Annotated in this window: 58 protein-coding genes, 6 tRNA genes and 1 pseudogene (1 of these 65 running past the window's edge); 54 read left to right on the forward strand and 11 right to left on the reverse strand. The window is 33.2% G+C overall.

The features are described 5' to 3' along the window. Nucleotides 1-100: 100 nt before the first annotated feature. From CCY99_RS06830 to efp, 36 genes and pseudogenes are all read left to right on the forward strand, one after another. A pseudogene (locus tag CCY99_RS06830) lies at nucleotides 101-289 on the forward strand (M48 family metallopeptidase); the annotation flags it as partial. Nucleotides 290-542: 253 nt separating this feature from the next. Beyond that, on the forward strand, nucleotides 543-914 hold the full coding sequence (gene secG / locus CCY99_RS06835) for a preprotein translocase subunit SecG (protein WP_112060677.1): 372 nt from the start codon (nucleotides 543-545) through the stop codon (nucleotides 912-914). A gap of 17 nt (nucleotides 915-931) precedes the next feature. Continuing rightward, a complete protein-coding gene (gene frr / locus CCY99_RS06840) occupies nucleotides 932-1489 on the forward strand; it encodes a ribosome recycling factor (protein ID WP_112060678.1) in 558 nt (185 codons plus the stop codon). A gap of 3 nt (nucleotides 1490-1492) precedes the next feature. Beyond that, the gene (gene pyrE / locus CCY99_RS06845) at nucleotides 1493-2101 is read left to right on the forward strand and encodes an orotate phosphoribosyltransferase (RefSeq protein ID WP_112060679.1); all 609 of its coding nucleotides are present in this window, start codon (nucleotides 1493-1495) and stop codon (nucleotides 2099-2101) included. 8 nt (nucleotides 2102-2109) lie between these two features. After that, nucleotides 2110-2601, forward strand: a complete 492-nt coding sequence (locus tag CCY99_RS06850) for an RDD family protein (protein ID WP_112060680.1) — start codon at nucleotides 2110-2112, stop codon at nucleotides 2599-2601. A 212-nt stretch (nucleotides 2602-2813) separates the two neighbouring features. Further along, on the forward strand, nucleotides 2814-3491 hold the full coding sequence (locus tag CCY99_RS06855; protein ID WP_112060681.1) for a F0F1 ATP synthase subunit A: 678 nt from the start codon (nucleotides 2814-2816) through the stop codon (nucleotides 3489-3491). Further along, the gene (locus tag CCY99_RS06860; protein WP_112060682.1) at nucleotides 3481-3804 is read left to right on the forward strand and encodes a hypothetical protein; all 324 of its coding nucleotides are present in this window, start codon (nucleotides 3481-3483) and stop codon (nucleotides 3802-3804) included. Before CCY99_RS06855 ends, CCY99_RS06860 begins: the two co-directional genes overlap by 11 nt. Nucleotides 3805-3806: 2 nt before the next feature. Further along, complete coding sequence (locus CCY99_RS06865) at nucleotides 3807-4352, forward strand: thiamine phosphate synthase (RefSeq protein ID WP_112060683.1); 546 nt, start codon at nucleotides 3807-3809, stop codon at nucleotides 4350-4352. Continuing rightward, nucleotides 4345-5151, forward strand: coding sequence for a hypothetical protein (locus CCY99_RS06870; RefSeq protein WP_112060684.1), 807 nt, complete (start codon nucleotides 4345-4347; stop codon nucleotides 5149-5151). The genes CCY99_RS06865 and CCY99_RS06870 overlap by 8 nt, the downstream gene beginning before the upstream one ends. Nucleotides 5152-5162: 11 nt before the next feature. Next, nucleotides 5163-5990 (forward strand): zinc transporter ZupT, encoded by an 828-nt coding sequence (gene zupT / locus CCY99_RS06875; RefSeq protein ID WP_112060685.1) that lies wholly within the window; start codon nucleotides 5163-5165, stop codon nucleotides 5988-5990. 10 nt (nucleotides 5991-6000) lie between these two features. Then, nucleotides 6001-7380 (forward strand): NAD(P)H-hydrate epimerase, encoded by a 1380-nt coding sequence (locus tag CCY99_RS06880; RefSeq protein ID WP_112060686.1) that lies wholly within the window; start codon nucleotides 6001-6003, stop codon nucleotides 7378-7380. Between the two features lie 10 nt (nucleotides 7381-7390). After that, complete coding sequence (locus tag CCY99_RS06885; protein ID WP_181646878.1) at nucleotides 7391-8167, forward strand: thiazole synthase; 777 nt, start codon at nucleotides 7391-7393, stop codon at nucleotides 8165-8167. 110 nt (nucleotides 8168-8277) lie between these two features. Continuing rightward, complete coding sequence (gene feoB / locus CCY99_RS06890) at nucleotides 8278-10425, forward strand: ferrous iron transport protein B (RefSeq protein WP_112060688.1); 2148 nt, start codon at nucleotides 8278-8280, stop codon at nucleotides 10423-10425. Nucleotides 10426-11237: 812 nt separating this feature from the next. Further along, nucleotides 11238-11315: transfer RNA gene (locus tag CCY99_RS06900), tRNA-Pro, on the forward strand. Nucleotides 11316-11319: 4 nt separating this feature from the next. Further along, nucleotides 11320-11396, forward strand: a tRNA-His gene (locus CCY99_RS06905). A 6-nt stretch (nucleotides 11397-11402) separates the two neighbouring features. Beyond that, nucleotides 11403-11479: transfer RNA gene (locus CCY99_RS06910), tRNA-Arg, on the forward strand. A gap of 33 nt (nucleotides 11480-11512) precedes the next feature. Then, nucleotides 11513-11589: transfer RNA gene (locus CCY99_RS06915), tRNA-Arg, on the forward strand. Between the two features lie 136 nt (nucleotides 11590-11725). Then, nucleotides 11726-11878 carry a hypothetical protein gene (locus tag CCY99_RS09610; RefSeq protein WP_181646879.1) on the forward strand — a complete coding sequence of 51 codons (153 nt, stop codon included), beginning with the start codon at nucleotides 11726-11728 and terminating at the stop codon, nucleotides 11876-11878. Between the two features lie 129 nt (nucleotides 11879-12007). Continuing rightward, the gene (locus tag CCY99_RS06920; protein WP_112060690.1) at nucleotides 12008-13594 is read left to right on the forward strand and encodes a hypothetical protein; all 1587 of its coding nucleotides are present in this window, start codon (nucleotides 12008-12010) and stop codon (nucleotides 13592-13594) included. A gap of 97 nt (nucleotides 13595-13691) precedes the next feature. Then, entirely contained in the window at nucleotides 13692-14012 is a 321-nt protein-coding gene (locus tag CCY99_RS06925; RefSeq protein ID WP_112060691.1) for a hypothetical protein, read from the forward strand. Nucleotides 14013-14023: 11 nt separating this feature from the next. Next, complete coding sequence (locus tag CCY99_RS06930; protein WP_112060692.1) at nucleotides 14024-15037, forward strand: hypothetical protein; 1014 nt, start codon at nucleotides 14024-14026, stop codon at nucleotides 15035-15037. A gap of 21 nt (nucleotides 15038-15058) precedes the next feature. Then, nucleotides 15059-17002 carry a hypothetical protein gene (locus tag CCY99_RS06935; protein WP_181646880.1) on the forward strand — a complete coding sequence of 648 codons (1944 nt, stop codon included), beginning with the start codon at nucleotides 15059-15061 and terminating at the stop codon, nucleotides 17000-17002. Nucleotides 17003-17214: 212 nt separating this feature from the next. After that, on the forward strand, nucleotides 17215-18144 hold the full coding sequence (locus CCY99_RS06940) for a ribose-phosphate pyrophosphokinase (RefSeq protein ID WP_112060694.1): 930 nt from the start codon (nucleotides 17215-17217) through the stop codon (nucleotides 18142-18144). A gap of 99 nt (nucleotides 18145-18243) precedes the next feature. Beyond that, nucleotides 18244-18456: a 30S ribosomal protein S21 gene (rpsU, locus tag CCY99_RS06945; RefSeq protein ID WP_112060695.1), complete on the forward strand. Its 213-nt coding sequence runs from the start codon at nucleotides 18244-18246 to the stop codon at nucleotides 18454-18456. Between the two features lie 16 nt (nucleotides 18457-18472). Then, nucleotides 18473-19216, forward strand: coding sequence for a 3-oxoacyl-ACP reductase FabG (fabG, locus tag CCY99_RS06950; protein WP_112060696.1), 744 nt, complete (start codon nucleotides 18473-18475; stop codon nucleotides 19214-19216). Between the two features lie 61 nt (nucleotides 19217-19277). Beyond that, nucleotides 19278-19511 (forward strand): acyl carrier protein, encoded by a 234-nt coding sequence (gene acpP, locus CCY99_RS06955; RefSeq protein ID WP_112060697.1) that lies wholly within the window; start codon nucleotides 19278-19280, stop codon nucleotides 19509-19511. Nucleotides 19512-19566: 55 nt separating this feature from the next. After that, a complete protein-coding gene (locus CCY99_RS06960; protein WP_112060698.1) occupies nucleotides 19567-20793 on the forward strand; it encodes a beta-ketoacyl-ACP synthase II in 1227 nt (408 codons plus the stop codon). Then, complete coding sequence (accA, locus tag CCY99_RS06965) at nucleotides 20793-21734, forward strand: acetyl-CoA carboxylase carboxyl transferase subunit alpha (RefSeq protein ID WP_112060699.1); 942 nt, start codon at nucleotides 20793-20795, stop codon at nucleotides 21732-21734. Before CCY99_RS06960 ends, accA begins: the two co-directional genes overlap by 1 nt. A gap of 8 nt (nucleotides 21735-21742) precedes the next feature. Further along, entirely contained in the window at nucleotides 21743-23515 is a 1773-nt protein-coding gene (locus CCY99_RS06970; protein ID WP_112060700.1) for an extracellular solute-binding protein, read from the forward strand. Continuing rightward, nucleotides 23512-24552 carry a microcin C ABC transporter permease YejB gene (gene yejB / locus CCY99_RS06975; RefSeq protein ID WP_112060701.1) on the forward strand — a complete coding sequence of 347 codons (1041 nt, stop codon included), beginning with the start codon at nucleotides 23512-23514 and terminating at the stop codon, nucleotides 24550-24552. The genes CCY99_RS06970 and yejB overlap by 4 nt, the downstream gene beginning before the upstream one ends. Further along, nucleotides 24549-25559, forward strand: a complete 1011-nt coding sequence (locus tag CCY99_RS06980) for an ABC transporter permease (protein WP_258443831.1) — start codon at nucleotides 24549-24551, stop codon at nucleotides 25557-25559. Before yejB ends, CCY99_RS06980 begins: the two co-directional genes overlap by 4 nt. Nucleotides 25560-25563: 4 nt before the next feature. Then, nucleotides 25564-27108 carry an ABC transporter ATP-binding protein gene (locus CCY99_RS06985; protein ID WP_181646881.1) on the forward strand — a complete coding sequence of 515 codons (1545 nt, stop codon included), beginning with the start codon at nucleotides 25564-25566 and terminating at the stop codon, nucleotides 27106-27108. Beyond that, nucleotides 27105-27581 (forward strand): thermonuclease family protein, encoded by a 477-nt coding sequence (locus tag CCY99_RS06990; RefSeq protein WP_112060703.1) that lies wholly within the window; start codon nucleotides 27105-27107, stop codon nucleotides 27579-27581. Before CCY99_RS06985 ends, CCY99_RS06990 begins: the two co-directional genes overlap by 4 nt. A 78-nt stretch (nucleotides 27582-27659) precedes the next feature. After that, the gene (locus CCY99_RS06995) at nucleotides 27660-28472 is read left to right on the forward strand and encodes a peptidyl-prolyl cis-trans isomerase (RefSeq protein WP_112060704.1); all 813 of its coding nucleotides are present in this window, start codon (nucleotides 27660-27662) and stop codon (nucleotides 28470-28472) included. A gap of 16 nt (nucleotides 28473-28488) precedes the next feature. Then, nucleotides 28489-29412 (forward strand): class II fructose-bisphosphate aldolase, encoded by a 924-nt coding sequence (locus CCY99_RS07000; protein WP_112060705.1) that lies wholly within the window; start codon nucleotides 28489-28491, stop codon nucleotides 29410-29412. Between the two features lie 527 nt (nucleotides 29413-29939). Then, the gene (efp, locus tag CCY99_RS07010) at nucleotides 29940-30503 is read left to right on the forward strand and encodes an elongation factor P (protein ID WP_112060707.1); all 564 of its coding nucleotides are present in this window, start codon (nucleotides 29940-29942) and stop codon (nucleotides 30501-30503) included. Nucleotides 30504-30977: 474 nt separating this feature from the next. Here efp and CCY99_RS10000 read toward each other — a convergent pair whose 3' ends face one another. The 4 genes from CCY99_RS10000 to msrP form a co-directional block, all read right to left on the reverse strand. Then, nucleotides 30978-31532 (reverse strand): type II secretion system protein, encoded by a 555-nt coding sequence (locus CCY99_RS10000; RefSeq protein WP_181646882.1) that lies wholly within the window; start codon nucleotides 31530-31532, stop codon nucleotides 30978-30980. A gap of 404 nt (nucleotides 31533-31936) precedes the next feature. Next, a complete protein-coding gene (locus CCY99_RS07020; protein ID WP_112060709.1) occupies nucleotides 31937-32440 on the reverse strand; it encodes a prepilin-type N-terminal cleavage/methylation domain-containing protein in 504 nt (167 codons plus the stop codon). A 16-nt stretch (nucleotides 32441-32456) separates the two neighbouring features. After that, the gene (locus CCY99_RS07025) at nucleotides 32457-33281 is read right to left on the reverse strand and encodes a DNA alkylation repair protein (protein ID WP_112060710.1); all 825 of its coding nucleotides are present in this window, start codon (nucleotides 33279-33281) and stop codon (nucleotides 32457-32459) included. 16 nt (nucleotides 33282-33297) lie between these two features. Continuing rightward, nucleotides 33298-34230, reverse strand: coding sequence for a protein-methionine-sulfoxide reductase catalytic subunit MsrP (gene msrP / locus CCY99_RS07030; RefSeq protein WP_181646883.1), 933 nt, complete (start codon nucleotides 34228-34230; stop codon nucleotides 33298-33300). A 132-nt stretch (nucleotides 34231-34362) separates the two neighbouring features. On the opposite strand from msrP, the gene prfB reads away from it, so the two are divergent. Then, nucleotides 34363-35448 (forward strand): peptide chain release factor 2, encoded by a 1086-nt coding sequence (gene prfB / locus CCY99_RS07035; protein WP_112060712.1) that lies wholly within the window; start codon nucleotides 34363-34365, stop codon nucleotides 35446-35448. Nucleotides 35449-35917: 469 nt separating this feature from the next. Here prfB and CCY99_RS07040 read toward each other — a convergent pair whose 3' ends face one another. The 3 genes from CCY99_RS07040 to gap all read right to left on the reverse strand — a co-directional run bounded on the left by CCY99_RS07040 (nucleotide 35918) and on the right by gap (nucleotide 38868). Beyond that, nucleotides 35918-36460: a type II secretion system protein gene (locus tag CCY99_RS07040; protein ID WP_112060713.1), complete on the reverse strand. Its 543-nt coding sequence runs from the start codon at nucleotides 36458-36460 to the stop codon at nucleotides 35918-35920. A gap of 110 nt (nucleotides 36461-36570) precedes the next feature. Further along, entirely contained in the window at nucleotides 36571-37863 is a 1293-nt protein-coding gene (locus CCY99_RS07045; RefSeq protein WP_112060714.1) for a glucose-6-phosphate isomerase, read from the reverse strand. Beyond that, complete coding sequence (gene gap / locus CCY99_RS07050; protein WP_112060715.1) at nucleotides 37864-38868, reverse strand: type I glyceraldehyde-3-phosphate dehydrogenase; 1005 nt, start codon at nucleotides 38866-38868, stop codon at nucleotides 37864-37866. 237 nt (nucleotides 38869-39105) lie between these two features. Here gap and CCY99_RS07055 point away from each other — a divergent pair, with 237 nt between their 5' ends. From CCY99_RS07055 to CCY99_RS07110, 12 genes are all read left to right on the forward strand, one after another. Then, nucleotides 39106-39402 (forward strand): HU family DNA-binding protein, encoded by a 297-nt coding sequence (locus CCY99_RS07055; RefSeq protein ID WP_112060716.1) that lies wholly within the window; start codon nucleotides 39106-39108, stop codon nucleotides 39400-39402. A 75-nt stretch (nucleotides 39403-39477) separates the two neighbouring features. Further along, nucleotides 39478-39554 (forward strand) — tRNA-Arg (locus tag CCY99_RS07060). A 123-nt stretch (nucleotides 39555-39677) separates the two neighbouring features. After that, entirely contained in the window at nucleotides 39678-40466 is a 789-nt protein-coding gene (locus tag CCY99_RS07065; RefSeq protein WP_112060717.1) for an isoprenylcysteine carboxylmethyltransferase family protein, read from the forward strand. A gap of 67 nt (nucleotides 40467-40533) precedes the next feature. Continuing rightward, a complete protein-coding gene (locus CCY99_RS07070; RefSeq protein WP_112060718.1) occupies nucleotides 40534-41739 on the forward strand; it encodes a phosphoglycerate kinase in 1206 nt (401 codons plus the stop codon). A 9-nt stretch (nucleotides 41740-41748) separates the two neighbouring features. Beyond that, the gene (corA, locus tag CCY99_RS07075) at nucleotides 41749-42699 is read left to right on the forward strand and encodes a magnesium/cobalt transporter CorA (RefSeq protein WP_112060719.1); all 951 of its coding nucleotides are present in this window, start codon (nucleotides 41749-41751) and stop codon (nucleotides 42697-42699) included. Nucleotides 42700-42728: 29 nt separating this feature from the next. After that, nucleotides 42729-43481: a TerC family protein gene (locus CCY99_RS07080; RefSeq protein ID WP_112060720.1), complete on the forward strand. Its 753-nt coding sequence runs from the start codon at nucleotides 42729-42731 to the stop codon at nucleotides 43479-43481. Between the two features lie 79 nt (nucleotides 43482-43560). Continuing rightward, on the forward strand, nucleotides 43561-44667 hold the full coding sequence (locus CCY99_RS07085; protein WP_112060721.1) for a C4-dicarboxylate ABC transporter: 1107 nt from the start codon (nucleotides 43561-43563) through the stop codon (nucleotides 44665-44667). Then, nucleotides 44664-45575: a radical SAM protein gene (locus CCY99_RS07090; protein ID WP_112060722.1), complete on the forward strand. Its 912-nt coding sequence runs from the start codon at nucleotides 44664-44666 to the stop codon at nucleotides 45573-45575. The genes CCY99_RS07085 and CCY99_RS07090 overlap by 4 nt, the downstream gene beginning before the upstream one ends. A 37-nt stretch (nucleotides 45576-45612) precedes the next feature. Next, nucleotides 45613-46269: an ankyrin repeat domain-containing protein gene (locus tag CCY99_RS07095; RefSeq protein ID WP_112060723.1), complete on the forward strand. Its 657-nt coding sequence runs from the start codon at nucleotides 45613-45615 to the stop codon at nucleotides 46267-46269. Between the two features lie 75 nt (nucleotides 46270-46344). Further along, nucleotides 46345-46419 (forward strand) — tRNA-Asn (locus CCY99_RS07100). A gap of 184 nt (nucleotides 46420-46603) precedes the next feature. Continuing rightward, complete coding sequence (gene asd, locus CCY99_RS07105) at nucleotides 46604-47629, forward strand: aspartate-semialdehyde dehydrogenase (RefSeq protein WP_112060724.1); 1026 nt, start codon at nucleotides 46604-46606, stop codon at nucleotides 47627-47629. A gap of 171 nt (nucleotides 47630-47800) precedes the next feature. Beyond that, nucleotides 47801-50116, forward strand: coding sequence for an outer membrane protein transport protein (locus CCY99_RS07110; RefSeq protein ID WP_258443814.1), 2316 nt, complete (start codon nucleotides 47801-47803; stop codon nucleotides 50114-50116). A gap of 92 nt (nucleotides 50117-50208) precedes the next feature. On the opposite strand, the gene CCY99_RS07115 is transcribed toward CCY99_RS07110, so the two are convergent. Both CCY99_RS07115 and CCY99_RS07120 read right to left on the reverse strand, forming a co-directional pair. Then, nucleotides 50209-51228 carry a glycosyltransferase gene (locus tag CCY99_RS07115; RefSeq protein WP_112060725.1) on the reverse strand — a complete coding sequence of 340 codons (1020 nt, stop codon included), beginning with the start codon at nucleotides 51226-51228 and terminating at the stop codon, nucleotides 50209-50211. Nucleotides 51229-51230: 2 nt separating this feature from the next. Further along, nucleotides 51231-51617: a hypothetical protein gene (locus CCY99_RS07120; protein ID WP_146744952.1), complete on the reverse strand. Its 387-nt coding sequence runs from the start codon at nucleotides 51615-51617 to the stop codon at nucleotides 51231-51233. Nucleotides 51618-51908: 291 nt separating this feature from the next. On the opposite strand from CCY99_RS07120, the gene CCY99_RS07125 reads away from it, so the two are divergent. The 5 genes from CCY99_RS07125 to CCY99_RS07145 all read left to right on the forward strand — a co-directional run bounded on the left by CCY99_RS07125 (nucleotide 51909) and on the right by CCY99_RS07145 (nucleotide 56573). Beyond that, entirely contained in the window at nucleotides 51909-52274 is a 366-nt protein-coding gene (locus CCY99_RS07125) for a DUF485 domain-containing protein (RefSeq protein WP_112060727.1), read from the forward strand. A gap of 11 nt (nucleotides 52275-52285) precedes the next feature. Further along, the gene (locus CCY99_RS07130) at nucleotides 52286-53935 is read left to right on the forward strand and encodes a cation acetate symporter (protein ID WP_112060728.1); all 1650 of its coding nucleotides are present in this window, start codon (nucleotides 52286-52288) and stop codon (nucleotides 53933-53935) included. A 570-nt stretch (nucleotides 53936-54505) separates the two neighbouring features. Then, on the forward strand, nucleotides 54506-55405 hold the full coding sequence (locus CCY99_RS09945; protein ID WP_112060729.1) for a methyltransferase domain-containing protein: 900 nt from the start codon (nucleotides 54506-54508) through the stop codon (nucleotides 55403-55405). Nucleotides 55406-55422: 17 nt separating this feature from the next. After that, the gene (locus tag CCY99_RS07140) at nucleotides 55423-56037 is read left to right on the forward strand and encodes a methyltransferase domain-containing protein (RefSeq protein WP_112060747.1); all 615 of its coding nucleotides are present in this window, start codon (nucleotides 55423-55425) and stop codon (nucleotides 56035-56037) included. A 137-nt stretch (nucleotides 56038-56174) separates the two neighbouring features. Continuing rightward, a complete protein-coding gene (locus CCY99_RS07145) occupies nucleotides 56175-56573 on the forward strand; it encodes a hypothetical protein (RefSeq protein WP_112060730.1) in 399 nt (132 codons plus the stop codon). 109 nt (nucleotides 56574-56682) lie between these two features. Here CCY99_RS07145 and CCY99_RS07150 read toward each other — a convergent pair whose 3' ends face one another. Both CCY99_RS07150 and CCY99_RS07155 read right to left on the reverse strand, forming a co-directional pair. Then, nucleotides 56683-57042: a helix-turn-helix transcriptional regulator gene (locus tag CCY99_RS07150; RefSeq protein WP_112060731.1), complete on the reverse strand. Its 360-nt coding sequence runs from the start codon at nucleotides 57040-57042 to the stop codon at nucleotides 56683-56685. 10 nt (nucleotides 57043-57052) lie between these two features. Further along, a protein-coding gene (locus CCY99_RS07155) for a DnaJ C-terminal domain-containing protein (RefSeq protein ID WP_112060732.1) crosses the window boundary here: on the reverse strand, nucleotides 57053-57671 show its 3' portion. 248 nt of this gene lie beyond the right edge of the window; the window shows 619 of its 867 coding nt (coding positions 249-867); its start codon lies off the right edge, out of view; the stop codon is at nucleotides 57053-57055.

Below are 57671 nucleotides of genomic sequence, written 5' to 3' on the forward strand. Positions count from 1 at the left end.
TGGAGTTTATCAAAAAAAAAAAAAACAATGTCAAGGGGGATTTTATTCTTTATGTTGTGGGTTAGAGTGGCGTATAGGTGCATTTTAGGGGACTTGCAATCCCCATAAATCCTATATAAACCTAAATATTGAGCTTATCAAAAAGCCAAAAGAATGCATAGAATATGTCGTATTCCACGAGTTGGCTCATTTGCTATATCCAAATCATTCTAAGGAATTTTATAATTATCTCTCGCTGTATATGCCAGATTGGGAGAAGCGAAAGGCGACTTTAGAAATGACGGATTAGGGCAGATTTTAGCAATGGTGAATTTAGATTTTAAATTATTAATTTTTAGAGATATATTATTTATGTCCCATTAAGCGGATTAGATGGCGGAGATTCTCAATATGGGCTATTCTTAGAATCTAAGCTAAAATTTAGTTTATAGGCGTTATAGAATATTATTACAGCAAATCTAACTAATTGCAAAAATTTTTCTTTTATAGTAGAATCCATATCTTATATTTTTGGCTATATTTAGCTTAATTTGGAGTGATTAATGAGTAGTATCTTGCTAATAACACAGATAATATTAGCTTTAGTTTTAACTATTTCGGTTCTTTTGCAAAAGAGTTCTAGCATAGGTTTGGGTGTGTATAGCGGAAGCAATGAATCGCTTTTTGGTGCAAAAGGTCCAGCTGGATTTATGGCTAAATTTACTATGGCAATTGGTTTGATATTTATTATTAATACAATAGCTTTAGGATATTTTTACACAACACAAACAAGTAAATCTATAATGGATAACACAAAGATAGAATCTAAGATTCCAGAATCCCCACCTGCAAATCCTTTGGAATCTAGTCCTTTAACTTCGCCTAGTTCGCCATTTGAAGCACCAGCAGCACCATTATTGCCAAAAAGTAATTAATATTATAGGAAATTTAGATGTTAAATGAGATTTATAATAATACTAAATCAAATATGCAAAAAGTGCTAGATTCACTAAGAAGGGATTTTGGGACACTTCGAAGTGGCAAGGTTTCCACGATGATTTTGGATAATATTAGGGTGGATTATTATGGCACACCAACACCATTAAATCAAATCGGCTCAGTTATCGCAAAGGACGCCACGACAATAATCGTAACGCCGTGGGAAAAGACCTTGCTAAAGGATATTGAAAGAGCAATTGCAGAGGCAAATATCGGGGTAAATCCAAATAGCGATAGCGATAGTGTAAAGCTATTTTTCCCGCCTATGACGAAAGAACAGCGAGTGGCAATCGCAAAAGAAGCTAAAGCTATGGGTGAGAAGTCTAAAATTGCTTTAAGAAATATTCGACAAGATTCTAATAATACCATCAAAAAAATAGAAAAAGAAAAGTCAATCACAGAGGACGAAAGCCGAGTAGCTCACGATGAAATACAAAAATATACTGATGATTTTGTAAAAAAAGTCGATGAAATGGTAAAAAACAAAGAAGAAGATATTTTAAAAGTATAGAAAATGGATATTAAAAAATATTATCTTGACGCAAATGCACTTTTAGAGGGGCATTTTTTATTAAGCAGTGGAAATCACTCAAATTATTATTTGCAATCCGCAAAAGTCCTTGAGAATCCAAAAATAGCCGAGATTCTAGCACAGGAATTAGCAAATGCAATAATAAAATATAATATAAAAGTAGATTGTGTTTGTTCCCCTGCACTTGGCGGAATCCTCGCTGGATATGAGTTAGCTAGAGCACTTGGAGTTAGATTTATTTTTACAGAACGAGTTAATGGCGTGATGAATCTTAGACGCGGGTTTAATATAAATATAGATGAAAAAATTATAATCTGCGAGGATATAATCACCACAGGCGGAAGTGCTTTAGAATCTGCTAAATGTGTAGAAAGTTTTGGTGCTAAAATAGTCGCTTTTGCCGCTCTTGCAAATAGAGGATTCTGCAAAAGAGTAGATTCCAATATTACATCTAAGATAGAATGCAAACTTCCTAATAATATCCCATTTTTTGCATTAGAGGATTTTATATTTGAGATGTTTAGTCCAAGTGAATGCCCTATTTGCAAAAGCGGTAGTATTGCCATAAAGCCCGGCAGTCGTGGTAATTAAATCAATCAATGAAGCAAAAAAAGCAAACAAGCCTTCAAAAACTAACTAATAAAAATAAGCCAAATACACAAATAAAGCAAAATATTTTCCAACAAATATTATTTATAGATAAATTCAAAGCATTTTTAACAGATATTTTTATGATTTATATGCCAATTTTATATATTGCAACTTATTTTATTTTAGGCTCAAAAGAGGCATTTCAACAAAGTCAAATTACACTTTTTATCTGCTTTTTTCTATATGCTATTATTTTGTCTATATTATTTGCCACAAAGTCGCAAACACTGGGCTATATGTATGCAGAAATCATATTATTAAAAGATGATGATAGAAAAGTAGGATTTTTTCTAGCATTATTTAGATTTATATTATTTTGCTTTAGTATGAGTCTTGTATTTGGATTTTTTGTGCCATTTATGAGAAAAGATAGAAAAACATTTCACGATTTTATTTGTAAAACTAAGGTTTTAAAACATAAGAGGATTCCAGTAAAATAATAAAATTGCCATTTATGTTGTAGAATCTTATAAAATTATTATGTTTAAACTAAAATTTAAAATAAAATAATGTAGAATCTCAAGCATAATTTATTTTTATAAGATGCTTATGGTAGATATAAAAATGGCGAAAGAAATAATGGCAAAGGAGTTAATGATGCAGGAGGAAAGTATATGGCGAGAGGAAAATATAATGGCAGGAGGAAAGTATAATGGAAGGTAGGCTTTTTACATTTGCAGGTTTAATTAATTCAAATCACGATTTCATCATAGGTTTTTATACTGTTTTAGTCGCTATCTTAGTGCTTTTATTTGCAAAATTAGCTACTAGGAATCTTGAGGTTGTGCCAAGTGGATTACAAAATATTGCTGAGGCATTTTTGGGTGGCATTATATTTTTTGCAAAGGACGCAATAGGCGAAAAACTAGCTAGAAAATATATACCACTTACCGCCACAATCGCACTTATAGTATTTGTATCAAATATCATAGGGATAATTCCGGGATTTGAAGCACCTAGTTCAAGTTGGAGTTTTACTTTGGTATTAGCTCTAATTGTATTTGTGTATTATCATTTCGAGGGCATAAGAGAACATGGATTTATCCATTATTTTGGACATTTTATGGGTCCAATAAAATGGCTTGCTCCTTTAATGTTTCCTGTTGAGATAATATCCCATTTCTCAAGGGTTGTGTCATTATCATTTAGGCTTTTTGGAAATATTAAAGGTGATGATATTTTCCTACTTGTGATGCTTATGTTAGCTCCTTGGGTTGCACCTTTGCCGGCATTTGCAATACTTACATTTATGGCTTGTTTGCAAGCATTTATTTTTATGATTCTAACCTATGTCTATTTGGCTGGAGCTTTGCTATTAGATGAGGAATAGTATAAGGAAAAGACGATACAAACCAAAAAGTGTATTAAACTCAAATAAGGTTTTTTTATATAATTTTGCTTTTATAAGCGTTATTGTAGAGATTCTAATCGGTGCGGTTTTGGGTATTGCATTATGTTGCGGATTTGTAATATCCTTTATTGTTTTCAAAGGTAATTTATTGCTTTCTGTTGGGATATTTTGCGTTATTTTGATTATAGCTGTGTTTTTAGTATTACTATTTAGATATATTTTTTTATCCGTTTTACTTAAAACAAAAGAAATAGAGATTTTGGAGAAAATACTCATAAAATCTACAAAATAAATATGAGTAATAATATAGATAAATTTTTAATCACCAATCCATCGTTTTATACAAATATTGATAGAAATATTGCGTATGCAATGGAATCTGGCGTTAGTAAGATTTATTTAAGAGATATAGGATTGAGTGAGAATCTACTTATTGATTTTTTAGAATCTTGTAAAAAATACAATATTTTATTGTTTATTAACTATATTGTTAAATTTTTATCTTACAATATTAACGGCATTCATCTAAAAGGTGGCGAATTACATTTAGTAGATAAAATACCTGCTAATTTATTTATTTCATATAGTGCACATAGCTTAGATGATGTAATAAACGCCTATAATTCGAATGTGGATTTTATTTTTTTAAGTCCGATATTGTTTGTTAAAGGTAAAATGCCCCCACTTGGTATAGAATATATTAATAAAATACCAGATATTTATAAACATAAAATCTATGCTCTAGGTGGAATAAACAGCACTAATATTGAAGATTTCTATAACTTAGGAATTAAAGGTGTAGCTGGAATAAGAATGTTTTTAAAGGATAGCAATGTTTAGAAAAATTATATTAAGTTTAGTTTTTTTTGTTATTACTTTAAATGCCGAGTTTATTGGTGAGGCTGGGTATGGATATAATTATTATCGATATACTGAGCCGGGATTAATGAAAATACAAGGCAATCTACAAAGTGTATTTACCAAGCTTGGCTATTTGGGCGATGAAATAGGATTAGAATTAATCTACTCACAAACATTTGCACCAAAAACAAAATATTTTGGTTCAACAATGTCTGGAATCCCAGTCAATGCTATCCCCTCAAAAGATAATTTCTGGAATCTTGATTTTAGATTTGGAAGAAGAATGAATATGCTTGGAAGCAATTACGATGGTTTAGCATATATTGGGGTTGGTTATAGATATTTAAAAAATAATGTTCAAAATGAGGGCGGATATACAAGAGAGCAAATATATTACTATATTCCTGTAGGATTCTATGCCATTGATGGAATGGGTGCTGATGGACTATCTGCAAGATATGGTGCGGAATTTCGATATATGTTTTTAGGGACGAATAAGACTCATATAGGCGAAGCTATACCTTCGATAAATCCTAGTGTTTTAACATTCACCCAAAAAAATAATTTTGGATTAAAGGTTTATATTGGATTTGAGTATGAAATAGCCCAATCATTTAAGATATTTACACAAGCTACGGCAGATTATTGGTATGTAAAAGATTCTAATACACAGAGTGTTACTTATATAAATAACACTTCTACATTGTATCAAGGATATTTTGTAGAGCCAAATAATAATACCATTCAATTGGGAATAGAAGTTGGCATAGGGCTTTAAGTGGAATCCATATGGAAATAACAGTATTTTTACAAGCATTTGGTTTAACATTACTTGCTGGACTTAGCACTGCACTTGGGGCATTTTTAGCTTTTTTTAAAACAAAAGATGAAACGAGAATCCTAGCTTTTGGGCTTGGGTTTAGTGGTGGAGTGATGATATATCTTAGCTTTGTGGAGATTCTGCCAAAATCAATAGAATATTTTGAAAGAGCAAATGAAAATATTAATGCAAATACATTTGGCGTATTATTCTTTTTCGTGGGAATGTTAATAGCTCTCATTATAGATTTTTTTATTCCAAAAGATGTGAATCCTCACGAGTTAAAAACGCAAGATGAAGTGCATTGTGAGCTTATAGATAAAAATAAATATATAGCTTCACATAAGCATATACATAGAACAGCTGTATTTACGGCAATTGCTATTACTATCCATAATTTTCCTGAGGGATTTGCCACATTTGTATCGGCATTGGATAATTTTGCATTTGGGCTATCTATCGCAATCGCCGTAGCAATCCATAATATCCCAGAGGGTTTAGCTGTATCACTTCCCATATATCACGCCACTGGAAATAAAAAACAAGCTCTAAAACTTACCTTTTTATCTGGTTTAGCAGAGCCTATTGGTGCGGTGGTGGGATATTTTATACTAGCACCAATTCTTGGTGATTATACATTAGCTGTTGGTTTTAGTTTGATTGCTGGAATTATGGTATTTATATCCATTGATAGCTTATTGCCAAATTCTAAATTAAGCACAAAAGGACATGAATCTGTCATAGGAGTGCTTTTTGGAATGGGGATAATGGCATTAAGCCTAATATTATTAGCTTAAGGGGGACTTTATGAAAAATGTTTATTCTAATATTGGAATCTTAGATGAAAATGCGATAAATCAATTTGACTTAAGTAATGAGATTTTAATAGAAAATGCGGCAAATGGCTTAGAAAAAGCAATAGATAGATATGCAATAGAAAATTCTATGATAATTATTGTTGTAGGCACAGGTAATAATGGAGCTGATGGCTTGACTCTTGCTAGGCGATTAATTGGGAAATATAATATAAAAATATATATGCCAAATGAGCCAAAAAGTGAGCTTTCTAAAAAAGAGTTAGAACGATTAAAAAAACTTAATGCGGTATTTATAGATAAATTATTTTGTTGCGATATTGTGGTGGATTGCCTATTTGGTAGTGGCTTTAGGGGTAGTTTAGATGATGAGAAAAAAGAAATTATTGCCACTATGAATAAGATTGCAAGAATCAATATTGCCTGTGATATTCCAAGTGGAATCTCTAGCAATGGCGAGATAGATTCTATCGCCTTTGATGCAGATGTTACTATTAGTATGGGTGCTTTAAAACTTGCATATTTTAGCGATAGAGCAAAAGATTATATAGGTGAAATAATAGAAGTAAATCTTGGAATCTCTAAAGAAAAATATGAGCAAGATTCTATATATAAACTACTTACAAAAGATGATTTGAAATTACCAAAAAGATTAATACAAAATAGTCATAAGGGGAATTTTGGGCATTGTTGTGTTATTGCTGGTGAGAAAGAGGGTGCTTGTATATTGAGTGCTTTAAGTGCATTTGCTTTTGGTAGCGGTTTGGTTAGTATTATAGGCGATGTAAAAAATATCCCATATCATATTATGAATACACATTCACTGCCTAAAAATTGTAATGCTATAGCTTTTGGAATGGGACTTGGAAATAGGATTGATAAATATAATTTTGATTTTCTAGGAAAGATTCCAAGTGTTATTGATGCAGATATGTTTTATAATACTGATTTGAAAGATATTTTAGATAAGGGTAATATTGTTTTAACTCCGCATTTGAAAGAGTTTTCATCACTTTTGAAATTGCTTGGATTGGGCGAGTTTAATAGTGAATACATAGCAAAAAATAGAATTGATTTAGCATTAAAATTTAGCGATAAATACCCGCATATAGTGCTAGTTGTAAAAGGTGCAAATAGCATTATCGCTTATGATGGCAAAATTTATATCAATACATTAGGCTTAAGCAATCTATCAAAGGGCGGAAGTGGCGATATTTTAAGTGGAATGATTGCTTCGCTATTAAGTCAAGATTATTCACTACTTGATGCTAGTATTAGTGCTTCATTGGCACATTCTATCGCTTCACAAAATATTAAAACGAGTTATGGACTAGAGCCATTAGATTTAGTAGAAGAAATTAAAAAATTATAAAGGAAAAATTATGGATAAATTAAGAATTGGTGGAATCGAGTTTAGCTCAAGGCTAATTGTCGGCAGTGGGAAATACAAGGACTTTGCCACAACTAGAGATGCGACTTTAGCAAGTGGGGCGGAGATGATAACAGTTGCCGTTAGGCGCGTAAATATCACGGATAAGAATAGCGAAAATTTATTAGATTATTTCAAAGACACGCAAGTGAAATTCTTGCCAAATTCCGCTGGGTGCGTTACTAGCGAGGAGGCAATAGGGCTTTTTCGCCTAGTTAGGGAGGCTACAGGGATTAAAACTATTAAGCTAGAAATTATCGGCGATACGCAAAAGACGCTCTACCCAGATGTTATTGAAACTCTCAAAGCGTGTGAGATTCTCGCAAAAGAGGGCTTTATTGTGTTTGCGTATTCTAATGATGACCCGATTATGGCAAAAAAGCTGGAGAATGCGGGGGCTGGGGCGATTATGCCGCTTGCTTCGCCCATTGGTAGCGGACTTGGAATCCAAAATCGCTACAACATTACCTTTATCAAGGACGCCGTAAATGTGCCTGTAATCGTTGATGCGGGCGTGGGCTGTGCGAGTGATGCAAGTATCGCAATGGAGCTTGGGGCGGACGCTGTGCTTACGAACTCCGCGATTGCTTTGGCGAAAAATCCAGTTCTTATGGCAGAAGCTATGAAAAATGCAGTTATTGCTGGGAGATTGAGCTATTTAGCTGGGCGGATTCCCAAAAAGCCCTATGCGAGTGCCTCCTCGCCAATCGATGGGCTAGTGCAATTGTAATCAATAAAGCTATACTAAGTGTTTATAAAAATCCACAATAAAGTATTTTGCTAATGGATTATAGTAATTGTAAAAATTAATATCTTAAATTTTCGATTATGGTTAATAAAATGTCAAATAAAAAAGAAATAGTAGTTGTTTTAGTCGGTCAACCAAATGTCGGCAAAACCTTTTTAATTAATAAAATTAGTGGTTCAAATTTTCATGTAGGTAATTTTACAGGCGTTACCATAGAGAAAGCAGAATCTACTTTAGAATATAGAGATTATCATATAAAGATTATAGACCTTCCGGGAACTTACTCTATAAATAAATATTCCCAAGAGGAGAAAATTACCACAAATTTTTTATTAAATGAGCAATACGATATTATTTTAAATGTCGCAGATTCCACAAATTTAGAGCGGAATCTATTCTTAAGCACACAATTAATGTCGCTTAATAGAAAAATGCTCATTGCCTTAAATATGGCTGATGAAGCTAGGAATGAGGGAATTAGTATAGATGATAAACAATTATCTAATATTCTTGGTGTTGAGGCATTATTAATATCTGCTAAAAGTGGCGAAAATATCAATACTTTGCTAGATAAAATAGTTAATATTTACGAAAAGCCATTTTGTCCGTCAAAACGCGTTTATGCAGATTTTATTGAAAATGAGATAGAGAAGCTAACAAATATCATTGTGGATAAAAATATATCTTTAAATAATCCTAGACATTTAGCCATCAATCTATTATCTCAAGATGAAAAAACATATGAGGAAATACACGCAAAGCCCTTTTGGGTGGAGTTAAATCCATCTTTACAAGAGAGTATTAAGAATCTTTATTTATTTAGCCAAGAAAAGAATCTAAAAGCAATATTTCTAAATGATGATTATGCTTATGCAAGAGGTGCTTATAAGGAAGTTTGTAGAACAAAATCAATAACCAAAAATGATACTACAAGCAAGGTTGATTTAATACTATTAAATAAATATATAGGGATTCCAATATTTTTATTTTTTATGTGGCTTTTATTTAACCTAACTTTTACCATAGGTTCTTATCCACAAGGTTGGATTGAGGAGTTATTTGCTTGGTTGGGTAATATTACAAAAGAAAGCATACAAAGCGAGGCGTTGGCGTCATTAGTTGCCGATGGGATAATAGGAGGTGTTGGGACGGTTTTATCTTTTCTACCGCTTATTCTTATTTTATTTTTAGGCATTATTTTATTAGAAAGCACTGGCTATATGGCAAGAGTGTCATTTTTACTAGATGGATTTTTTCATAGATTTGGCTTACATGGAAAGAGTTTTATTCCCTTAGTTAGCGGATTTGGTTGCTCTATACCAGCATATATGAGCACTAGAGTATTAAAAAATCATACTGATAAAATGATTACAATGTTTATTATTGGATTTATGAGTTGTAGTGCGAGATTACCCGTTTATACACTTTTTGTTGGAGCATTTTTTAGCGAGAGAAATGCAGGAGATGTGCTTTTTGCTATTTATATTTTAGGTGCTATTGTGGGACTTATATTAGCAAAGATTTTAAAATTGACCGCATTTAAGGGCGTTGATGAACCATTTGTAATGGAAATGCCAAAATATAGGATTCCATCACTTGGCTTAGTTTGTCGCTCTGTTTGGAATAAAGCGTATTTTTATATTAAAAAAGCTGGGACATTTATATTTATCGCTTCTGTTTTGATTTGGTTTGCGACGCAATATCCTAAGAATGAATCAATAGCAGAATATTATAATGTGAAAATAGCTGAATTATCCACACAATTGCAATCTACAAATATTATGGAATCCAGCACAAACGATGAGATTCCACAAGAAATATTAGATTTAGAAAATGAAAAGCAATCCAAGCTATTAGAAAATAGCTATATGGGAATAATCGGCGAGTTTATACAGCCGGTATTTGCACCGCTTGGCTTTGATTGGCGATTATCAATATCACTTGTAACGGGGATTGCAGCAAAAGAGGTTGTAGTTTCCACAATGGGAGTTTTATACTCATTGGGGGAAACTAATGAAGAATCTCAAAGCCTAAGAGAGATTATCAAAAAAGAAATAAGCCTCCCAGTTGCTGTAAGCTTTATATTATTTGTGATGTTTTATCTGCCTTGTTTTGCTGCAACTGTTGTTTTTACAAAAGAAGCTGGAAAACCAATTTATGGATTATATTTATTTTTATTTACTACTTTTGTGGCATATCTAATCGCATTTATTGGGCATACCTTATTATTATTTATATGATAAACGATTCTATTATTTGTGATTCTTGCATTCCTAGAATCTAATATATTTTAAATGCAAAACCTTATGATTTTAAGATAGCTATTAAATATTTTTCTAAAGATAATACTACTTTTTATTAGCTTGTTTTCATAAAAAGACAAAGGGTTTAAATAATAAATAGCTTTGCTATCGCTTGGGTTTGTGTAAGAAACTCTGTTTGCTTTGTTAGTAGAATCTACGCTAAATCTCATTTTAAGCTTTGCTTTGGACGGAATCTTTTTAGGAGAAAAATATAAGTTTTTGCTTTATTTGATTTTCAAGTAAAGTTTAAAAATTTAGCATTTGATTTTAGGAACTTTAGGGAAACTTAGAATCTTAAAAGCCACTTAATAACACAAAGTGGCAAGGAGTGTTAATATCATACAAATAATTAGTAATAAGTTAGATTAGAAAATCACTTATATAAAATAACCAAATAAACTAGATTCTAGAATCTGCGTATTTGGGTGATTTGGGATTTTATGGATTCTACGCTTGAAGTGGAATCTTTTAGTTTCTAGTTCTTTTGAAAATCCATCACAGGATTTATTTATAATTTTTATTAGATTCTCATTAGATTCTTTTAGTTTGGAATCTAGATTTTATTTAGGGATTCCAAATTTTCTTTAGATTGTAAATCTAATTTTTTATTTAAAGATTCTAGAATCTAGCTATAAAATAGATTTCGTTTTATTGACAATAAAGACTTATTTTTAATATAATCAACATTTTTAAAAAAGTTTCTATTTACTCTTTCAATACGATGTTTTAGCTTTATCACTAGCTTTTTTCGGGGCGTAGCGCAGTCTGGTTAGCGCATCTGGTTTGGGACCAGAGGGCCGAAGGTTCGAATCCTTTCGCCCCGACCATGTGGTGAGTGTAGTTCAGTTGGTTAGAGCACCAGATTGTGGCTCTGGGGGTCGTGGGTTCGAATCCCATCACTCACCCCATATTTTGCGTTCGTAGCTCAACTGGATAGAGCATCAGACTTCGGATCTGAGGGTTGGGGGTTCGATTCCCTTCGAGCGTACCATAATTGGAATTGTATTTAAGCTTATCGTATTTTGCGTTCGTAGCTCAGCTGGATAGAGCAACAGCCTTCTAAGCCGTAGGTCGCAGGTTCGAGTCCTGCCGAGCGTACCATCTGCTATATTAATACCCATTTATCAAATCTAAAAATATTAAGATAAGATTTAGTCTTTTTTCGCAAGTTTTATTAAGTAGAGTTTAAAAAATTTTAAATAAAATTGTGAAATTAAAATCTTAAAAAAGGCGGAATGTGGAATCTAAAATAGGCAAAATAAACATTGTAGAATTTGCTTTGGATTCTAGCTTTTTTGCAGATTCTAGCCAATTTTACAACTCTATTATATTCGCAGATTCTAATCTATTTATAGATTCGCTACATTATCCTGCCCCCCCCCTATTATAGCAATCTAAGCACATTTTATAAGCTACATTTAATCTCGCTTTTACCTATTTTTATGCCAATTTTTCGCGGCATTTTTCATGCATTATTCCTACCCCAAACACCCACAAATCAACACAAAGGATACGACCAATGATTAAAATCATTAGAAATATATTTATTACAAGTGCTACTTTTGTATCACTTTTGATATTACTAATTGTAGCTTTTTGGACTTTTGGAAGCACTCTTAATATCGCTCTTATTTGCGGAGCTTGTGGGATTATCACAACTATTTTTTATAGCTATTATTTATATAACACTACTCTTATTTTGCAAAATGCCACTAAAAAATATATAGAGAAAATAAGCCAAGATTTGGAAAATAATTTGCAAACTTTAAGCGAAAATCTAAACGCAAAAATAGACCAAAACGCTAAAAATCTAAATGAAAAACTAGATTCTAATCTCAAGGAATTAAGTGCTAATTTAGATTTAAAAACTAGCGAAATAAATGAAAATCTAGAATCTGCCACAAAAAATATAAGCGAAAATATCGCTAAAAATAAAGCGGAATTAGATAAGAATTTAGAGGCAAAAACTAAAAATCTAAATGAAAAACTAGATTCTAGCTTTAAAGATTTAAGTGCGAATCTAGAATCAAAAACAAAAGATTTACGCAAAGATTTAAGCCAAAATCATAAGGAATTGAGTGAAAATCTAAATAAGCAATCCAAAGAAATCCGCCAAGAAATTACTGAAAAAATCGATGAAACGCAAGAAAAACTAGAAAATAAAATAGAAAAAATCGACGATAAGCTAGATTCTAATATCAAAGAATTAACTGCGAATTTGGATTCTAAAACCAAGGATTTAAGGGAAAATCTAGAATCCGCCACAAAAGATTTAAACGAAAAACTCGACTTGCAATCTAAAGAGGCAAGAGAAAATTTGGAATCCCTAAATAAAAACATAGATTCCAAGCTCAAAGAATCTAATGAAAATGTTTTAAAAATTGTAAATGACCTATTTGAGGGACTTTCAAAAGAAATGCTAGAGAAGCTAAAAGATTCCGCTTCAAGCGTGGAATCTCTAAAAGCCCAAATCACCCAAGATTCGCAGAATCTAGATTCCAAAATCACCAAAGATTTACAAAAATTAGAATCCAAAATCGCCCAAAATACGGAGAATCTAGATTCCCTAAAAGCTCAAATCGCCCACGATTTAGCTCTAAATATGGAATCCTTAAAAGCGATTTTAAGCCAACAAAAAAGCCAAGATTCAAATGAAAATTTAAGCGAATCTTTAAATAAAAATTTCAAAGAGATGAATCTAAAGATAGAGCAACTCGCATTAAATTTAAGAATGCTTGGGCGGAGCAGAAAGTCTCCAGCAGATTCTATAGATTCCGCGGAATCTACAAAATTCGCAGATTCCGCCACAGAAAATGAGCCAGAAAACGAGCTAGAAAAAGCACTCTCTCCAAATGAAAAAATTGAGAATAAATTTGACAAAAATAACAATCTAATATCAAGTCAAAAATTTAAAAACAATCACAAAATATATGAGGCGTTTTATAAAAATGGGCGGATTTTTAAGACGCAGAGCTTCGATGAAAAGGGCAAGCTTGCCCTAGAATTAGAGCTAAGCCCAAGCGGACAAATCAAGCAAAGAAAGGAGATTATAGAGGGAAAAGAGCGGATTATAAAATTTGATGAGAATGGAAACAAACTAAATTAAAAAGGAGAAAAAATGTTTTTAAATGCGTTAAATCGAAGTGAGAGCGAGAACTTTTTAGAGCTAGCAGAGTTAGCAATGGAGGCGGATAGGGTCTTTGATGAGAGCGAAAAAGGAGATTATTAAAAATTTCCGCTTGGAGATGGGGCTAAATGACTATAAAGAAAAGCTAAAAAGCTATGAAACTATCATCGCCGAGCTAAAAAATAGCCAAAAATCGATCCTAAAAGCAATCCTAATCGAGGTCGCTGGCGTCCTAGATGCAAATGGCAAAATCTGCGATGATGAAAAAGCGTGGTTTGTCAAGCTATGCGATGACTTGGGATTTAGGGAGTTTGAGGCAAATAGGATAATGCGAATAGTCCAAGATATAAACGATGTGCTAGAAGAGGCATATGTATTTATAAACTCTAAGAGATAAGGGGGGAAAATATGGGATTTTGCGGAAAATTATGGGCTGGAGTAAAAAGTGTGGCAAAGGGCGTGGCTGAAACTACTGTAGCGGCAGTAGAAAAAGCCGGCGAAATTATATGCGATGTAGCTACCATTGGAGTTGTGGCTACGACGATTAAGACGACAATCGAGGCTGTTGAATACACGCGTGATAAGGTTAGCGGAATGTATGCCACATTTAGCGACAAAAAGACCTTTGATGAGGCAGATAGGCTCTATAACGAGATGAAAGATAAATACGAAACTGCCAAAGAGCAGTATAAAAGCGATTTTACGAAATATTCCCAAGCCATAGCAACGCACATAGAGACTATAAATAATGCCAAAAATCTAATCAAATTCGAGCTTTTTGCGGAGTTTGCAGATAAGATGAAGCGGATTCAAGGTGTGGATATAGATAAAAAATTCCCATTAGAGAAATTTATCCCAGAAATAAAAGAGTTTGAAAAAGTGCGAAGCACGAAAGAGCTATATCTAATCGATTTTAATAATGAGGCTTTTAAAAGCCATTGTATGGCGATTTTCACGCTTGGATTTTGGAGTAGAAAAAAGGCGAAAGAAACGCTTCATAAAGTCCAAGAGGAGAGCAAAAAAGTCGAGCTAGAGATTGCAAAAATGAGAATAGAAACCAAGAGAATAAGCCTAATTGAAAAATCGCTTAGTAATATCGCACATTATTTTAGCGAACTCGTGGTTTTATATAGGATTTTATTGCTTAGATTGGGTAGCTCACTTGGCTTCCTAGAAGTGCGATTTTACAACGCAAAACTTTTAAGGCTCTCAAGGCAAGATTCCGCTCTAAACTTGCATAATCTCCCATTAATGCAACAACAAGAGATAGAAGCGATTATGACCTTAAGTAGCATTTTACGCGATATGGTAGAGAAAGAAATCACACAAAAAGCGATTGAAAACATAGATGAGATAGTAGAAATCAAGGGCAATTTAGAAAAAGGCAAGAATCTATTTAAAGAGCACTTTGAAGCCGCATAATGCAAAAATAAAAGGAAAAATATGCAGAATCTAACACAAGAAAATATAAATAAATCTAGCGAATTTATGGAATCTGGCAAATCCAGCACGGCACTAGAATCTATAGAATCCGCAGAATCTGGCAAATATGCAGAATCTGTGGAACCCGGTAAATCTATAGAATCTATAGAATCTGCCACGCCAAACGCCCAAGAATCTAATATAGAATCTAATCAAGAATCTAATATCGATAAAATGATACGAGAGGCTAAAGAAGCCCAAGAAAAGCGACTAAAGCAAATAGATGACATCTCAAAAATGTCTCCGTTAGATATGCCGATGGCGTTAGAGCAACTCGAGCTTTACGATATGATTGAATCCCAAGCCATTATCGATGAGGTTTATAAGCACTTTGCCACCAATGAGGATATGATAGATAGTCTGCTTAAGCCTATTGGCTGTAAGGTGCTTAATGGCGTGTTTGAGGCATTTTCATGGGGTAGAGCCTTACGAAAAAGGGGGATAACACCAGAGCGACTAATCAATGAATGTGGGGGGGGGTTCAGCTATGAAAATGGAGCAAGTAATATTAACTACAACGACCCATATATGGAAAATAAGAATGAACGCTCACTAGCGACTAAAAATGAGTTTTTAAGCGAGGAATATGATAGTAGCAAATACCACGATTCTAGCAAAATAAGCGATTATAAGGAGAATAATACAAGCCCAGATGGCACAATTATAGATGAATATACGGGCAAAAAAATCGCTAGAGAGGATACCGACACAGACCATATTATCTCAAAAAGTGCATTTCACAAAGAAGTCGTTGGAAATACGCTTATGGGAGATGAGCTAAAGAAAAATGTGGCTTTAACGGATAGTGATGTTAAAAAAGCTATTAATGTGGGGGCAAATTACGCCGATACTGATAAATCGCTAAATCGTGCAAAAGGGGATAAAAGCGTCGATGAATTTGTAAAACATATGAAAGAGAAAGGCACACCGCTAGATAAAAAAACTGAAGCCACTATGCGAAAAAAGGAAGGAGAAGCCAAAGAAGCTATCCAAACTGAGGCAAATAAGGCGATTATAAAGAATCTAACTTCCTTTGATGCGACAAGTCGCCAAATGTATATGAATATCTCAAGTGCCGCTGCAACCCAAGCTGGGAATCAAGCAGTGGGAGCTATAGTGATGTTTATCACTCCGCCACTTTATTACGAGCTATCCCAAGTAATCACCGATAAAGGGGAGAAAATGACATTTGAGGAGCGATTTAATAGGCTTAAGGATTATTACATCAATAACGCCACTAAATTCACGCTTGGCACTGCGACTGATTTCTTAAAAAATGTCGTATCAATGTTCGCTGAAATCGTAATCAACGCATTTCTTGGCATTTATAAAATAATATTTAAAATCATCAAAGAGGGCATAAAGATATTGATTGACGCCTTTAAGCTTATCTTTGGCAAAGATTCCGCGAAAATGAGCCCAGAAGAGAAAGGCGATGCGATACTAAAGCTAATCGGTGCGGCTGTAGCTGGGTTGGCTGGGATAGGGATTGAGGCACTTTTAAATTATGTGGGTATAGGAGAGCCTTTGTCAATTGTGCTGGCTACGATATTTTCTGGGATTCTTAGCGTGGTTTTAATGGTCGCATTGGATAAAATGGACTTATTTAGCCTAAAATCTCAAAAGCGAAAAGAGGCGATTGAGAAGATTTTCGACGAGCGGATAGCACAGATTAGAGAAACAAAAGAGGCTTTAGATGAAAAGGTTTTGAAAGCCCTAGTAGAGCAGAAAAAGAAATTTGATGGCTTAATGGGTGATATCGCGGAATCGCTTAAAACTGATAATATGGCTTCGCTAAACACCAAACTCTACGAAATGGCAGACTTTATGGGCGTAAAAACCGAGTGGAGCAACACGAGAGAGTGCATGGAACGCATTCAAACTGGGGGCAGAATCAAGCTATAAAATACATTTTAAACAATCAAAATCTTAGTTTTATTTTAAGATTCTCAAGAATCTTAAAATATGCTTCCCAAATTCATCACCCTTTAATTTCTAATCTATGAGCAAAGTAAGTAGTAATAAAGCAGTTTAAATAAAATTCATATTTTTTTAATGCTATTTATAATATGCTTTCAAATTCTTTATCAATAAAATATCAAAAGTGGAGTTGGCAAATGAGGTCATTTAAAATTTTCACAGGAACTGCACATCCAAGTTTTACAAAGGAATTGGCAAGGTATTTAGATGTTATTATATCAAATGCTGTTGTAAATCGCTTTAGCGATGGAGAGATAAATGTAAAAATAAGCGAAAGTGTTAGAGGTAAAGATATTTATATAGTTCAACCTACTTGTATTCCCACGAATGATAATCTAATGGAGCTTTTAATTATGGTAGATGCTTTCAAGCGAAGTAGTGCATCTGATATTAATGCCGTTATTCCATATTTTGGTTATGCTAGACAGGATAGAAAAGCAGCGCCTAGGGTTCCCATCACTGCTAAATTAGTAGCAAATCTTATGCAAAGTGCGGGAGTGAATCGTGTTATTACGATGGATTTACACGCAGGGCAGATTCAGGGCTTTTTTGATATTCCTGTGGATAATCTCTATGGCTCTATTGTTTTTTATGATTATATTAAATCCAAAAATCTTATAAATCCAATCATTGCTTCGCCTGATATAGGCGGTGTTGCACGAGCTAGGCATTTTGCAGAACAGCTTAGATTGGAGCTTGTTATTGTTGATAAAAAAAGAGCAAGGGCAAATGAAAGTGAAGTTATGAATATTATTGGCGATGTAAAAGGTAAAAGCGTTATTTTGGTTGATGATATTGTTGATACTGCTGGAACAATGGTAAAAGCTGCTGAGGTTTTAAAGAAAAATGGTGCTATTAGTGTTATGGCACTTGGTTCTCACGCTGTATTTAGTGGAAATGCATTGGAGAAAATCGAAAATAGTGTGCTAGATGAAGTTGTAGTAACAAACTCCATTCCATTTAAAAATACTAGCAAAAAAGTCAAGATTCTTAGTGTAGCTCCACTATTTGCAGAGGTAATCCGCAGAATCTCCCATAATGAGAGTGTAAATTCCTTATTTTTATAATAATTTAGCTTTATGGCTAAAAAGGTCTTTATTTGTTTTTTTAATTTTTTTTGTTACTATTTCAACTTTTAATCTTAATAAAGAATGGTGGTGATATAGATGCCCGGAATTAAAATAAGAGAGAATGAGAGTTTTGATGAAGCTTATAGAAGGTTTAAGAAACAAGCTGATAGAAATCTTGTAGTTACCGAAAGTAGAGCTAGGAGATTTTTTGAATCGCAAACTGAAAAGCGTAAAAAGCAAAAGATTAATGCCAAAAAGAAAATGTTAAAACGACTATATGTTTTAAGGCGATACGAATCTAGATTATAAAATTTAAGGTATTTTTATGAAATTTAGCGGTAAAAATGTTTTAGTTACAGGTGCAAGTAAAGGTATTGGAGCAGATATAGCTAGAATCTTGGGAAGCTATAACCTAAAAGTATGGATTAATTATAGAAATAATCAAGATTCAGCACTTCGTGTAAAAGAATATATAGAAAATAATGGCGGAAGTGCTAGTATTATAGCTTTTGATGTAACGAAAGAAAATGAGATTATTGATGCTTTCAAAGCTATTGTAGATTGTGATGGGGGATTAGATTACCTCGTTAATAATGCTGGAATCACAAATGATAAATTAGCCCTTAGAATGAAGAGTGAAGATTTTATGAATGTAATACAAAGTAATCTACTTTCTACTTTTATTGGCTGTAGAGAGGCATTAAAAATTATGTCTAAAAATAAATTTGGCAGTATTGTTAATATATCATCAATAGTTGGAGAAAGAGGAAATACCGGACAAACGAATTATGCCGCTTCAAAAGGTGGAATAATCGCTATGAGTAAATCTTTTGCCTATGAAGGTGCACCAAGAAATATTAGATTTAATGTTATTACTCCGGGTTTTGTAGATACAGAAATGACATCTAGTTTGAAAGATGAAATAAAAGATATGTATATTAAAAATATACCATTGGGTCGTTTGGCAAGTGGTGTCGAGATTGCTAATGCGGTAGCATTTTTGCTTAGCGATAGTGCTAGTTACATTACAGGTGAGGTGTTAAGGGTTAATGGCGGATTGTATATGTAATTTATATTATTTTTGCTACAATTGTTTTTTTATTTATATTACAAGTTTATAAGGAGTTATTATGGCAGTATTTGATGAGGTAAAATCAGTTATTGTTGAGCAGTTGAGTGTGAATGAGAGTGAAATAAAGTTAGAATCAAGATTTGTTGATGATTTAGGTGCAGATTCTCTTGATGTTGTTGAATTGGTTATGGCGTTAGAAGAAAAGTTTGAGATTGAGATTCCAGATGAGGAAGCTGAAAAAATAGCAACAGTAAAAGATGTTGTAGATTATATAGAAAAAAATAAAAAATAAATTTTTTAAATATCTATCTTAAATATATACTTTTAGGAATACTTTAGGAGACAAAATGCAAAGGGTTGTTGTTACTGGTATAGGAATGATAAATTCCTTAGGATTAACTAAAGAAAGTTCTTTTAAGGCTATTGTTGATGGTAAATGCGGTATTAAGAATATTACTTCTTTTGATACCGAAAATATGCCTATCAAGATAGCTGGAGAAATCATCGATTTTAATCCTGCTAGTGTTATGGATGCTAGGGAAGTGAAAAAAGCAGACAGGTTTATACAATTAGCCCTGCAGTCTTCAAAAGAGGCTATGGAAGATTCTGGTTTGATTAACAATAAAGAGCTTGATTTTAATAGATTTGGTATTAGTTCAGGTTCTGGTATTGGCGGATTGGGTAATATAGAGAAAAATTCCATAGCTTGTTTTGAAAAAGGTCCAAGAAGGATTAATCCTTTTTTTATTCCCTCATCATTAGTAAATATGTTAAGTGGTTTTGTTTCAATAGAATATAATTTAAAAGGTCCAAATTTATCAAGTGTAACTGCTTGTGCCGCTGGAGCTCACGCTATTATTGAGGCATATAAAACTATAGTTTTAGGTGGTGCGGATATAATGCTTGCAATTGGTGCAGAATCTGCAATTTGTCCTGTTGGTATTGGTGGGTTTGCCGCAATGAAAGCATTAAGCAGTAGAAATGACGACCCACAAACCGCAAGCAGACCATTTGACAATAGTAGAGATGGGTTTGTTATGGGAGAAGGCTCTGCTACGCTTGTATTAGAATCTTATGATAACGCAAAAGCAAGAGGTGCTAATATTTATGCAGAGATTGTTGGCTATGGGGAAAGTGGAGATGCATATCATATAACTACACCATCACCAAATGGAGAAGGTGCGTTTCGTGCTATGAAATTAGCAGTATCAATGGCAAATAGCAAGATAGATTATATTAATGCTCACGGAACAAGCACGAAATATAATGATTTATATGAAACCATTGCAATTAAAAATGTTTTTGGTGGCAAAGATAATGTTCCGCCCGTTAGTTCAACTAAAGGGCAGATTGGGCATTGCTTAGGAGCGGCAGGTGCTATAGAAGCAGCCATCTCCATCTTATCAATGAAATATTCTATCTTACCTCCTACTATTAATCAATTCACAAGAGACCCTGAATGCGATTTGGACTATATTCCAAATACAGCAAGAGATGCAAAAATTAATTGCGTTATGAGTAATTCATTTGGTTTTGGTGGCACAAATGGCGTTTTAATTTTTAAGAAAATATAATGCTAACCTATCTAGATTTTGAAAAAAAATTAAAAAATATTCAAGATGATATTGAATCCGCAGTGATTCGAGGGGATATTCACGCACAAAATATTCTCTCAAAAGAATTAGAAGATGAGGTTAAGGTATTATATTCCAACCTCACAGATTATCAAAAATTACAATTAGCTCGTCATCCCGATAGACCATATTCAATGGATTATATAGAGATTTTTTTGACAGATTCCTATGAAATACACGGAGATAGGCATTTTAAAGATGATTTAGCAATAGTTTGTTTTATTGGTAAAATTCAAGGTCAAACAACTATGGTAATCGCTGAGGAAAAGGGTAGGGGAACAAAAAATAAGATTATAAGAAATTTTGGTATGCCGAATCCTGAGGGTTATCGTAAAGCACTTAGAGTAGCCAAAATCGCAGAAAAATTTAATATCCCCATTCTAATGCTTGTAGATACTGCTGGAGCGTATCCGGGCATTGGTGCAGAACAACGAGGACAAAGTGAAGCAATAGCAAGGAATCTATTAGAATTTAGCTCATTAAAAGTGCCAACTGTAGCAGTTGTAATAGGTGAAGGCGGAAGTGGCGGGGCATTAGCTATTAGCGTTGCTGATAGACTTGCTATGATGGAGTATTCTATATTTAGCGTTATTTCTCCCGAAGGTTGCTCGGCGATATTGTGGAACGACCCCCTAAAGGTTGAAAATGCGACAAAATCGCTTAAAGTCATACCAGAGTATTTATATCAAGCAAAATTAATCGATGCAATAATAAAAGAGCCTATCGTCGGTGCTCATCGCGATAAAGTAGGTGCTGCAGATGCTATTGCTGAGTATTTTTTAACATCGCTAAAAGAAATTAGAAGCGATAAAAATTTTCTTGCTAATAGATATAATAAAATAATGTCTTATGGGGTTTTCTCTGAATCTCCAATAGTATAAGTTATAGTATGATTGTAAGAATTGTATTGTTACTTTTTATTTTTAATCCTTTCCTTATTGCTAAAAATTATATTTCTATCGATGGTAGTATTAAATACGAGAATCTAACTCATTTTGATTATGTCAATCCAAATGCTCCTAAGGGTGGGATTTTAAGGGCGTATGCACTTGGCACTTTTGATTCATTTAATCAATTTGTAGTGAAAGGCACAAAAGCCGAAGGTTTGGAATTAATCTATGACACACTAACAATCCAAAGCAAAGATGAGCCATTTAGTGAATATGGTCTTGTAGCTTGTAAGATTGAGACTTGTAATAATTGTGTGATTTTTACTATTAACCCAAAGGCAAGATTCAATGATGGTGAGCCGATTAAACCAAGTGATGTAAAATTTAGTTTTGATATTCTAATGAAATATGGCAATCCTCTAATAAAACAATATTATATTGATGTAGAAGATGTTCAAATACTAAATGATAGACAAATTAAGTTTATTTTTAGTAATAGCGATAATCGTGAATTGCCCCTGATTTTAGGACAATTAAGCATACTTCCAGAGCATTTTTATAAAGATAAAGAGTTTGAATCTAATCCCCTTTTGATACCACTAGGTAGCGGACCTTATAGAATTAAAGATTTTGAGGTTGGTAGAAAAATCACATATGAACGAATTAAGGATTATTGGGCTATAAATCACCCAACAAGAATAGGTCAATTTAACTTTGATGAAGTTTCCTATGAATATTACAAAGATGATAATGTCGCCCTAGAAGCCTTTAAAAGTAAGGCGTATGATTATAGATTAGAATCTAGTGCTAAGGTTTGGGCGGTTGGATATGATGGAAAGGGAAAGAAAAGTGGAGAATTAAAACAAGTAGCTTTTAAAAACTCACTTCCTAGCGGTATGCAGGGATTTTTTATGAATACCAAACGCGATATATTTAGTGATATTCGCGTTCGTGAAGCATTATTTTATGCATTTGATTTTAGCTGGAGTAATAAGAATCTTTTTTTTAATCAATATAAGCGAACAAAAAGTTTTTTTGATAATTCTATTTTTGCCTCAAGTGGTTTGCCAAGCGGATTGGAATTAGATATTTTAAAAAAACTAAATGTAGATAGTAAGATTCTAGATTCTGTATTTTATATACCTGAATTCAATAATACGCAAGAAAAAAGAATAGCGTTATTAAAAGCTCAAGATTTACTAAAACAAGCTGGTTGGAAATCATTTAATAATAAACTATATAAGGATAACAAACCTTTTAAATTTGAGATTCTATTAGTTTCAAAAGCAATGGAACGCGTGGCTTTGCCATTTACTGAGAATCTTAAGATTCTAGGGATTGATGCTAGTATTCGCTTGATTGATGTTGGAAGCTATATTAATAGACTTAATCATTTTGATTATGATATGATTGTAGCTGTTATCCCACAATCGCTGTTTCCGGGCAATGAACAGAGATATTTTTGGAGTTCTCAAAGTGCAAATACAAATGGTAGTAGAAATTATGCAAGAATAGAATCTAAAGATATAGATTTTTTAGTTGATAATATCATTAATGCTAAAGATAAAATGACACAAATCGCTTATACTAGAGCTTTAGATAGAATCCTACTTTGGGGATATTATGTAATTCCACATTTTTATTCCAATAGTTTTCGCGTAGCTTTTTGGGATAAATTTGAATATCCAGCTATATCCCCATTATATGATTTTGATATTTTTACTTGGTGGGTAAAGGAAAAAGAAAATAAGGAAATAGAACATCACCAATGAGAGAATATATTCTTAAGCGTATATTGCTTCTTATTCCTACTATTTTTGGAATAATGTGTATAAATTTCGCGATAATCCAACTCTCTCCGGGCGGTCCTGTGGAGTTAATGATTGCTAAATATAGCACATTATCCACACAAGAATCGTTCCAAAATAATGACCAATATCGTGGCAAACAAGGCTTAAGTGAAGATTTAATAAAAGAGATTGAGCAATTATATGGATTTGATAAGCCTATTTTGGAGAGATTTTTTATAATGATAAAAAATTATATTTCCTTTGATTTTGGCGAAAGTTTTTATAGAAAAAGCAAGGTTATTGATATTATTAAAGAAAAACTACCTGTTTCCATTTCACTTGGAATCTTTAGCACTTTATTGATATATCTTATTTCTATTCCGCTTGGCATTAGAAAAGCGGTAAAAAATGGCTCAAAATTCGATATGCTCTCAAGTGCTTTTATTATCCTTGCGTATTCTATACCAGCATTTTTATTAGCTATTTTATTTATTATTTTGTTTTGTGGTGGGAATTATCTTGATATTTTTCCATTAAAAGGTATAGTAAGTGATGATTTCCATTCTCTAACATTAGGGGGAAAAATATTAGATTATCTTTGGCATATTACATTGCCTGTTTTTTGTATAACAATTGGCGGATTTGCCACATTGACTTTATTGGTTAAAAATTCATTCTTAGATGAAATTAATAAGCAATATGTATTAATCGCCAAAACAAAAGGTTTAAGTGAAAATGGGATTCTATATGGACATATTTTTAGAAACGCAATGTTAATCGTCATAGCGTCATTTCCTAGTGCTTTTTTGGCTATGTTTTTTACAGGCTCTCTTATGATTGAGATTATATTTAGTCTTGATGGATTAGGTCTTTTAGGGTATGAATCTATTGTCAATAGAGATTACCCAATCGTTTTTGCATCACTTTATATTTTTACACTTTTAGGGCTTATTATGGGTATTATTAGTGATTTAACATATGCTTTGATAGACCCAAGAATAGATTTTGAGAAGAGATAATCGTGCGTAATTTTTGGTATAGATTTAAAAGTAAAAAATTATCTTATTTTTCGTTGATTCTTTTCATCATCATTTTTATTATAAGTATGTTTGCAGAATTTATCGCAAATGATAAACCGCTTTTTGTTTATAAGGATTCTAAGGCTTATTTTCCTATTTTTCATAATTATGCCGAAGTGGAATTTGGCGGGGAATTTGAAAATTATACAGATTATAAAGACCCGTATTTTAAGGAGCTTACAAAGGATTCTATCGTTATTTGGGCTCTAATTCCATATAGTTATAATACTATTATTTATGATTTGCCATCTCCACCACCAACTCCACCTAGTGCTAAAAATTATTTAGGCACAGATGATAAGGGCAGGGATTTACTTGCACGATTGATTTATGGTGTTAGAATCTCGCTTATATTTGGTATTGTTTTAAGTGTGTTAAGTAGTGTTATAGGTGTTTGTATAGGGGCTATACAAGGATATTATGGCGGTAAAATTGATATATTTTCTCAGCGATTTGTTGAGATTTGGACTTCTGTGCCAATCTTATTTTTATTAATTATTATATCAAGCTTTATTACCCCGACTTTTTGGAGAATCTTGGGTTTTGTTTTATTGTTTTCGTGGATGAGTTTGGTTGGGCTTGTTAGAGCTGAGTTTCTAAGAACTAGAAATTTTGATTATATAAAAGCATCAAAAGCACTCGGGGTGTCTAATTTTGGTATTATTTTTAAACATATCTTACCAAATGCCTTAATATCGATTACTACATATTTTCCATTTATTGTGGCAGGTTCTATTGCAACCCTAACCTCACTTGATTTTTTAGGTTTTGGAATGCCACCATCTTATGCCTCACTTGGGGAGATATTAAATCAAGGTAAAGATAATATCAATTCCCCTCATATCGGTATTGTGGGATTTGTGGCAGTTAGCTTGATTCTATCGTTGCTTGTTTTTATTGGCGAAGGCGTTCGAGATAGCCTTGATAGCAGAAAATATAATGGATAGCCAAATGGATATACTAAAAGTTAATAATTTTGGTTTTTGTTATCGTAATATTTTTACACTTAATAATATACATTTCACTATTAAAAAAGGCGAAATTTTTGGCATTATCGGCGAGAGTGGAAGCGGAAAAACCTTATTTAGTCATAGTGTATTAAGATTATTTAATGATAATGAGATTAGTAATATTAATGGTAGTATAGAATTTTGTGGTAAGAATATATTGAAATTAAGCCAAAAGGAAATGCGAAATTTGCGTGGAAAAGAAATATCATATATTCCACAAGAGCCACTTTCTGCGTTAAATCCTTTGCACACGATAAAAAAACAAATTATAGAAATGATAAAAATCCATAATAAGAATCTAGATTCCCAAACTATCAATAATCGTTTTTTGGAGTTATTAAATCTTGTAGGTTTGGATTCTACATTTGCTTTAAAATTCCCGCACGAACTTAGCGGAGGGCAAAGACAGAGAGTTTTGATTGCCATTGCATTAGCAAATAATCCCAAGATTATAATCGCAGATGAGCCTATAACCGCACTTGATGCGAATCTCCAAATACAAATTTTAGATTTGCTTAAATCATTAAAAGAAAGGCTAAATATTTCTATTATTTTAATTACACATAATGTAAATATAGTATCTAAATATGCCCAAAATATCATTGTTTTAAAAGGTGGAAGTATTGTTGAGAGTGGCGATATATCGATTTTGTCGAATCCTAAAAGCGATTATCTTAAAAATCTCATATCATCGCTACATATTCCAAAAACACATCTTAAAATCGCAGATTCTATTCTTTTATCAGTGGAAAATCTAAGCGTAAAACATCTATCTAAAAAACATATGTTTGGTAAAAATGAATATAAGCAAATCTTAAATAATATCAATTTTACATTACACAAAGGCTCGATTTTGGGCGTAGTAGGGGAGAGTGGAAGCGGAAAAAGCACATTAGCACTTTCATTGATTAAACTTTTAGATTATAGCGGGGATATTAGCTTTGAGGGTAGAAACTATAAAGATATTGTGGATTTTAGGCATTTTAGAAAACATATCCAAATCGTATTTCAAGACCCTTTTTCATCGCTAAATCCGCGTCATAGAATACGAGATATAATCAAAGAGGGTTTAGAAGTCCATTATAAAGGCAAAGATTCTAGCCACTTAATCATAGATTTTTTAAAATGTGTAGGTTTGGATTCTACATTTGCACACAGATTCCCACACGAACTTAGCGGAGGGCAAAGACAGAGAGTATCTATTGCAAGGGCACTTATCTTAAATCCAGAACTTTTGATTTTAGATGAACCAACTAGTGCTTTAGATAAAATCACCCAAAAACAGATTTTAGAATTATTGCTAGATTTGCAAATAAAATTTAATTTAACATATATTTTTATTACACATGATTTGTATGTTGTTCGTTCAATTTGCGATAAAGTGCTTATTTTAAAAGATGGAAATATCAAAGAATATGGTGATATTGAGATTCTAGAAAATCCACAGAATCCTTATACAAAAACATTAATAGAATCTATTTTATGAAAAAAATTATTATTTTTATATTATTGTTTAATCTTGCATTTGGCGGAGAGGGTAAGTTCCTACTTAATAGCTACTATAATCCAAATCGTTTGGTTTTTAGATTAGCAAAAAGTTCATTTGAATGTTCGCTTTTAGGCGTTGCCGTGCCATTTTATGGGAGGGATAATCAATGCATAGTGGAATCTTTTAAGAAAATGAGCCATCAATCTATTGGTTATTTTCAAAATAATCTTAATTTGGAGCAACTATATAGTGTTAGGATAGAAAATGGATTTTGCATTCTTAGTTATGGGAATACTAATTTCAACGAAAAAATCATTAAAGATGGCTATGGTGTGGTAAATAAAAATGGAATCTTGGATATGGAGTTTTTGAATCGATTATTATATTTGCAAGATTTGGCTATAAAAAATAGAAATGGTTTATGGAATAGTTTTTATAATGAAATGGATTGTTTTAAGAATTCCTATTAATTAAATTTATTGACATAAAGTAAGCTAAATTGTAGAATCTAAGCTTATATATTTAAAATACCTTGCAGGAGAAAAATAGTGAAAAAATTTTTAATAAGTTTAGGCTTAGCTAGCGTTTTAATGACTGGTGCTTATGCAAAAGTCTATGCGACAGTTGATGGAGAAGATATTACTGATAAAGATATGTTGTTTTTAAGACAAGCGATGCCTAATGTTGATTTTGATACCCTTCCAAAAGAAATGAAAGATAAAGCTGTAGAGCAGGCAATCGAGCGAAAATTACTAACAAAAGAAGCGAAAAAAGAAAAACTTGAAAATACAAAGGAATATAAAGAAGCCTTAGAGGATTTTAAAGATACTTTATTGCTTGAATTATGGATGAGAAAACAAATAGATAATATAAAAATTAGCGATATCGAGATTAGGAAATTTTATAATGAAAATAAAGATAAATTTATTGTTCCTGAAACTGCTAGTGCTAGACATATTTTAGTGGAAACCCAAAAAGAGGCTCAAGATATTATAAATGAGCTAAATAAAGTAAAACCTAGTGATGCTGAAAAGAAATTTATTGAATTAGCAAAATCTAAATCAAAAGACCCAAGTGCTGCTAATGGTGGAGAATTACCAGCTTTTACAAAAGAACAAATGGTTCCAAGCTTTTCAAATGCAGCATTTGCACTAAAACCAAATACATATACAAAAACACCAGTAAAAACTGATTTTGGCTATCATGTGATATTTTTGGAATCCAAAAAACCACAGGGTGTTAGTAGCTATGATGAGATAAAACCTAGAATAGAGCAAGAATTACAACTAATGAAATTTAGAGAAGTTGTATCACAAAAAGCACAAGATTTACGCAAAAAGGCAAAAGTAGTCGTTAAATAAAGTTAAGGAAATAATTATGCTAGTTTCTGGCAATGAAATATTACAAAAAGCACATAAGGAATATTACGGCGTTGGGGCTTTTAACTTCGTAAATTACGAAATGCTAAGCTCGATTTTTGAAGCGGCAAATGAGGCAAATGCACCGATTATAGTTCAAGCAAGTGAAGGGGCTATAAAATATCTTGGAATCGATATGGCTGTAGGAATGGTAAAGATTCTATCTAAGAAATATCCACATATTCCAGTTGCGTTGCATTTAGATCACGGGACTACTTTTGAATCTTGTAAAAATGCGGTGGAGGCGGGATTTACCTCTGTGATGATTGATGCTTCTCATCACCCATTTGATGAAAATTTAGAGCTAACCTCTAAGGTTGTCGAAATGGCACATAAGCACGGAGTGAGCGTAGAAGCGGAGCTTGGGCGATTGATGGGGATTGAGGATAATATTAGCGTGAGCGAAAAAGACGCCGTGCTAATCAATCCAAAGGAAGCAGAAATATTCGTCAAAGAAAGCAAGGTGGATTCCCTAGCTCCAGCCATTGGCACGAGCCACGGGGCTTTTAAATTCAAAGGAGAGCCGAAGCTTGATTTTGAGCGATTGCAAGAAGTAAAAAGATTGACAAATATTCCGCTAGTTTTGCACGGGGCAAGTGCGATTCCAGAATATGTAAAGGAAGCGTTTCTATCCACTGGAGGCGATTTGAAAGGCTCAAAAGGTGTGCCTTTTGAATTTTTACAAGAATCCATAAAAGGTGGGATAAATAAGGTAAATACGGATACAGATTTGCGGATAGCCTTTATCGCGGAAGTGCGAAAAGTCGCAAATAACGACAATACGCAATTTGATTTAAGAAAATTCTTTACCCCGGGTAAAGAGGCGTTAAGAAAATTAATAATTGAGCGGATTAAGATTCTAGGGAGCGATGGGAAAATCTAAGATTCTTGGCGAAGAATCCTTAAAAAGCGTTTTTATCCATTTAAAATGTGAGGCTATCGCCTCACGGAATCTTTAAAAATTACTAAAGTAATGTTTCATAAAATTCTTAGTTCTGTGCGAAGCACAGCCCTTAAGAAGCGTCATCGGGGGTTGGCAAGGAAACGAGGCTAAAGCTTCATTTTCCAAGAAGCTACGCTTTGGGGGAGATTGCAATAGGTGTGGGGAGTGAATTTCGCTTTTGCTAGAAACTGCGTTTTGCCTTTGGCAAATCATCAGCCCCTTGTCCCCCTTACTAAACAGGACGCTTAAAAAAATAAAATATGGTTCTATGGAAAAGTGGCTTTGTAAGGGCTTTGCCTTTATATAAGAAACTTTATTTTTGGCAAATTCATCGCTTTAAACTCTTGTCCCCCATTGAATCAAATTGCGAGGACTAGCAGAATCTAAATAGATTTCAGATTCACAAAAACACTTAAATTTAAAAATTAATTTTATAAAATTTCATCAAACTACAACAAAGGAAAAAAATGGCAATAGGAATGAGTGAATTAAAAAAAGGTCTAAAAATCGAAATCGACGGCACACCTTATAGAATCGTAGAATATCAACATGTAAAGCCCGGAAAAGGTCCAGCATTCGTCAGGGCAAAAATCAAGTCGTTTTTAGATGGCAAGGTGATTGAAAAGACTTTCCACGCTGGAGATAAGTGTAAAGAGCCAAATATTGAAGAAAAAACTATGCAGTATTTATATCACGACGGCGATTCTTTCCAATTTATGGATAGTGCCACATACGAGCAAATCGCCCTAAGCGAGGCACAAGTAGGCGATGTGGCGAAGTGGCTAAAAGAGGGTAATTCCGTATCTATTTTATTTCATAATAATAAGGCGATTTCAGTTGATGTCCCTCAAGCAGTCGAGCTTCTAATCACGCAAACTGCCCCAAACTTCAAGGGCGATACATCTTCGGGCTCTAAAAAACCAGCCACATTAGAAACTGGTGCAGTCGTGCAAGTGCCTTTTCATGTGCTAGAGGGCGAAACGATAAAGGTAAACACCGAAACTGGCGAGTATTTGGAGAAAGTGAAATAATATTTACTTTTAAAGAAGTTTCTTATAATCACAATGATGTTTGCCAAAGTGCGAGATAGAATCTAGATTTTATTTATTTTAATATTATATAAGTTGGTGTTTATAAGGATTCTATAAAAAAGGGATTAACCCTTTTTTATTAGAGATTTAGAATCTAACTGCCCCTATTATGGCAAGTGGGATTATTCTATTAGAATCATTTGGATTGAAGAATCTCCAAGATTATTACATAAAATAGTATTAGTTCCACTAGAAGCAAAAGAATTGATAGTGGAATCCTAATATTAGATTAATATCTAAAGCTTAAGATTTACTCCGTAGGCTGAGATTCCTATAATCAAAACTACTTTATCTAGAATCTCCAAATATATTTCAATATAAACTTTAATTTTAAAGAAAAGTTAGAATCTTTTAAGATATTTAAGCATTATTTGAAGTTTATATTAAGGGATTAAGCCCTTAATATAATAAGATTTAGAATTTAACTGCCCCTGTTGTGGCAAGTGGGATTATTCTATTAGAACCACTAGGATAGGAATTTTTTAGATTATCACAGAATGTTCCTGTATTTTGTCCACCAAAATGTCCCGGATTAAAGATAAGATTACCATTTCCATCTATTCCCAAAGCCATTCCACAACCACCTGTAACATTAGCAGTTGGAGAAGTCGAAGAAGCAAAGTTATTTCGCACATTTCCTATTGGCTGCACTCCTCTAGTCGCACTTACACTTGGTAGTGGGTTTCCGCCTACTCCCCATCTACTTCTATCTAATCCACCTGTATCAATAATCCACTCTCCCCACGAAGCATATCCATCTGGAGCAGCAGAAGCTGTTGGGTCAAGATTCTCAGCGAAAACCCTAGCTGGGATTGCTTTTAGAGTGGAAGCAATATCACTTCTAGCCATTGCAACTTGTGCATCGGTTCTAGTGGTTACAAATCTAGGAACAGCAACAGCCGCTAAAACTCCTAGTATAACAATAACGAAAACTAATTCAATCATAGAGAAACCACTTCTTGTATTCATAATATCTCCTTTATATATACAATTTTTATCAAATTAGATATGTGAATATGCAAATTTATTTGATAAAGTAAACGAATTATAAACTTTTTTTTTTTTAATTTTTACTTAAAGATAATTCTTTTGTAAAATCAGGTGGGAGGATTACTGCTCCCTTGAATCCTGATTTTTGCACACTCAAGGGGCGAGAAGCGTTAGCTGTAAAACGAGCAAAGCGAAGTTTCCTAATATTAGAATCTATTTTAATATTTAAAAACCTCTAAAGCAATTTTTAAAACTTTTGGAGAGTTTTTAAGGAAGCGTTAGCATTAAATTGCGGTGCTTAGGAAAGCATAGCTTCTAATAAGCAAAGCGAAGTTCCTAATCTTATATTTATTACTTAAATTAATTTTTAAATATGTTAATGATTAAAATTTAACCTCATCTGTTGACTCAAGTGGTATTGTTCTATTGCTTCCGCTTGGATAGGAATCTTTCAAATCCGCACAAAATACACTTTTTTGCTCCTCATTATCTTGTATTTGATTTGGGTCGAATGTCAAATCTCCTGTAGTTGTGTCAAGCTGGATAATTGGACCACAAAAATTAGTGCGATTACCATCTATGATAGTATCTCCCAAAGGTCCAAGTGTGTTATCTCTAGCTTCCCATCTACTTCTATCTAATCCGCCAGTGTCCATCATCCATTCACCCCAATTTGAGAATCCATCTGGAGCAGATTCTGTTGGGTCAAGATTCTCAGCGAAAACCCTAGCTTCAATTGCTTCTAAAAGATTTGAAATATCATTTCTAGCCATTGCCACTTCTGCATCTATCCTATTTGTCGCAAATCTAGGTATGGCTACTGATGCTAACACACCAATAATCACTATAACGAAAACTAATTCAAGCATTGTCCAAGCTTTTTTCATTTATATCTCCTTGCATTTATTTTATTCTCATATTTTTTAGCATTATTTTATCGCTATTCCCAACCCTTAGGCTATCGCTTATCTTTGATATTGCTTTATTGTGCGTCCATTTATCAAGTGAGCGATTTTTAAAAAGTGGCATTGTTTTATCGCTAAATTTAATATAGCAAGTGCTAATAAGCCACGCTAAAGCCATTTTCACATAATATCCATCGTGCCTAATTGTGGGGGCTAACTCTAGGATTCTAGTAATATATTTGTCATTTACAAAATGGCTATTTAACGCCACAAGGGCGAATCGCACCTCAAATTCAGCGTTTTTATGCAATAATTTAAGGATAAAATCAAATGCATTATTTTGCTTTGCAAGATTTTTAAGCCCCATACTAAACACATCACAAATCGCCCAATTATCGATATATGGCATAAATTTAATAATATAAGATTCAATCTCACTTTTACTTACTAGAATCTTATTTTTTGGAATCTCATTTTGCAGAATCTCGTTTTGTGGAATCTTAGCTTTTAGAATCTTGCCTCCCAAAGTCGCATTTGGCGGAATCTCACTTGCTGGACTTGGCAAAATCTCATCATTTTTTACTGCTAGATTCCCAATAATCATTCCATAAATCATAATTTCCTCAAAGTTCCCAACAAGCGGATTTTGCAAGTATCTTAAAATATCATTTTTATAATGTTTGCAGAATCTCTTTGCAATATCTCGTAGCATTGGAATCTTAACACCCATAATCTTATATTTTGTGGGCGTTAATCTCGTGCTAAATTCCGCATATTTAGAATCCTTGTGTTTTTCTAGCTCACATTTTATGAAATTATTCAATTTTATACCTTAAAGATTAGAAGTTTTTGACTAAATCCATTCTAGAATACATACTTGCAACCTCATTTTCGTATCCATTAAACATCAAGGTTGGGACTTTTTTAAAATTAAAAAAGCCACCTCCTATAAATCTCTCTTCTCTTTGACTCCATCTTGGGTGGCTTACATTTGGATTTACATTAGCATAGAATCCATATTCTTCACTTTGTAATTGCATCCAAGTTGAAGTTGGCATTTTTTCTACTAATTTTATTTCAACGATACTTTTAATACTTTTAAAACCATATTTCCAAGGGACAATTAATCGTAAAGGTGCTCCATTTTGATTTGGTAAATCTTTGCCATACATTCCAGTTGCAATTAAAGTTAGCGGATGCATTGCCTCATCAATCCGTAAACCCTCAATATATGGATATTTTATAAATCCGCCTATATACGAATTTCTCTGTCCTATCATTTCATCTGGGGCGTATTTTGTTTTAAATTGCACAAATTTTGCATTACCTTTTATTTTTACTTTATTTAATAATTTATTTAACTCAAATCCATTCCAAGGGATATTCATACTCCATGCCTCAACACATCTAAAACGATAAGCCCTTTGTATAATAGGAATATCTCTTAAAATATCATCAATGCTTAGTGTTATTTCTTTTGCTACTTCGCCTGTAATTTTTATCTCCCAAGGGCGAGTTTTTAGCGTATGTGCGTTTTTATAGGGGTCGCTTTTATCCAATCCAAATTCATAAAAATTATTATAACTTTTGGCTTTATTTTCTGGGGTTATTGTTTTTAGGCTATATTTTTCATTTGCTTTAAGTGCATTTGGAGCTATAGCAATAGCAGTAGATATACCAAATAATTTTAATATTTTTCTGCGATTAATATAGTTTTCTTCACTTGTTATATCTATCTTATCTACATCAAACTTATTTTTATTTATAAGCATAATTGTCCTTTTAATAATAATTTTTATAATCAAAGCATATATCATAAAAATTAAGATTCTATTAATTGTTGGGAATAATTATATGGTAGATTTTTGTATAATTGCAATAAATATAAATAAAAGGCGATTAAGTTGGATTCTTATGAATATGGCGAATTATTAAAAAACCTACAAGTCAAATGCCAAAATATCGCACAAATAATCAAAGTTGATACACTAAAACAAGAGCTTGATGAGATTTTAAAACTAGAGAATGAGCCTAGTTTTTGGAATGATAATAAAAAAGTAGCAGAAATTGGAAAACAAAAAAGTAAGATTACTAGAATACTTAATATCTACCAAAACGTATTAGATTCCATAAATGACGCTAGTGAACTTTATAATTTAGCTTTGAGTGAAGAAGATAATGAGATGTTGGATAATCTTTTTAGCGAGGCTTTGGAATTAGAGCGGGATATTAAAAAAATAGAAATTGAGGTAATGCTTAGCGGTGAGAATGACAATACAAATGCTATTGTTACTATACAACCCGGAGCAGGTGGAACAGAATCTCAAGATTGGGGAAGTATACTATATCGAATGTATCTTAGATGGTGTGAAAGAAAGGGTTTTAAGGTGGAATTGCTAGATTATCAAGATGGCGAGGAAGCTGGGATTAAAGGTGTGGCATTTATCATCAAAGGTGAGAATGCCTATGGATACGCAAAGGTTGAAAGTGGGGTTCATAGATTGGTTAGAATCTCGCCATTTGATGCAAATGCCAAACGACACACGAGCTTTGCAAGCGTTCAAGTAAGCCCCGAAGTGAATGATGATATTGATATAGTGATTGATGAAAAAGATATTAGGATTGATACATATCGTTCAAGTGGAGCGGGGGGACAGCATGTAAATAAAACAGAATCTGCCATTAGAATCACACATTTACCAAGTGGCATTGTAGTCCAATGTCAAAATGACCGCTCCCAGCATAAAAATAAAGCCACAGCTTTTAAAATGCTAAAATCAAAACTCTATGATTTAGAGCTTAAAAAACAAAATAATATAGTTGATGAAAAAAGTGAAATTGGCTGGGGACATCAAATACGAAGCTATGTTTTAGCTCCATATCAACAAGTTAAAGATTTGCGGAGTAATATTGCATATAGCAATGTAGATGCAATTTTAGATGGTGATATTGATAGCATTATAGAAGGTGTTTTAATCTCAGGCAAATAATATTTTATTTAATTTATCTAATGAGATTCTAAAAAATGATAAAAGTTAAAGGAGGGGGGGGCTTAAAGCCATTATAATAACATTGTGTAAGAAAGTGAAATTTCTCTAAAATTTCACATCACCTATTGTAGCACGAGGGGTTATTCTATTTGAATCACTTGGATTTAAGAATCTCATTACATAAAATAGCATTAGTTTTACTAGAAGCAAAAGAATTGATAGTAGAATCCTAAAATTAGATTAATATCTAAAACTAAATTTTTAATATTTATTTAATAATTTTATAAGATTTTTCCCATAAGCTAAGATTCCCACAATCAAAATCATTTAAGATTCTAGCCATCTTTATCTAGAATCTCTAAATGTATTTCAATAAACTATCGTTTTAAAGAAAAACTAGAATCTTTTAAGATATTTAAGAATTATTTGAAGTTTATATTAAGGGACTAATCCCTTAATATAAGAATCTCTAAAATTTCACAGCACCTGTTGTAGCAAGTGGGATTATTCTATTGCTTCCGCTTGGATAGGAAAGATTTAATTGCTTGCAGAATGTCCCGCCACTTCCGCCTCCACCTGTTACACCACTCATTTGATTTGGGTCGAATATTAGATTACCTGTGCTTGTGTCTAATTGAATAATTGTCCCGCAGTTTCCTTTTGAGTGTGTTCCACTGCCTGTTGTTTTTACATTGCCAATAGGAGCAATTCCCGGTTTTCCGCTTGTTCCGCTGGTTTGTGCCATCCATCTAGCTCTATCCAATCCGCCCGTATCAATCATCCACTCTCCCCAAGATAAAAATCCTGTTGGAGTAGAAGTTGTTGGGTCAAGATTCTCAGCGAAAACCCTAGCTGGGATTGCTTTTAGAGTAGTGGCTATATCGCTTCTAGCCATAGCTACTTGTGCATCTGTTCTGGTGGTTACAAATCTAGGAATGGCAACTGCGGCTAAAACTCCTAAAATAACAATAACAAAAACTAATTCAATCATAGAGAAAGCTTCTCTTTTCATACTTAAACCTTAATATTTAATTCTTTATGATTCTTTATGGAATCTTAAAGTAAACGAATTATAAACTTTTTTTTTTTTAATTTTCACTTAAAGGTAGTATTGTTGATTGGCTATTTAGATTTTTTAAATTTTGTTATTAATATTTTTTTACCAAGCTCTACGCCGGGCTGGTCATATGCGTTTATATCTAGTATTTTTCCTACACAAGATGTTAGTATTTCATAATACATAATCAATGCCCCGATACTTTTTTCATTTAGTTTTTTAATCTCAATGTGGTCGGTTGGGATACCTTCTTTTTGTATGACTTCCATTGTTGATATTTGCTGTTGTTGCAAAAGTAGGGCGAAAGATTCACCATTTACGAAATTACAAGAATCTAGAAATTTTAATCTAATATTTGGAATCTTGGGATTTATATAACTTTTTTGCTCTAAACTTAAAAATGTTATTGTTTTATCCATAACGCCTTGCACTATTAATTGTAAAAAAGAATGTTGGTCTATACTTCCAATAAGAGCGATAGGTGTGAGACCTGTTTTTTTGCCGAAACTATTTAGTTTGCCTAAGCTCTCCCCCCAAAGTTGCACATACCAAGCATTGAAATCCTTAAAAACACTAGAATATGAAAATAATATATTAATGTGAAATTTTTCGCGATTATTACTAAGAAATATTGCTTTTCTTAATAAATGTTCCTCTTTTCGCTGAAAAAATCTTGTAGAAAATTTTCTAGCTCCTAGAAGTAGATTTTCTACATCATATCCAAGTATCATCAATGGCAGAATCCCAATTGTGCTTAAAACCGAATATCTACCACCGATATTTTTATTAATTGTTAATGTAGCTATATGTTTTAGATTGCCAAATTTATGCAATGGAGAATTTATATCTGTTATAAAACATAAATGCTGTTTATTTTTATCATTTTTTAATAAATCATATCGCTTAAGCACATATTTCATTAATGATAATGTTTCAATAGTTGTTCCAGATTTTGATATAACGATAAAAAGTGAATTATTTAACCTTACCTTTTTTAATGATTTTTCTATTTTTATAGGGTCTGTATGCTCTAAAAATTTTAGATTAATATTCTTTCTATAAGGCAAATGTGAAAGCATCGTATCAATAGCTTTTAGTCCAAGTGAGCTTCCACCAATTCCTATGATGATTAGATTATCTATATTTTGTGTTAGATGTATATTTTCCCTTATATATTTTTTAGAATCTAATATGGCTTTTTTTTCATATGGTAAATTGTGGAATCCGCTAATTTTAGAATCTCGTTCTTCACATATTGCTTTAAAAAGTGTTTCTAATGCTTCTTTATTGATACTATTTTCAGGCAATACAATTTTACTAGATGAAGATTTTGTGAAATATTCTTTAAATTTTAACATTTAATTATTCAATACATACATACTAAGGTCTATTAATCTATGACTATATCCAACCTCATTATCATACCAAGCTAAAACCTTAATATTTGTATCATCAACTACTATGGTTTTATCTGGGATAAGAATAGCACTATATGTTGACCCAATGAAATCACTAGAAACCCTTTTTTCTAAATCATTTAGAATAATGCCTTTCATATAGCTATTTTCTGCTTCTAAAAATGCTTGATTTATGGATTCTATAGTTACTTTTTTACTTAATTTTGCACTTAAATCAACAAGACTTACATCAGGGGTTGGGACACGAATAGCAACACCATTTAATTTTCCATTTAACTCAGGTATGACTAATCCTATTGATTTTGCTGCTCCTGTGCTAGTTGGTATGATATTTATTGCTGCGGCTCTAGCTCTCCTTATATCCTTATGTTTTACATCTAAGATATTTTGGTCATTTGTGTAGCTATGTATGGTAGTCATAAGCCCAGATTCTACTCCAAATTCTTTATGTAAAACCTTTATTATAGGTGCTAAACAATTTGTTGTGCAAGATGCATTTGATACGATATTTTCACCTTTATAAGAGCTATGATTCACACCATAAACATACATTGGCACATTATCAGCAGGAGCAGAGATTACAACTTTTTTAATATTATCTCTTAAATGCACTTTTGATGATTCAAATGAATTGAATTTCCCTGTGCATTCGATAACGCAAGTTGCACCATATTTTGAAAAATCTAATTCTCTTGCATCTCTATTGCTTAGAATTTTTATATGCTTACTATTGCCAATAGAGATAGTTTCTTCGTCGATTTTTTTGACATCAAAGCTACCATCAATACTATTATAATTTTTATGCACAGAATCATATTTTAATAAATGCACTAAAGTATCAATACTAGCAGTTGTATTGATAGCAGCTAGTTCCACATCATTTCTTTGTCCTATGAGTCTAGCAGTGCAAAGTCCAATTCTACCTGTTCCATTGATTGCTAACATTATTATTCCCCTTACTTAAGATTTGTTTAAGCTAGATTCTAAAAATATAATAATATATGAAACTAGCTTAATAAAATATTTTGCTTAAATTAGATTAATATTTGTTAAATTTAGGGGTTTTTCTTTGAATTTTATTGTAAATATGTCGAAATTTAGGCATAAAAGTATTGTAAATTCTTAAAATAATACTATAATTGCGTCGTTCATATAAAACTAAATCTAAATAAGGAGATGATTGTGAACAAAGCTGAATTTATAGAAGAAGTCAAAAAAGTTGGTGGTTATGAAACCAAAAAAGAGGCTGAAAGAGCAATTAGTGCGTTTTCTGATGCGGTTAGAAAAGTTTTAGTTAAAAAAGATACTGTTGAGCTAGTTGGTTTTGGTAAATTCGAAACTGCAGTTCAAAAAGCAAAAACTGGAAAAGTTCCGGGAAGTAACAAAACTTACAAAACTGCTGATAAAATGGTTCCTAAATTTAAACCGGGCAAAGCATTGAAAGATGAAGTTGCTAAAATGAAAGTTAGCAAAAAATAGTTTTTACTAGACTTTGCAATTATTTTTTAAACCTCAAATTAAGTTCAAAAAGCTTATTTTGAGGTTTTTTTATTTGTCCCTATAGCTCAGCAGGATAGAGCATACGATTCCTAATCGTAAGGTCATTGGTTCGAATCCAATTGGGGACGCCACTACTAATCTTTCATAATCTTATAAAATTATTTTCAAACCTTAATCTTTAAATATTTATTAATGCTTATTAATGCCTAGAAAATGTTAAAATACAAGCTTATATTTATTGCTAGGAGTTTTATATGAGGCTTGTTGATGATTTTAAAAAAAATGGGGATTTTTTATTTCGATATAGGAGTTATTTACCATTAATATTAGTGCCATTTCTTATACTTACTTTATTTACTTTTGGCTCTCCACTCTACCACATAAATATCAATATGGGGGGGGGTAGATTGATTACTTATGATGTGGGTTATAATAATGCATTGATAATTATTTCTTTAATTGTTGGGCTTTTAGGGCAGGGGATTAGAATCTTAGTTGCTGGATTTGCTCCTAAAGATACAAGTGGGAGAAATACAAAGGAGCAGAAAGCCGCACAATTAAATACAAAAGGACTTTATTCAATATGCAGGAATCCTCTCTATCTTGGGAATTTTTTGATGATGCTTAGTCCAGTTATTTTGGTTGGAAATTGGCTTTTTATATTGAGTTTTATTCTAGCATTTTGGCTTTATTATGAGCGAATTATTTATAGTGAAGAATCCTTTTTGAGTGAAAAATTTGGAGATTCTTATATAGAGTGGTGCAAATCTACTCCTTGTTTTATACCATCTTTTAAGAATTACCAAAAATCCACTATGGAATTCTCTTTTAAATCAATGATTAAGAGAGAATATCACTCATTATTTGGTTTGGCTTCATCGCTGTTTGTCGTGCATTATTTAATTATTATTATCTTATTTCAATTTGATGTGCTTATACCTAGTTATATATTAAGTGCATTTTTTATAATTTGCTTGATTATTTATTTAATTTGTTTGTTTTTGAGTAAAAAGACAAATGTCCTATTTGTTAGTAATAGATAATTTCAAAGATTTTAAGTAAAAAATAGTAGAATTTACAATTTTAAGATTATTTTTAAGGGGGCTAATGATGTCAAAAAGTATAGAATTTATGAAAAATGTTAAATGTTTAAGAGATGTTGATATTAGAGATAAAAGAATTTTAATTAGAGTAGATTTTAATGTCCCAATGGATGCGGATTTTAATATTTCGGACGATACGAGAATGCGAGAGGCGATACCAACTATAAATTATTGCATTGATAATGGTGCAAAGCATATCATTTTAGTTAGTCATTTGGGGCGTCCAAAGGGAAAAGACCCAAAATATTCACTAAAGCATATTATAAAGCGTTTAGAGCGATTGCTAGATAAATCTGTGGTTTTCACCGAGCGGATTGATAGTGTGCCTAGCATTATTGCGACCCTAGAGACAAAATCTGTAATTCTATTAGAAAATATCCGCTACTATGAGGGCGAGGAGAAAAATGATGATTTTCTATCCAAGCAATTAGCCGACATTTGCGATATTTTCATAAATGATGCATTTGGGACAAGCCATAGAAAGCATTCATCAACTTATGGAATCGCTAAATTTGCCAAAGAAAAGGTCGCTGGATTGCTCTTAAAAAAAGAAATAGATTCCTTTGCAAAAGCATTAGCAAATCCAATTAAGCCCGTGCTTTTAATCGTGGGTGGCTCTAAGGTAAGCTCAAAACTTGCACTACTCGATAATATCCTTGATGTGGTGGATAAAATCATCATCGGTGGAGCGATGAGTAATACTTTCTTAAAAGCAGTTGGTTATGATACGCAGAAATCGTTCATAGAAGAGCATTTATTAGAAGAAGCTAGGAGAATCTTACGCCACGCAAAAGAAAAAAATGTAAAGATATATTTACCTGTTGATGTGGTTTCCACAGATAATATAAAAGAGCATAAAAATATCAAAATCACTCCAAGCCAAGATATTCCAGAGGATTATATGGCAGTTGATGTTGGACCTGCTAGTATTAAGCTTTTTGGTGAAGTTATTCGTGATAGTCAAACGATAATTTGGAATGGACCAATTGGAATCTATGAAATTGGGCAGTTTTCTAGAGGAACTTTTAATATTGCACATTATATCGCTGATACATACGCATTTAGTTTAATCGGTGGGGGCGATACGGCAGATGCGGTGGATAAGGCTGGAGAGATTGATAATATGAGCTTTATTTCTACTGGCGGTGGTGCGTCGTTGGAATTATTAGAAGGTAAGATTCTAAGTGCGTTTGAGGTTTTAGATAAAAAATAGGTTAAATAGATGATAAATATATTTGTAAAGCAAAACTCTCTTGTAAGAAAAGAAATTTATAAGGATAATGATGATATTTCTATCAAATCTATTCTTTGGCTTGATTTGCTTAATCCCACAATCGCTGAAATATCTTATATTTCTCAAACCTATGATATAGAGATTCCCACCAAAGAAGAGCGAGAAGAAATTGAGAGTAGTGCGAGATATTGGGAAGATAAGGATTCTATTACGATAAATACTCATTTTTTGATTAAACTTGGTGAGGAAAGTCTAAAAGATGAAACTATTACATTTTTATTACATAAGAATATATTATTTACCATTAGATATAGTGAATTTAAGATTTTTGATGAGATAGAGAAACGAGTTCTAGCAAGTCCAAGAAATTTTGAAGATGGATTTGATTTGATTTCTAAGATTTTTGAAGTTCGGGTTGAAAAAGATGCCGATATGATTGAGAATTTTGCTAGAGATATTCGCTCACTTCGAAAGGGCGTATTTGAGAATATTTATGATTATGATGAGGTTTTGGGTGGGTTGTCGAATCTCCAAGAGATAAATACAAGGCTTAGGGATTCTCTATTTGATAAAAGACGAGCTCTCACGGCACTTTTAAATAGCAATAAAGTCGATTTTGATGTAAAAACTAATATTACAATTATTGTTAAGGATTTAAACTCATTGATTGATTTTTGCGTGGCGAATATGAATGCTTTGGATAATATCCACGCACTTTTTGCTTCGCAAATCAATATCGAACAAAATAAAACAATAAAGATTTTCACAGTTGTTACAGTGGCTATGATGCCTCCTACGCTAATTGGCACGATTTATGGTATGAATTTTACACATATGCCGGAATTAGATTTTACATATAGTTATCCCATTGTTTTATTGGTTATGATTATTTCGACTATTATTCCTATATTGTATTTTAAGAAAAAAGGTTGGTTGTAATTTTTTTGATATTTGAGGAGATTTAGAATATGGATATTATTGCTTCTTTAACAGATTTTAGTTGGCTTAGCTCCCCTAATGCTTGGGCATCGCTTATTACTCTTACCTTATTGGAGATTGTGCTTGGGATTGATAATATTATTTTTATTGCAATCTTAGTTACAAGGCTTCCAGTATCTCAAAGAGATAGAGCTAGGGTTTTGGGATTAGGTTTTGCGATGATAACTAGAATCTTATTGCTTATCTCCATTTTTTGGATTATGAAGCTCGTAGAGCCACTTTTTAGCATTTTTGGAATGGAGTTTTCGGGTAAAGATTTGATTTTAATTGGTGGTGGATTATTTCTAATATGGAAAAGCACACACGAGATTCACTCTCAAATGAATGATGAAAACGATGAAGATAGTATGCTAAAAAAGGTTGGTAAAGTTGGATTTTTTGGCATATTAATACAAATTGCTATTTTAGATATTGTGTTTTCATTAGATTCTGTGATAACTGCAGTGGGAATGGCAGAACATTTATTGATTATGATTTTAGCTGTGATTATCGCAGTATTGATTATGATGTTTGCTTCTAAATATATCGCAAGATTTGTTGATGAGAATCCTACTATAAAGATTTTGGCATTGGCATTTTTGATACTTGTTGGCGTTACGCTTATCGCTGAGGGCTTGGATTTTCATATATCAAAAGGATATATTTATTTTGCTATGGCATTTTCTCTAGGTGTGGAATCCATAAATATATATATTAGTAAGAAAAACAGAAAACAAAAATAGTTGTTAATAATAATGCTTATTTTTTAATAAAATATGTAGTAGAATTTTAGCTTAATTTTGATTTTATAAAGGGAATAATATGCAAAGAAGAAAATTTATTAAATTCGCAAGTATTGGGAGTATAGCAGCAGCTGGGCTTATAGCTGGTTGCAAAAATGATAAAACTAATGAGCATTCTAATACAAATGCAGTTTCTACCAAAAAAGCCACAATAAAAATAAAATTAGCTATGACTTGGTCAATCACAATGCCAATTTTAGCTGATACGGTGAAACATTATAAAGAAATAGTAGAAACAATAAGCAATGGAGCAATTGAAATTGAGATTTTCCCAGCGGGTAAATTAGTTCCAGCTCTGGGCGTATTTGATGCGGTGAGTGCGGGACAAATTGATGCTTATCATTCTGCACCTTATTATTGGGAAGGAAAAAATTCAGCTTTTAATATGTTTTCTGGGATTCCCTTTGGAATGATAGATTCCGAGATGAATGCGTGGTATATGTTTGGCGATGGAATGGACTTGTGGCGAGAAGTCGCAGCGAAATATAATCTCTATCCAATGTTAGGCGGTGCTACAAGCATACAAATGGCTGGTTGGTATAAGAAAGAGATGAACTCTGTGAGCGATTTTAATGGGCTTCAAATTAGAATGGTTGGTGTTGCTGCGGCAGTTTTAAGAAAGCTTGGTGCGGCTACTAAGATAACTCCGGGTGCTGAAATAGTCCCTGCATTGGAAAGAGGTAATTTGGATGCTGCTGAGTGGGTTTCTCCTGCATTTGATAAAGATTTGGGAATCCATAAGGTTGCAAAATATTATTATACGCCTTGGCAAGAAGCGGGTTCAATCACAGAATTTGTTTTCAATAAAGCAAAATTTGAGAGTTATCCAAAAGAAGTTCGTGATATTTTAGAATTTGCAAGTATAGAATCTCATACTTTTATGACATCTTTAGGGCAGTATAAAAATGCAAAAGCATTAGAGGATTTAATAAAAGAAGGAACAATAGTAAAAACATTTTCAAATGATATTATAGCTGCTTTCAAAAAAGCGTTAAAAGAAGTTTTAGATGAAGAAAGTAGCAAAAATAAGGATTTTGAGAAAGTTTTAAAAAGTTATCAAAACTCACAAAAAGAACAAGCAAAATGGACAGATTCTAGCCTAAAGGCATATTTAGATATACGATGAATATAGTCTTTGGTCCCATTATATCAAGAAGATTTGGAATCTCGCTTGGAGTGGATTTATCACCTTATAAAAAGCAATGCAATTTTGATTGTGTTTATTGTGAATTATCCTATGCTAGGCGAGTTTCAAGCTTTGAGCAGATTCTACCATTAAGCGATTTACTTAAAGCCACAAAAGATGCATTAAACATTCACAAAAATATCAACTACCTAACTATCACTGCAAATGGTGAGCCTACACTCTATCCATATTTAGAGGAATTTATAAACGAAATTAAGCCATTTATCCCAAAAAATGCAAAAAGCCTTATTCTAAGTAATGGTTCGCTTTTTGGAGAATCTAAGATTCAGCGAGCATTAGGGCATTTTGATGTGGTAAAATTTAGTTTAGATTCTGGGGAATCTAAGAGTTTTAAGAAAGTAGACCGCCCACTTAAGAATCTAAGCTTAGAATCTATTAAAAAAGGCATAGAAAGCTATGCGAAGATTCGCCAAAATATGCTTATTTGCGAGGTTTTAATCGTAAAAGATATAAATGATAATGAATATTCCATACTTCCATTAGTTGAGTTTTTAAAAGAAATAAAGGTAGATAGAATCGACCTAAGCACGATTGATAGACCGCCGGCATATAATGTCAAAGCATTATCTTATATGCAATTGCAAGAGATTAGTAAGCTATTCAAAGGCTTATTTGTAAGTCTCCCACAAAGAAAGCAAATGGATAATATGGAATTACTTAGTTTATCTAAAGATGAGATTTTAGATTTACTTAAAAAGCGTCCAATTGATATAAAAGAAATATATAATATACTCGATGAAAGCAGTGTGGCACTAGTGAAAGAGATGTTAGGAGAGAAAAAAATTAGTATAAAAACTATGGGCTTAATTGATTTTTATACACTTTAAATTATAATTCATAAAACTTTTTATAAAGGGATTTAAGATGGGTTTATTTGACAAAATATTTGGTAAGAAAGAAGAAGAGATAGTAGAGCCTAAGAAAAAATATGAAGGTAATTTTTTCAATATTTCTAGGTCTGGCAGTGTAGATGATGTAAGATTGGCTATTAAAGAAGGTGCGAATATTTTTGATAAAAATGACGAGTGGTGCACCCCCTTGATGTTTGCTGCGGAAGAAAATAACGACCCAGAAGTAATAAAAGAAATATTAAAAGCTGGGGCGATTTTAGAGTTTAAAACGAAAGGTGGAGCAACTCCGCTAATGGGGGCAGCACAGAAAAACCCAAATCCAGAAGTTTTACAAGCTCTAATAGACGCAGGAGCAGATGTAAATAAGGTAAATGATATAGGATTTACGCCACTTATTTATGCTGCGACTTTTAATAATAACCCAGAATTTATAAGAAGATTGGTTAAAGCTGGTGCAGATATTAACTATGCGAATAAATTAGGATATTCTGCTTTTATCTATGCTGCATTGAATAATAAAAATGTGGAGATTTTGAAAACTTTGCTTGAGTTAGGTGCTAATCCAAATCAAAGAGATGTAAATGGATTACGAGCTATCGAGCATTTAGAAAAAGAAGCAAATTATAAAGATAATGAGATTTATAAATTTATTCATTCATTGTATTCGTAAGCCCTGAATAACTATAAAATAACGAGATTAAATATTGACTTTAATTTCGTTTTGAATTATAATTTTACTTTTTATTCCGGATTAGCTCAGCGGTAGAGTAGGTGGCTGTTAACCACTTGGTCGTAGGTTCGAATCCTACATCCGGAGCCACTACATTATTTGCGGAGCCACTACATTATTTGTGGAGTTATTCGCAGATTTATTTCACTTTATTTTAGATTCTAATATTTTGCTACATTTTTCTACTAGATTCCACATAATTAAAATACTAATAATTCTACTTATATTTTGTTTGGTTATAATAATACTTTTAAAATGATTTATGGGATTTACAATGAAAGAATTTATAGTTGCTATTGTTGGTGCTAGCGGTGCTGTTGGCGAAGAGATTATTAGTATTTTAGAAGAGCAGAATTTTCCTATCAAAAAGCTTATTCCATTAGCTAGTAAAAGAAGTGTAGGTAAGGAAATAATATTTAAAGGAGATAGGATTCCTATACAGGAAACTACTCATACAATATTTAAAGATGAAAATATAGAAATTGCATTTTTTTCTGCAGGTGGTAGTGTAAGTAGTGAGTTTGTTCCTAGTGCTACAGATTCTGGGGCTTTAGTGATTGATAATACAAGTCATTTTAGAATGCATGAAAATGTCCCACTTGTCGTTCCTGAAGTAAATCCAGATGATATAAAACTATGGAAAAATAGCGGAATAATAGCAAATCCAAATTGCTCTACCATACAAATGGTTCAAGTTCTCTCTCCTTTGCATAAACAATTTAATATAAAAAGAGTTGATGTAAGCACTTATCAAGCAGTTAGTGGTGCAGGGAAAAAAGGAATGGAATCGCTTATAAACGAAACAAAAGATTTTATAAATGGAGATGAAAAAGCAAAGATTGGTGTATTCCCGCATAAAATCGCATTTAATCTTATCCCGCAAATTGATATTTTTTTAGATAATAGCTATACAAAAGAAGAAATGAAAATGATAAAAGAGACATCTAAGATTATGCATTCTAATTTTGAGATAAGTGCCACTTGCGTTCGTGTGCCTGTCCTTAGAAGTCATAGTGAAGCCATTAGTATAAGATTTGATAAAAAAGTTTCCCCAAATGAGATTCGGGAAGTTCTAAATAATGCAGAAAACATCATAGTTATTGATGATATAAATCATAGCAAATATCCTATGCCCTCACTTGCGACAATGAGCGATAATACTTTTGTAGGCAGAATAAGAAGTGATTATTTTGATAAGAATACTATTCATCTTTTTTGTGTGGCTGACCAAATTCGAGTAGGGGCTGCGACAAATGCAGTTCGCATAGCTAAAAAGTGGCTAGATATAGGACTAAAATAATTTTTGTTATTAATTCGTTAATTAAAATTTATTCTTTATTTACTTTATATTAACATTGTATTATTATTTAAAAATTGCCGATTATAAGGTATTATTTTAATATAAATTATGCTAGACTACTAGTCTAGTAATTTTATTTATAATTTGGATTAAATATTTAAGGATGGAGTTTTGATATTAAGTTTTAATAATCAAAAAGTTAAGATTCTAGTCTTATTTTTGTTTTTTTTATCTTTAAATACTTTAAAAGCATCTGGATTTAAGATAAATGAGCAAAGCTTAAAATCTATAGCCTTAAGTTCAGCTTATGTTGCGGCGGCTTATGGGGCAGATTCTAGCTATTTCAATCCTGCAAATATGGGCTTTTTAGATGGAGTTAGAGAGGATAGACACGATTTAGAAATCGCCCTAACGGCAATCTATATCCCCGGCTTTAAGTTTAGCACAGATACCACTAAAAAAAGTTTGGGTGATGGCTCGATAAATTGGGGTTTAACTTCAGAAACTACTATGCATGTTCCGCTAAATGATACGATTATGAATCTTGCCACTGCTGTTGGTGTAAATCTAAATTCCTTAAAAGACCCGATAATAATGGAGCACGGAGGCACAGGCAATACAAACCAACACGGGACTTTAGGCTATGTGCAAGAGGGTGCGGTAGTGCCGGGCTCTGCTGATACGACCATTTTCCCTGTGCCAAAGATTTTTTATAAAAGCAAAAGTTTTCTAAATGCTGGAGGCGGTGGATTTAATGTCGGTGTAGCATTTACAGCTCCCAGCGGACTTGCAATGACTTGGAATGGCGAGGCAGGGGCATTCCTAAAAGATGTTATGATTGCTATGGTAGAGCTTTCTCCGGCGATTAGCTATCAATTCCGTGAAATTATTGGTATTGGTATAAGCCCTAGAATCCTTTATGGAATGGGAAATTTTAATAATACCGTGTATGTGCCATTAAATGGAAATGTTTTGACGAACTTACAAGGCTATGATGAGATTCCAGAAGATATGATTCCAGCAGCTATGCAGGAGTTAATTTATGCAGTGAATACAACTACCGGACTTGCGGGGTTTGCAGGGCTTTTTGTAGGTGGCGGGGCACACTACAATAATACCTTGCGTTATCAAATGCCGACTTTATTTTCCCCTGAAGCGTGGTTTGGTATGCCTTCGGTTGATTATTTAGGCGACCCTCACAATGTAAAAGCGTATAATGCAAAAGTAGCAGAGGTAAATGCCACAATTAAGGCAAATTGGAGTCATTATCAAAATGAATGGGAAAAAGGAAATTTAGACTGGCGGTATAATGATAAAACTTGCGTTTCTCAAACTGCAATCTGCTTACCAACGGGATTTAATCCTGTGCCAAATCAATCCTATACGACCAAAATCCCTAATGGAGAGCATTCAAGCTATCAAGCATATAAATTCGTAAATGGTGTAAATTACTGCATACAGAATGGCTACTCAACTAGCTGGGGTTATGGCTGTCAACATTTAGGTGATACTATGGCTAAGGCAAAGCGATTAGGGGCGTATGTAAACTGCTACACAGGGACATTCTACGATTTTAATGGCAATTTACAAACTAGTAATCCCGGACCTTGCTCCTACCCATCGCCCACTGAAACAGACGCCGATGGTGCTCCAAGGGGTTATCTTCCGCTAATGGACGCTAAGCAACTAGCCGAAGCCTTTGGAATGGGGAATATGGATATTTCTACGGCTTTACGCGGTTCTACGAAAGTCGACCAAAAAAGTAATGGCACGGATTTAGCTTTTGGCTATAGAGCAGGAGTTACAGTTCGTCCATTGAATTTTAAAAATTATTCGCTTACCATTAGCGGGGTTTTTGACTCTCCTGTTAAATTTAACTTTAAAGGAAAGCTCGATGCCACGACTTACATTGGTGGTAGTATTGGCGATATAAATATGAAAGCTGACTTAAATCTACTAACTCAGCTCCCTGCACAGCTTAAGATTGGTATAGCACAGAGATTCTATCGTCTTACCTTAGAGCTTGTGTATGAGCGTATTTGGTGGGCAGAGGGCAAGAAGTTTGATTTTGCTTTTTCGAATCCTACATTTACCGCACTTGACCCAACTAGTATAATCGCATCTTTTTCAAAAGAACAGATAGAAAGTATGATGAATCTAGCGAATTATGATGCTGTTGCTATGGGGAATGGCTGGAAGAATACTAATGCATATAGAGTTGGTGTGAGTTATAGATTTGATGGAGGGACTGTTATAATGGCTAGTGCCGCATATGATGAAAGCCCCGTCCCACAAGACCAAATTGGCATACCAGATAGCACGGCATATGTATTTGGCGGGGGTATTAATATTCCTATTACGAAAAATCTAAGTTTAGGTGCTTCAGCTACAATATATTTAAAAGATGGCTCAAAAAGCATCTATCAATCCCAAGATGGAATGGGAAAACTTATACTTGCTAATGTTTCAATGGGGTATTCTTGGTAAGGAATTAAAGCCTAAAGGGAATTAAATCGCATAGTTTCCATCTAGCTATGGTAGTTGTGTAATCTATAAATTTTGTATGCAATTTTTAGATATTATTTTATTGCTTTATAGATATATCTTACAAATTCATAGATTCCTAGTTTTTTCAATAATGGCTCGATTATATCTCTTTTATAGGAATAATATGCTTTATAGAGATTTTTTTGGATTCTGGAATCTAGCTCTAGATTCTCCACCATTTGCGGACAAAAATCATCTACCAACTTTTGATTCTGCCATATTTCATCAACCCCACAATGCTCTCCCCTCCCATCAAATCCACGATTAACTGAAAGCGATTTAATTGGATAGAGCGTAAATTGATAGGGTTTATTATTTAGTTGATTTTTAAACATATTGTAGCAATTCATAACATCGCCATATTTTTTGTTTTTTTCTAGCATATCCTTTAGAATTGGTAGCATATGCTTTGAGATACTATTAAAAGCCTTTATTTGTTTTTTATCGCTTAAAAATTCCGCTAGTCCGGGCAAATTATAATCAATTGATTCATATCTATCTTTCCACATCGCAGAGCCCCACGGAGAATACATCTTTCCTAAATACACATCGTAGGGATAATTCTTAGGAATGATTGGCTTGTAGTGCGTGTGAGATGCGATTGAAAATATTCGTTTATCATTTTGATAGAAATCCAATGCTAGATTCATATATTCTAAGAATCTATTTGATAGTAAAATATCATCTTCAAAAACGATGATTTTATTATGCTTTGTAAATATATATTGTATCGCATCACTAACGGAATCAAAACTCCCCTTATTTTTCTCCCAAAAGATTCCCTCCACTTTTTTAAATCCACTAATATTTTTTATAAATGTGCGGATTTGCTCTATTGTGGCTTTGTGGGATTCATCATAGGCGTAATCCGAAACTATATATAGATGTGTATGTTGGCTTAAACAATTATTTTTAAGCGAAATAATGGCATTTTGCAAGGAATCTAATCTATCATATACTGTGATTAATACGGGAGAGAGATTCTCTAGATTGGCTATATTTGCATTATAAAAGCTAGAATCTTCTAGATTATTTTGTATCGCTTTTTTCATACTCAAGCGACTTTTAGGAGATTTGGAAAGGTTTTAGATTCTAGAAAATTTGCTTTATATATTTGTGGTGGAGAAAAGAATTGGCTGTAATGGGTTTTATGAAGCTTTGCAAGAGTGGTTTGATTGGAGGTGGAATCTAGATTCGAAATAGAATCTAGACAATAGACAAATACTAAATATCCGTGTTCCCCCCCCCCTATATTTATAAAGCTATTTTCGCATTTGCCCTTAATTACCTTATTTGCGAACTTGTCATTATATGCATCGTAGGAATTTTGTATTATTTCCCTTATGATTTTTGCTGGGTCTCTATCATTTGTATTTGCGGTAGAGCCGTCCTTAAAGCCCTCTTGTCCTCCGCCCCTTTTCTCAAAAACTAGCCTATTCACACATTCCCCTTTTTGATATTTATAAAATTTCGCAATTATAGCAAAAGCCCAAATATTTATCGCTTTAGATTCCAATGTTAGATTCTTGACTTTGCAAATTCCTCCCAAATCTTCCCAAAATCAAAAAATACAAGTTTTTTGCCAAATGAAAATCAAAAATGCAACTTATAGAAACATACTAAATATTTTATAAAGCAAGATAGTAAGATAGCTTTTAAAGATAATTCCTAGAGTATATAATTTTATTATCTTTTATAAAAATAAAAGAAATTTACAACATAAAGGATAATTATGAAAACCATAACCAAAGAATCTACGCTAAAGAGATTCAAGAAATTCATTACATTTAGGAGTAAATTCTCTTTATTTCTAACTGTAGTAATACTGCTTTGCTATTATGCTTTTATCCTTAGTGTTGGGCTTTTCCCCGATGTTTTGGGATATAGGATAGGACCTAGTAGTGTAACTCTTGGGATTGCTTTGGGGCTACTTTTGATATTCATTTGCATAAGCATTACAGGGCTTTACACATTTGTGGCAAATAAATATTTCGATAGAGACCAAAGGGAGATTTTAGAGGAGATGGAGGATTGCGGAATCCTAAAAAATGGAGTTTTGCAAGATGACAAAATCCAAGATGCAATCCAAAAAGATTAAGGAGGGGATGAATGAAAAAAATATTTTTATTATTATTGCTTGGGTGTAGCCTTGCATTTGGAGCGGCACTCGATGTAGGCGGTGCGGAAAAAGCTCCTTTAAATGTCATTGCTATTGTTATGTTTTTGATTTTTGTGGGATTTACGCTATTTATTACATATTATTCAAGCCACAAGGTCAAAACTTCAAGCGGATTCTACACTGCTGGGGGTAATATCACAGGAATGCAAAATGGAATGGCAATCGCTGGGGACTTTATGAGTGCAGCTAGCTTTTTGGGGATTACTGCGTTAGTGTTTTCAAATGGCTTTGATGGGCTTTTGTATTCCATTGGGTTCTTGGCTGGGTGGCCAGTTATATTATTTTTGATAGCGGAGAAATTTCGTAATCTAGGAAAATTCACCTTTGCAGATATTACCGCTTATAGGTTGAATGCAAAGCCTATTAGGATTCTATCTGCCATTAGTGGATTAAGTGTTATTGTCTTTTATCTAATCGCCCAAATGGTGGGAGCCGGACAGCTTATCGAAGTGCTTTTTGGTCTACCTTACACAGTTGCGGTTATCTTGGTTGGAATCCTAATGATTTGCTATGTAACCTTTGGTGGAATGCACGCTACAACTTGGGTGCAAATCATAAAGGCGATTTTATTGCTTCTTGGGGCGACTTTTATGGCGTTTATGATTTTGTATCTAACAAAATTTGATTTGACTTATTATTTTAATCAAGCAATCGCCCATCACCCAAAAGAAGCTGCGATTATGCAACCGGGCGGATTTGTAAAAGATACAGTTTCGGCAGTATCGCTTGGACTTGCTTTGATGTTTGGGACAGCTGGATTGCCACATATTTTAATGCGATTTTTCACCGTCAAAGACGCAAAAGAGGCACGAAAATCGGTATTTTACGCCACTGGATTCATAGGATATTTTTATATCTTAACTTTTATCATCGGCTTTGGTGCAATCGTGCTTTTACTTGGGAATCCAGAGTTTGTAAACCCTGATGGCACTTTAAAAGGCGGAAGCAATATGGTTGCAATCGTCCTAGCAGAGGCAATCGGCGGGGATTATTTTCTAGGATTTATATCTGCTGTGGCATTTGCTACGATTTTAGCTGTTGTAGCAGGTCTTGCGGTCTCTGGAGCTGGGGCAATAAGCCACGATTTATTTGTAAATGTCTGCAAAGATGGCGTATGCGACCAAAAGCTAGAAATGAAAGTTACAAAAGCCGCAACAATCGGCATAGGAATCTTTGCTATTTTACTTGGAATTGTATTTGAAGAGCAGAATGTGGCTTTCACCGTGGGCTTAGCCTTTGCAATCGCTGCAAGTGTGAATTTCCCAATACTTTTACTTTGCATTTATTGGAAAAATCTAACCACACGAGGTGCGGTTATCGGTGGAACAGTCGGGCTTATAGTCGTGCTTGTAATGGTGATTTTAAGTCCTAGCATTTGGGTTAAGAGCTTTGGTTTTGAAGCGGCGATTTTCCCATATGACCACCCTGCGATTTTTGCAATGCCACTCACTTTTGTTTTGATTTGGCTATTTTCAATCACTGATAATAGTAAGAGGGCAGAAATCGATAAAAGCGGATTTGCCGCACAGGATTTTAGAGCACAAAGTGGAATCGGTGCAAGTAGTGCAGTCGAGCATTGATTTACTTCGCAAACAGGCTTAGCTCCCCTTTAGGGGACTTTGCCTCTGGAGATTTGGGGGAGGGTGAAGTGTAGCTTCGTGTAAAACTTTGCTCCGCTCGTTTTATCTCCGCCTAAAAATCAAGAAGCTAAGGTATGATTTCGCAGTCTGGCAAAACTAGACTTTACGACGAAGAGTTTTACTCCCTAGTCTTACGAGCTACCCACCAAAGGTAGAGAGAGACGAAACTAAGTTTCACCGGCAATAGTGGAGTAGTTAGTTTTGAAATAAGGGCGTTACCCTTTGTCCCCTAAAGTGTAGCTTATTGCAAAACAAGCAAAGCGAAGTTTTCTGCCCAAATCTATGAATTTTAAATTTTTTACTTCGTGGAATGGTAGTTTTATTTCTTACAATGAGGCTTTGCCCTTTTAAAACAAACTTTTCCAGCCAAATCTACCCACTAGAAAGCTAGAGAAATAGCACTAGAAAAGTCGCTTGATTATTCAAAATTTATTTTCTTCCCATTCGTTATTTTCAAAAATCACATTTAAGAATCTTGTATAATGTTGCATTTTATTAAAAAGGATAAAAATGAATATGATAAATATCGCTTGTGGAGCTAGAATCCACGATAAATGGGAGAATATCGACTTTAGCCCCATAGATAAAAGAGTGAAAAAAGTAAATCTACTAGGCAAATTACCATATAAAGATTCTAGCTTTGATGTGGCGTATTCTAGCCACTTTTTCGAGCATTTGGATAAAAAAGTCGCTCCAAAGCTACTAGGAGAAATCAAGCGGATTTTAAAGCCCAATGGAATCCTAAGGATAGTCGTCCCAGACCTAGAAAACATAGCAAGGGAATATATAAAAATACTAGATTCTATTACGGATTCTGGCAATTTAGATTCTAATAAGTCGCTAGATTCTATAAAATCTCCGGATTATAAGAATCCAGATTCCGCCAAATCGCCAGAATCCCACAATGTCGCATATAAACACGAATGGATTGTAGCTGAGATGTTAGACCAACTAGCAAGGACGCAAATGGGGGGGGGGTTGCTAGAAATATTTAATAAAGTTAAAGGAAATAATGACCTAAAATATGCTAGATATATAAAATTACGAGTTGGGGATAATGTTTTAGAAAATCCCGCAAAAACGCCTAAGATTCCCATAAAAAATAAAATCACGCTAGATAAACTTGCTAATAAGATTCTTAATGTTTACTTAAAATTTGTGCGATTTCTAATCCCAAAAAGTCTGCGAGATGAAGTCTTTATAAACACGAGCATTGGGGAGCGACATAAATATATGTATGATAGATATTCGCTAAGTAGGCTTTTGGAATCGTGCGGGTTTAGGGAAATTAGAATTTTATCTTATAATACAAGCGAGATTTTAGATTTTAACTCATATTTGCTTGATATGAATGCTGATAACTCCCCATATAAGGGGATTTCATCGCTTTATATCGAATGCAAAAAATAACAATAAAAAGGAAAAAAATGAAATGCATACTATGTAAAAGCCCACAATTAAGGCAAATTGAAAGGGTAAATAAAGACAAATTAAGCTTTTTATACAAAAAGGCTTTTGGGGGTGATGTATCAAAAATATTGTTAGAAAATCTTATTTTTTGGCATTGTGAGAGCTGTGATTTGCGATTTTTTAGCTTGGAAAATGGGGAAATTCCTAGTGGGGATAACGACTTTTATAACGCCCTAAATAAAATCGAGTGGTATTATATGAGCGAAAAAAATGAATATCATTTCGCCAAAAATTTCATAAATGATAGCACAAAAGTTTTGGAAGTGGGCTGTGGAAAGGCGGCTTTTAGGGAGTTTCTACCACAAGGGGCAAGGGAAAAATATATTGGGTTGGAGTTTAGCTCTGATGCCAAAGAAATGGCTGCAAAAAATAATATAAATATCCAAAATATCGCCATTGAGGATTTTGCAAAATCGCATAAAGGGGAGTTTGATGTGGCTTGTAGCTTCCAAGTGTTAGAGCATGTGAGTAATCCAAATGAGTTTATAAAGGCTCAAATTGAGTGCTTAAGAAATGCTGAAAATATAAGCAGGGAAAGTGCTATAAATGGGGGGGGGGGAATCGTAAATTAGCCAAATCTAGCCCAAATTTAGATGATTTTCAAAACACTCAAGATTCTATAAATTCCCAAAATTCTACAGATTCTATAAACTGCACAGATTCTAAAGATTCCACGCACTGTAACGATTCCAAAATTTATAAAGATTCTATGGATTCCGCAAACCACGAAGATTCCAGAAATTCTAAAGATTCCAAAAAACTACTAATTATAGCTATTCCAAGCCAAGATAGCTTTCTAAAAGATTGTGTAAATGGAATCCTAAATATGCCACCACATCATATCTCTCGTTTTAGCGATAAAACCCTAGAAAATATCGCTAGGATTTTTGATATAAAATTAACCCAAATCTACCACGAGAGTGTGCAAAACGAGCATATAGACTTTTATAAATCCACAATTTGGGCGAAAATCTTTTTAAAGCCCATTTTGGTTGATTTAGGATTAAGGCGAAAGATAATAAATCGACTTGGAATGCTAGGCAAAAAATTTATAAAGATTCCACCAAATGCTTACGGACACACGGTTGTAGCGGTGTATGAAATCTAAAATTATTTATCGTAAGGAGTAAATATCCTCTTTACGATAGATTAAAATCAATTTTAGAAAATCCCTTTTTGCCTATTTCAATAGATTCTAGAATCCTATAAATTCTTAACTATTTCTTAAAAATAATCACATCATAAGAATTTCGCTTTACAGTAACGCTATTTTTCTTATTATTTTGTTTGTCGATTGAATATTGTAATTCCTCCACCAAAGAATCCAACTCATCTAATTTATCCTTAAGACGCAAGATAATATCAACGCCAGCTAGATTTACACCTAAATCACGGGTGAGTCTAAGTATGGTTTTAATCTTATCAATATCTTTTTGTGAATACAATCGCATTTTTCCATCGGTTCTGCCGGGCTCAATAAGCCCTTCTTTTTCATATTGTCGTAATGTTTGAGGGTGGATTGATAGAATCTTTGCTACTACACTTATCAAAAAAACTGGTTCTTCATAACTATGCATTTTTCTCTCCCTAATCTGGTAATTTTTCTTTCATTAATTGGGCTAATTGAGAATCTATTTTATCACAAGGCGGTAAAATAATATTAGCAATTAAGTATAAATCCCCAATTTTAGCTGTTTTGCGGTCTTTTATACCATGTTCTTTTAAACGAAATTTTTGATTATTCTTTGTGTTTTTTGGAATAGTCAAACTCACTTCTTTATATGGTGTTTTTACTTTGATTTTACCGCCGAAAAGTGCGATTTTCAAAGGTATGTCAATATTTTTATACAAATGACCATCTCTCATTTCATATTCGCTTGATGGTGCGATATTAACCCTTAATAGCAAATCCCCAGTTCTATTTTGGGATTTTTTACCTTTATTTTTTATACGCAAGGTTTCGTTATTTTTGATTCCAGCTGGAATCTTAATATCAAATGTTTTATAGTGGTAACTCCCGCCAAGTAGGGCAGATTCAAATGGTATAGTTATATTTTCTCTTATATCTAAATCCATCTCTTCAAATCCGCTAAATCCGGAAAATCCGCTAAATCCAGAAAAACTGCCACTATTGCTAAAGCCACTTTTACCAAATCCGCCACCAAAAATGGAAGCTAAAATATCATCTAAATTTACATTTTGATTA

The organism is Helicobacter sp. 16-1353, assembly GCF_003288815.1.
Taxonomy (GTDB): Bacteria; Campylobacterota; Campylobacteria; order Campylobacterales; family Helicobacteraceae; genus NHYM01.

Bases quoted from the DNA above. Each gene is read 5' to 3' on its own strand.
- secG (WP_112060677.1), top strand. From the start codon at position 543: ATGAGTAGTATCTTGCTAATAACACAGATAATATTAGCTTTAGTTTTA.
- frr (WP_112060678.1), top strand. From the start codon at position 932: ATGTTAAATGAGATTTATAATAATACTAAATCAAATATGCAAAAAGTG.
- pyrE (WP_112060679.1), top strand. From the start codon at position 1,493: ATGGATATTAAAAAATATTATCTTGACGCAAATGCACTTTTAGAGGGG.
- CCY99_RS06850 (WP_112060680.1), top strand. From the start codon at position 2,110: ATGAAGCAAAAAAAGCAAACAAGCCTTCAAAAACTAACTAATAAAAAT.
- CCY99_RS06855 (WP_112060681.1), top strand. From the start codon at position 2,814: ATGGAAGGTAGGCTTTTTACATTTGCAGGTTTAATTAATTCAAATCAC.
- CCY99_RS06860 (WP_112060682.1), top strand. From the start codon at position 3,481: ATGAGGAATAGTATAAGGAAAAGACGATACAAACCAAAAAGTGTATTA.
- CCY99_RS06865 (WP_112060683.1), top strand. From the start codon at position 3,807: ATGAGTAATAATATAGATAAATTTTTAATCACCAATCCATCGTTTTAT.
- CCY99_RS06870 (WP_112060684.1), top strand. From the start codon at position 4,345: ATGTTTAGAAAAATTATATTAAGTTTAGTTTTTTTTGTTATTACTTTA.
- zupT (WP_112060685.1), top strand. From the start codon at position 5,163: ATGGAAATAACAGTATTTTTACAAGCATTTGGTTTAACATTACTTGCT.
- CCY99_RS06880 (WP_112060686.1), top strand. From the start codon at position 6,001: ATGAAAAATGTTTATTCTAATATTGGAATCTTAGATGAAAATGCGATA.
- CCY99_RS06885 (WP_181646878.1), top strand. From the start codon at position 7,391: ATGGATAAATTAAGAATTGGTGGAATCGAGTTTAGCTCAAGGCTAATT.
- feoB (WP_112060688.1), top strand. From the start codon at position 8,278: ATGTCAAATAAAAAAGAAATAGTAGTTGTTTTAGTCGGTCAACCAAAT.
- CCY99_RS06920 (WP_112060690.1), top strand. From the start codon at position 12,008: ATGATTAAAATCATTAGAAATATATTTATTACAAGTGCTACTTTTGTA.
- CCY99_RS06925 (WP_112060691.1), top strand. From the start codon at position 13,692: ATGAGAGCGAAAAAGGAGATTATTAAAAATTTCCGCTTGGAGATGGGG.
- CCY99_RS06930 (WP_112060692.1), top strand. From the start codon at position 14,024: ATGGGATTTTGCGGAAAATTATGGGCTGGAGTAAAAAGTGTGGCAAAG.
- CCY99_RS06935 (WP_181646880.1), top strand. From the start codon at position 15,059: ATGCAGAATCTAACACAAGAAAATATAAATAAATCTAGCGAATTTATG.
- CCY99_RS06940 (WP_112060694.1), top strand. From the start codon at position 17,215: ATGAGGTCATTTAAAATTTTCACAGGAACTGCACATCCAAGTTTTACA.
- rpsU (WP_112060695.1), top strand. From the start codon at position 18,244: ATGCCCGGAATTAAAATAAGAGAGAATGAGAGTTTTGATGAAGCTTAT.
- fabG (WP_112060696.1), top strand. From the start codon at position 18,473: ATGAAATTTAGCGGTAAAAATGTTTTAGTTACAGGTGCAAGTAAAGGT.
- acpP (WP_112060697.1), top strand. From the start codon at position 19,278: ATGGCAGTATTTGATGAGGTAAAATCAGTTATTGTTGAGCAGTTGAGT.
- CCY99_RS06960 (WP_112060698.1), top strand. From the start codon at position 19,567: ATGCAAAGGGTTGTTGTTACTGGTATAGGAATGATAAATTCCTTAGGA.
- accA (WP_112060699.1), top strand. From the start codon at position 20,793: ATGCTAACCTATCTAGATTTTGAAAAAAAATTAAAAAATATTCAAGAT.
- CCY99_RS06970 (WP_112060700.1), top strand. From the start codon at position 21,743: ATGATTGTAAGAATTGTATTGTTACTTTTTATTTTTAATCCTTTCCTT.
- yejB (WP_112060701.1), top strand. From the start codon at position 23,512: ATGAGAGAATATATTCTTAAGCGTATATTGCTTCTTATTCCTACTATT.
- CCY99_RS06985 (WP_181646881.1), top strand. From the start codon at position 25,564: ATGGATATACTAAAAGTTAATAATTTTGGTTTTTGTTATCGTAATATT.
- CCY99_RS06990 (WP_112060703.1), top strand. From the start codon at position 27,105: ATGAAAAAAATTATTATTTTTATATTATTGTTTAATCTTGCATTTGGC.
- CCY99_RS07000 (WP_112060705.1), top strand. From the start codon at position 28,489: ATGCTAGTTTCTGGCAATGAAATATTACAAAAAGCACATAAGGAATAT.
- efp (WP_112060707.1), top strand. From the start codon at position 29,940: ATGGCAATAGGAATGAGTGAATTAAAAAAAGGTCTAAAAATCGAAATC.
- CCY99_RS10000 (WP_181646882.1), bottom strand. From the start codon at position 31,532: ATGAATACAAGAAGTGGTTTCTCTATGATTGAATTAGTTTTCGTTATT.
- CCY99_RS07020 (WP_112060709.1), bottom strand. From the start codon at position 32,440: ATGAAAAAAGCTTGGACAATGCTTGAATTAGTTTTCGTTATAGTGATT.
- msrP (WP_181646883.1), bottom strand. From the start codon at position 34,230: ATGCTTATAAATAAAAATAAGTTTGATGTAGATAAGATAGATATAACA.
- CCY99_RS07040 (WP_112060713.1), bottom strand. From the start codon at position 36,460: ATGAAAAGAGAAGCTTTCTCTATGATTGAATTAGTTTTTGTTATTGTT.
- CCY99_RS07045 (WP_112060714.1), bottom strand. From the start codon at position 37,863: ATGTTAAAATTTAAAGAATATTTCACAAAATCTTCATCTAGTAAAATT.
- gap (WP_112060715.1), bottom strand. From the start codon at position 38,868: ATGTTAGCAATCAATGGAACAGGTAGAATTGGACTTTGCACTGCTAGA.
- CCY99_RS07065 (WP_112060717.1), top strand. From the start codon at position 39,678: ATGAGGCTTGTTGATGATTTTAAAAAAAATGGGGATTTTTTATTTCGA.
- CCY99_RS07070 (WP_112060718.1), top strand. From the start codon at position 40,534: ATGTCAAAAAGTATAGAATTTATGAAAAATGTTAAATGTTTAAGAGAT.
- corA (WP_112060719.1), top strand. From the start codon at position 41,749: ATGATAAATATATTTGTAAAGCAAAACTCTCTTGTAAGAAAAGAAATT.
- CCY99_RS07080 (WP_112060720.1), top strand. From the start codon at position 42,729: ATGGATATTATTGCTTCTTTAACAGATTTTAGTTGGCTTAGCTCCCCT.
- CCY99_RS07085 (WP_112060721.1), top strand. From the start codon at position 43,561: ATGCAAAGAAGAAAATTTATTAAATTCGCAAGTATTGGGAGTATAGCA.
- CCY99_RS07090 (WP_112060722.1), top strand. From the start codon at position 44,664: ATGAATATAGTCTTTGGTCCCATTATATCAAGAAGATTTGGAATCTCG.
- CCY99_RS07095 (WP_112060723.1), top strand. From the start codon at position 45,613: ATGGGTTTATTTGACAAAATATTTGGTAAGAAAGAAGAAGAGATAGTA.
- asd (WP_112060724.1), top strand. From the start codon at position 46,604: ATGAAAGAATTTATAGTTGCTATTGTTGGTGCTAGCGGTGCTGTTGGC.
- CCY99_RS07115 (WP_112060725.1), bottom strand. From the start codon at position 51,228: ATGAAAAAAGCGATACAAAATAATCTAGAAGATTCTAGCTTTTATAAT.
- CCY99_RS07125 (WP_112060727.1), top strand. From the start codon at position 51,909: ATGAAAACCATAACCAAAGAATCTACGCTAAAGAGATTCAAGAAATTC.
- CCY99_RS07130 (WP_112060728.1), top strand. From the start codon at position 52,286: ATGAAAAAAATATTTTTATTATTATTGCTTGGGTGTAGCCTTGCATTT.
- CCY99_RS09945 (WP_112060729.1), top strand. From the start codon at position 54,506: ATGAATATGATAAATATCGCTTGTGGAGCTAGAATCCACGATAAATGG.
- CCY99_RS07140 (WP_112060747.1), top strand. From the start codon at position 55,423: ATGAAATGCATACTATGTAAAAGCCCACAATTAAGGCAAATTGAAAGG.
- CCY99_RS07145 (WP_112060730.1), top strand. From the start codon at position 56,175: ATGGATTCCGCAAACCACGAAGATTCCAGAAATTCTAAAGATTCCAAA.
- CCY99_RS07150 (WP_112060731.1), bottom strand. From the start codon at position 57,042: ATGCATAGTTATGAAGAACCAGTTTTTTTGATAAGTGTAGTAGCAAAG.